Source organism: Lentzea sp. NPDC037011, from assembly GCF_055607425.1.
In genome coordinates this window covers 113706-171376 of record NZ_JBVJRT010000009.1, presented here as the reverse complement: position 1 = coordinate 171376, position 57671 = coordinate 113706, and the positions used below count along the sequence as shown (strand labels likewise).

Annotated in this window: 32 protein-coding genes (2 of these 32 cut by a window edge); 17 read left to right on the top strand and 15 right to left on the bottom strand. The window is 71.2% G+C overall.

The window, feature by feature from the left end; translation table 11 throughout:
• On the bottom strand, window positions 1-730 hold the 5' portion of the coding sequence (locus ACZ7CH_RS27470; RefSeq protein WP_470375269.1) for a LysR substrate-binding domain-containing protein. Its footprint begins 197 nt before the window's first position; only the first 730 of its 927 coding nucleotides appear in the window; the start codon lies at window positions 728-730; its stop codon lies off the left edge, out of view.
• A 555-nt stretch (window positions 731-1285) separates the two neighbouring features.
• Window positions 1286-2179, bottom strand: coding sequence for a LysR family transcriptional regulator (locus ACZ7CH_RS27465; RefSeq protein ID WP_360384835.1), 894 nt, complete (start codon window positions 2177-2179; stop codon window positions 1286-1288).
• Between the two features lie 431 nt (window positions 2180-2610).
• Here ACZ7CH_RS27465 and ACZ7CH_RS27460 point away from each other — a divergent pair, with 431 nt between their 5' ends.
• Window positions 2611-3222, top strand: coding sequence for a TetR/AcrR family transcriptional regulator (locus tag ACZ7CH_RS27460; protein WP_360384837.1), 612 nt, complete (start codon window positions 2611-2613; stop codon window positions 3220-3222).
• An 8-nt stretch (window positions 3223-3230) separates the two neighbouring features.
• On the opposite strand, the gene ACZ7CH_RS27455 is transcribed toward ACZ7CH_RS27460, so the two are convergent.
• The 4 genes from ACZ7CH_RS27455 to ACZ7CH_RS27440 form a co-directional block, all read right to left on the bottom strand.
• Complete coding sequence (locus tag ACZ7CH_RS27455) at window positions 3231-3959, bottom strand: helix-turn-helix domain-containing protein (protein ID WP_360384839.1); 729 nt, start codon at window positions 3957-3959, stop codon at window positions 3231-3233.
• A 201-nt stretch (window positions 3960-4160) separates the two neighbouring features.
• Window positions 4161-9353 (bottom strand): type I polyketide synthase, encoded by a 5193-nt coding sequence (locus tag ACZ7CH_RS27450; protein WP_470375268.1) that lies wholly within the window; start codon window positions 9351-9353, stop codon window positions 4161-4163.
• A gap of 224 nt (window positions 9354-9577) precedes the next feature.
• Window positions 9578-15226 carry an SDR family oxidoreductase gene (locus ACZ7CH_RS27445; protein ID WP_470375267.1) on the bottom strand — a complete coding sequence of 1883 codons (5649 nt, stop codon included), beginning with the start codon at window positions 15224-15226 and terminating at the stop codon, window positions 9578-9580.
• Window positions 15223-16800 carry an acyltransferase domain-containing protein gene (locus ACZ7CH_RS27440; protein ID WP_470375266.1) on the bottom strand — a complete coding sequence of 526 codons (1578 nt, stop codon included), beginning with the start codon at window positions 16798-16800 and terminating at the stop codon, window positions 15223-15225. The genes ACZ7CH_RS27445 and ACZ7CH_RS27440 overlap by 4 nt, the downstream gene beginning before the upstream one ends.
• Window positions 16801-18006: 1206 nt before the next feature.
• Here ACZ7CH_RS27440 and ACZ7CH_RS27435 point away from each other — a divergent pair.
• Window positions 18007-20898 carry a helix-turn-helix transcriptional regulator gene (locus tag ACZ7CH_RS27435; protein WP_470375265.1) on the top strand — a complete coding sequence of 964 codons (2892 nt, stop codon included), beginning with the start codon at window positions 18007-18009 and terminating at the stop codon, window positions 20896-20898.
• Between the two features lie 61 nt (window positions 20899-20959).
• On the opposite strand, the gene ACZ7CH_RS27430 is transcribed toward ACZ7CH_RS27435, so the two are convergent.
• From ACZ7CH_RS27430 to ACZ7CH_RS27415, 4 genes are all read right to left on the bottom strand, one after another.
• Window positions 20960-21745 carry a thioesterase II family protein gene (locus ACZ7CH_RS27430; protein ID WP_470375264.1) on the bottom strand — a complete coding sequence of 262 codons (786 nt, stop codon included), beginning with the start codon at window positions 21743-21745 and terminating at the stop codon, window positions 20960-20962.
• A 55-nt stretch (window positions 21746-21800) separates the two neighbouring features.
• On the bottom strand, window positions 21801-35564 hold the full coding sequence (locus ACZ7CH_RS27425; protein ID WP_470375263.1) for an SDR family NAD(P)-dependent oxidoreductase: 13764 nt from the start codon (window positions 35562-35564) through the stop codon (window positions 21801-21803).
• 97 nt (window positions 35565-35661) lie between these two features.
• On the bottom strand, window positions 35662-36306 hold the full coding sequence (locus ACZ7CH_RS27420) for a hypothetical protein (RefSeq protein ID WP_470375262.1): 645 nt from the start codon (window positions 36304-36306) through the stop codon (window positions 35662-35664).
• On the bottom strand, window positions 36303-37529 hold the full coding sequence (locus ACZ7CH_RS27415) for a 2-isopropylmalate synthase (RefSeq protein WP_470375261.1): 1227 nt from the start codon (window positions 37527-37529) through the stop codon (window positions 36303-36305). Before ACZ7CH_RS27415 ends, ACZ7CH_RS27420 begins: the two co-directional genes overlap by 4 nt.
• A 340-nt stretch (window positions 37530-37869) precedes the next feature.
• Between ACZ7CH_RS27415 and ACZ7CH_RS27410 the strand changes: the two genes are divergently transcribed.
• The gene (locus ACZ7CH_RS27410; RefSeq protein WP_470375260.1) at window positions 37870-38652 is read left to right on the top strand and encodes a DUF6518 family protein; all 783 of its coding nucleotides are present in this window, start codon (window positions 37870-37872) and stop codon (window positions 38650-38652) included.
• Window positions 38653-38732: 80 nt separating this feature from the next.
• Here the strand turns inward: ACZ7CH_RS27410 and ACZ7CH_RS27405 are convergent, their stop codons facing one another.
• The 3 genes from ACZ7CH_RS27405 to ACZ7CH_RS27395 are packed head-to-tail and all read right to left on the bottom strand — an operon-like array spanning window position 38733 to window position 41279.
• A complete protein-coding gene (locus tag ACZ7CH_RS27405) occupies window positions 38733-39935 on the bottom strand; it encodes a beta-ketoacyl-[acyl-carrier-protein] synthase family protein (RefSeq protein ID WP_470375259.1) in 1203 nt (400 codons plus the stop codon).
• A gap of 32 nt (window positions 39936-39967) precedes the next feature.
• On the bottom strand, window positions 39968-40213 hold the full coding sequence (locus ACZ7CH_RS27400; protein WP_360384861.1) for an acyl carrier protein: 246 nt from the start codon (window positions 40211-40213) through the stop codon (window positions 39968-39970).
• Window positions 40214-40265: 52 nt separating this feature from the next.
• Window positions 40266-41279 (bottom strand): beta-ketoacyl-ACP synthase III, encoded by a 1014-nt coding sequence (locus ACZ7CH_RS27395; protein WP_470375258.1) that lies wholly within the window; start codon window positions 41277-41279, stop codon window positions 40266-40268.
• A gap of 418 nt (window positions 41280-41697) precedes the next feature.
• Here ACZ7CH_RS27395 and ACZ7CH_RS27390 point away from each other — a divergent pair, with 418 nt between their 5' ends.
• From ACZ7CH_RS27390 to ACZ7CH_RS27340, 11 genes are all read left to right on the top strand, one after another.
• Window positions 41698-43152: an acyl-CoA carboxylase subunit beta gene (locus tag ACZ7CH_RS27390; protein WP_360384865.1), complete on the top strand. Its 1455-nt coding sequence runs from the start codon at window positions 41698-41700 to the stop codon at window positions 43150-43152.
• Between the two features lie 194 nt (window positions 43153-43346).
• Window positions 43347-44483: a cytochrome P450 gene (locus tag ACZ7CH_RS27385; protein ID WP_470372289.1), complete on the top strand. Its 1137-nt coding sequence runs from the start codon at window positions 43347-43349 to the stop codon at window positions 44481-44483.
• Between the two features lie 31 nt (window positions 44484-44514).
• Window positions 44515-44775 carry an acyl carrier protein gene (locus tag ACZ7CH_RS27380; RefSeq protein WP_360384869.1) on the top strand — a complete coding sequence of 87 codons (261 nt, stop codon included), beginning with the start codon at window positions 44515-44517 and terminating at the stop codon, window positions 44773-44775.
• A gap of 4 nt (window positions 44776-44779) precedes the next feature.
• Window positions 44780-45037, top strand: a complete 258-nt coding sequence (locus ACZ7CH_RS27375) for a phosphopantetheine-binding protein (RefSeq protein ID WP_458432818.1) — start codon at window positions 44780-44782, stop codon at window positions 45035-45037.
• The gene (locus ACZ7CH_RS27370) at window positions 45034-46275 is read left to right on the top strand and encodes a hydroxymethylglutaryl-CoA synthase family protein (RefSeq protein WP_470375257.1); all 1242 of its coding nucleotides are present in this window, start codon (window positions 45034-45036) and stop codon (window positions 46273-46275) included. The genes ACZ7CH_RS27375 and ACZ7CH_RS27370 overlap by 4 nt, the downstream gene beginning before the upstream one ends.
• A complete protein-coding gene (locus tag ACZ7CH_RS27365) occupies window positions 46272-47015 on the top strand; it encodes an enoyl-CoA hydratase/isomerase family protein (RefSeq protein ID WP_360384875.1) in 744 nt (247 codons plus the stop codon). Before ACZ7CH_RS27370 ends, ACZ7CH_RS27365 begins: the two co-directional genes overlap by 4 nt.
• On the top strand, window positions 47012-47803 hold the full coding sequence (locus tag ACZ7CH_RS27360; RefSeq protein WP_470375256.1) for a polyketide synthase: 792 nt from the start codon (window positions 47012-47014) through the stop codon (window positions 47801-47803). Before ACZ7CH_RS27365 ends, ACZ7CH_RS27360 begins: the two co-directional genes overlap by 4 nt.
• Before the next feature lie 10 nt (window positions 47804-47813).
• On the top strand, window positions 47814-49043 hold the full coding sequence (locus ACZ7CH_RS27355) for a beta-ketoacyl synthase N-terminal-like domain-containing protein (protein WP_470375255.1): 1230 nt from the start codon (window positions 47814-47816) through the stop codon (window positions 49041-49043).
• A complete protein-coding gene (locus tag ACZ7CH_RS27350; RefSeq protein WP_360384881.1) occupies window positions 49040-49918 on the top strand; it encodes an ACP S-malonyltransferase in 879 nt (292 codons plus the stop codon). Before ACZ7CH_RS27355 ends, ACZ7CH_RS27350 begins: the two co-directional genes overlap by 4 nt.
• Complete coding sequence (locus ACZ7CH_RS27345) at window positions 49915-51714, top strand: beta-ketoacyl [acyl carrier protein] synthase domain-containing protein (protein WP_470375254.1); 1800 nt, start codon at window positions 49915-49917, stop codon at window positions 51712-51714. The genes ACZ7CH_RS27350 and ACZ7CH_RS27345 overlap by 4 nt, the downstream gene beginning before the upstream one ends.
• Window positions 51715-51942: 228 nt before the next feature.
• Window positions 51943-53073 (top strand): glycosyltransferase, encoded by a 1131-nt coding sequence (locus tag ACZ7CH_RS27340; RefSeq protein WP_470375253.1) that lies wholly within the window; start codon window positions 51943-51945, stop codon window positions 53071-53073.
• Here the strand turns inward: ACZ7CH_RS27340 and ACZ7CH_RS27335 are convergent, their stop codons facing one another.
• Both ACZ7CH_RS27335 and ACZ7CH_RS27330 read right to left on the bottom strand, forming a co-directional pair.
• Window positions 53074-54174, bottom strand: a complete 1101-nt coding sequence (locus ACZ7CH_RS27335; RefSeq protein ID WP_470375252.1) for a calcium:cation antiporter — start codon at window positions 54172-54174, stop codon at window positions 53074-53076.
• A 118-nt stretch (window positions 54175-54292) separates the two neighbouring features.
• A complete protein-coding gene (locus ACZ7CH_RS27330) occupies window positions 54293-54682 on the bottom strand; it encodes an SSI family serine proteinase inhibitor (protein ID WP_470375251.1) in 390 nt (129 codons plus the stop codon).
• 270 nt (window positions 54683-54952) lie between these two features.
• Between ACZ7CH_RS27330 and ACZ7CH_RS27325 the strand changes: the two genes are divergently transcribed.
• The 3 genes from ACZ7CH_RS27325 to ACZ7CH_RS27315 all read left to right on the top strand — a co-directional run.
• A complete protein-coding gene (locus tag ACZ7CH_RS27325; protein WP_470375250.1) occupies window positions 54953-55504 on the top strand; it encodes a D-alanyl-D-alanine carboxypeptidase family protein in 552 nt (183 codons plus the stop codon).
• A 212-nt stretch (window positions 55505-55716) separates the two neighbouring features.
• The gene (locus ACZ7CH_RS27320; protein ID WP_470375249.1) at window positions 55717-57141 is read left to right on the top strand and encodes a hypothetical protein; all 1425 of its coding nucleotides are present in this window, start codon (window positions 55717-55719) and stop codon (window positions 57139-57141) included.
• A gap of 249 nt (window positions 57142-57390) precedes the next feature.
• Window positions 57391-57671: the 5' end (the start) of an exo-beta-d-1,3/1,6-glucosidase gene (locus ACZ7CH_RS27315; protein ID WP_360384895.1), read on the top strand. It continues 1951 nt past the right edge of the window; only the first 281 of its 2232 coding nucleotides appear in the window; the start codon lies at window positions 57391-57393; its stop codon lies off the right edge, out of view.

Below are 57671 nucleotides of genomic sequence, written 5' to 3'. Positions count from 1 at the left end.
CGATTCCGAGCCCGGCTGCGACCAGCGCGAGGAGCGTCGGCATGTTCGAGACCACGTGCTTGCGCTTCGGGCTGAAGCCGGCCTTCAGGCACATCTGCAGCACCGCCTTGGCAATCCCTGCCTCCGGCTTCACCTCGGTGATGAAGGCTTCGTCGCGGAGGGCCGCGACGCTCAGCGACTGCCTCTCCGCGAGCGGGTGGTCGACGGGGAGGACGACGACCAACCGCTCGTCGCGGACGGGGAACAGTTCCACGTCCTCGCAGTGCACCGGCGGGTGCACGACCCCGAGGTCGAGCGTCTCCTCCCGGAGCCTGACGCACTGCTCCTCTGTCGAGAGGTCCGAGTGCACCTCGAACTCGACGCCGGGCAACCGCTTCCGGATCGTCTGGACGAGGAACGGCATGTGCGCCAAGGCGGCCGATCCCGTGAGCGCGATCCGGAGCAGTCCCGTCTGACCTTCTCCCAGCAGCCGGACGCCGTCGACCCCGGCATCGATCCGGCTCAGCGTGTTCAGGGTCTCGTCGAGGAAGAACCGGCCCGCCTCGGTGAGCTCCACCCGTCGCGTCGTCCGCGCCAGAAGGCACACGCCGAGCTCGTCCTCCAACTGCCGAATGGCGTGTGACAGAGCAGGCTGGGCCATGTTCAGCTTTTCGGCCGCCTGACCGAAATGACAGGTTTCGGCAACTGCGGCGAAGTACCTGAGGTGCCGGAGTTCCACCCTGCTCGCCATCAACAACCTCAATCACCCGGCCACAACAACGGCTCGCCGACTTCGCACTCCACGACCGGCAACAAAACAGCCTGTTCGAAAGTCTCGAACCGCCCGCGCAACTGCGGTGCGAGCCCTTCCAAACGATGACGTTCAGTTGTCAGCCAGCAACAGTATGTCCACTTCGACCGGGTGCCGCAACCGCTGGAGAATGTTAGCGCTCTCAATTCGGTGCACCGCCCGGCAAGCGGCCGACCTCGACAGATGACACACCTGTGACGAGCGCATCAGCAGACCAGCCGTTCGGAGCATCGACAGCGCAGACCGGCGCAGATTATTCGCGGTCAAACATCCGCTCTGCAGCACCACAGCAGCACACTCATGAATTAAAATCCGATTGATGCAACATCGATAAACCGGTCGAAAACCGGACTTGGACACGAGGGAAACGTGAAATGAAATAGGGACCGAGCCGCACCGCACCTTCTCCGCGGCGGTCACCGCACAGCTCTCCCGCCCGCCGACGAGCGGGGAGGAAAGCCTTGCCGGAGAACGAAAGTGAGGTCGAGTCCGGGACTACACCTTCGACAGAAGGCCCTCGAACGTCCTCACCACGTCGGCGAGCACCGGGGACTGCTTCGACCTGAGCCACGCCAGGGCCACCGGCACCATCGGCGCTTCGCTGAGCGGGCGGAACGTCACGCCCGGGACGGGGACCGAGCGGGCGGCGTCCGGCACCACGCCGATCCCGAGACCGGAGGCGACCAGTGCGAGGAGAGTCGGCATGTTCGAGACCACGTGCTTCTTCCGCAGGCTGAAGTCGGCGTTCAGGCACATCTTCATCACCGCGTTGGCTATGCCCGTCTCCGGCTTCGCCCCGGTGATGAAGGACTCGTCCCGCAGGTCCGCGATGCCGACCGACTTCTTCTCCGCGAGCGGGTGGTCGAGCGGGAGGACGACGATCAAGGGCTCCTCGCAGATCGGGATCAGTTCCACGCCGTCGGGAACCGGCGGGTGCACGACCCCGAGGTCGAGCGTCTGGTCACGGAGCCGGACGCACTGCTCCTCGGTCGAGAGGTCCGAGTGCACCTCGAACTCGACGCCGGGCAGCTCCCTGCGGATCGACTGGATCAGGAACGGCATGTGCGCGAAGGTGACCGAGCAGGTGAGCCCGATGCGCACGAGTCCGGACTGCCCCTCGTTCAGCAGCCTGACACCGTGGATGCCGGCGTCGACGCGCCCCAGCGTGTGCAGCGCCTCGTCGAGGAAGAACTTGCCGGCCTCGGTGAGCTCCACCCGCCGCGTGGTGCGGACCAGGAGGCTGACGCCGAGTTCGTCCTCCAATTGTTTGATCGCGTTCGACAGCGCGGGCTGGGCCATGTTGAGCCGTTTCGCGGCCTGACCGAAATGACACGTCTCGGCCACCGCGGCGAAATATCGCAGATGCCTGAGCTCCACCCTGTTGCCCACGAAGACCACCATTCACGTCGCGGCACCGGGCTGGCCGAAATCGACACCTTCGCATTCGACGACATCACCGGTCGCCAAAAACGCGACCGTCGGTTTCACTCACCCTCCGGTTGCCGGTTCACGACAGTATGTCCGCCACCGGAGGGCTGCGCAAGTTCTGGAACGTGAACGTTCTTGATTGAACTGCCTGGTCCAGGCGTTACGCTGATTCCAATTGACACGGAGATTCACCCTTTAGGGCTATCAAGATTCCGATCCAGAACCCCGTTGCAGCAAGAAACCAGAACGCCGACGTTCCCGACTGATGACGCAGTGCGACGACCGCGCGCGGCTCCGCGGTCCGGAACGCGGGTGGCGCAGATTCGCCGCCGGTGATAGGTACTGAGCGTGAGGACCACTTCGAGCCGGGAAGGACACCGGGCACCGCGCCGATGAAGCCACGAGGAGACTCCTACGGCGGAAGGTCCCGCCTCGAACGGTCAGCTCAGCGACGGGAACGACTGGTCGAGGCCACGTTGGAGCTGTTCTCGGCGCGCGCGTACGACGACGTCACGGTCGCGGACGTGTGCGTTCGCGCGCAGGTGTCGAAGCGCTACTTCTACGAGCACTTCACCGATCGCGGTGACCTGGTGTTCCAGGTGCACACCGAGCAGAACAGGTGGCTGCTCGAAGGCATGGTCGAGGCCTCGCCGCGCAACCCGTCCGGTCCGCGCGAGCTCATCTTCCCGATGATGAAGGCGCTGGTCACCATGCTGTCGGAACACCCGCAGCGGGCGCGGATCATCTACATCGACGTGCCGCGCCTCGAGTCACTGCGCCGGGAGTCCATGCGCAGGCAGGCGGAGTTCTTCGGCCGCCTGGTCCGCGGGGTCGTCGGCCCCCAGCACGACCGGGTGCTGTTCCAGCGGGCCTCGCTGGCGCTCGTCTCCGGGATCTCCCAGGTGGTGACCGAGTGGGTGACCAGGGGGTTGACCGATCCCGTCGACCCCCTGGTCGAGCACCTCACCAGGATCGTCTGCGCCGTGCTGCGCGACCTCGGCTGAGGCCTGGCTCAGCTCGCCAGACCTGCGCACAACGGCTCGTACAAGCGCGCCACGTGCGCCAACGCGGTCTGGACCTCCCCCCGCGCGACGAACGCCTGCGGCCCGGTCACCGACACCGCGGCGAACAGTGGGCCGTCCGCGACGACCGGCACGGCCGAGGTGCGCAGACCCCGGTGAGTGACCCCGTCGTCGTGCGCGACCCGGGAGGCGGGCCGGCCGGAGGAGCTCCGATGCGCCTTCAGCGTCAGCACCGCCTTTCCGGCGGCGGTCTCCAGCGCGGACCACGACCGGCCGAAGTCGACCGGACCGGACAGCAAGCCGGCACCGGGAGGCTCGAACTGCTCCACGCAGCGGACCACGTTGTCCTCCACGACCATGAGCTGCACCAGCAGGTGCGTCAGCTCGTACAGGCGCAACATGCCCTTGAGCGCGTGCCGCCGCAAGAGGGCGTGGTCGTCGCTCGTCAACCCCGCTGTCAGTCGCAGGTCGCCCAGTTCGTACCCGTTGGCGATCCGCCGGACGGCCTGCTCCGCCTCCAGCGTGCGCAGCAGCCGGTGAGCGGTCGTCTTGGCGAGCTGCAGGTCCCGTGCGATGTCGGCCAGGGAGCAGACCCCGCCCTTCCTCCCCAGGTAGCGGATGATCAGCACCGCCTTTTCAACCGCCCCCTGGGACTTTTCCGCGGAACACGTCTCGTCCACCCACGCCGTGCTCACCGAGGAACCGCGCGCAGACGTCATCCGAACCTCCGATGACCGGGATTCTGAAAATATTCATGAACGCGCCGACCCTAACCGGATTATTCCAGTCGGATCAACACGCGGTGCCATATATCGACGAGCCGAATGGACTGATCGGCCTCGACTCAACAATTGGTCTGGGATCATGAACGCACGACACGCACGCCACGGCACGAGGCAGGGGTGATCGGCTTTCTGAGTTCACCGCGCCGCCGTCGTGACGAGGTAGCGGGTCAGCGCCGCCGGTGTGGGATGGGTCCAGAGGATGCCCGCAGGCAGCTCGACTCCGGTGCCCTGCTGCAGCTTGCCCCGGATCGCGATGCCCATGACCGAGTCCAGGCCGATGTCCGAGAACGGCCGTTCGGGTTCGATCCGGTGCTCCGGCACACCGGTCTCGGCCGCCACCACGCTGCGGATCACGGCCATCGCCGCGTCGGACACCTCGTCCGCGGGCAGGTCCCGCAGCAGGGTGACCGGCTCCGCCGCCGATCCTCCGCGCGACTCGCCGTTCCGCGGGTCGCGGACGTGTTCGAACAGCGCGCGGCGTCCCCCCGGCGGCGGTGCGGTCGGCCTGACCACCAGCGCGTAGCCGTCATCCGTGGTGTGCAGGCAGTTCCACACGCGCAGCGCCTCGGACGGAGTGATGTCACCGAAGCCCTGGGCCTCCATGCTCTGCAGTCCGTCGGCACTGAGCTTGCCCATGCCGGTGTCACGCCAGACCGTCCAGGCGATCGAGGTGGTGTTCCCGCCTCGGTGCCGGCGGTGTGCGGCCAGGCCGTCCAGGAACGAGTTGGCCGCGGCGTAAGCGGTGCAACCGGGCAGCACGACCAGCGGTGCGGTGGAGGAGAACAGCACCATCTCGTCGATGCTCCCCGGCGGGAACAGCTCGTGCAGCACCACCGCACCCAGCACCTTGGCGTGCAGCGTCTCCCGGATCGACTCCTCGTCCAGGTCGTCCACCAGGCGGCCGTGCACGGCTCCGGCCGTGTGGACCACGCCTCGGATGGGCGGCATGCGCAGGAAGTCGGGTGTCAGCACCGCTCGTGCGGCGTCGGCGTCGGTCACGTCCAAGGCGAGCGGGAGGACGTTCACCCCTTGGCCCTCAAGCTCCTCGACGACGCCGATGGCGCGCCGGGTCGCGTCGTCGTGCTGCTCCTCCCAGGTGGAACGCGGCGGCAGTCCACGCCGGCTGGTCAGGACCAGCCGGCGGGCGCCCCGTGAGGCGAGGTGCCGTGCCGCCTCCAGCCCGAGTGCCCCGAGACCGCCGGTGACCACGTAGGTGGCGTCGGGTCGCAGGGGCACCGGAGGGGTCTGGCCGCGGTCCGGGCGGGGAACGACGCGACCGGCGAGCAGTTCACCGTTCCTGATGACCAGCCAGTCCTCCGCGGGGGGTTCGTTGAGGACTCGCGCCACCAGCTCGAACGCGGCGTCGTCGTCACCTCCCTCCAGGTCGAGCACGCCACCGCGCAGCTCCGGGTGTTCGGAGGCGATCACCCGTGCGGCTCCCCACAGGGGCCGATGCGCGAGACCGGAGGACGTGGTGCAGGCCAGGGCTTCCCTGGTGAGGACCCACAACCTGGTTCCCGGCCGGTCGGCCTCGGCCGCGGACCGGGTCACGTCGGCGAGATCGGTCAGGTGGCGGACGGTGGCGTCGTACTCCTGTCCCGGTCCGGAGTACGGGGCCAGGTACACCACGTGGTGCGGCCCGTCGCCCGCGGGCGGGTAGATGTCCTGTGCGGCTTTGACGAGCGTGCACGGCAGACCGGCCCGCACGAGGTGCTCCGCGAGCTGTTCCGCGGTCGCCGAGGGTTCGGTCGAGACCAGCGTGACCGTGGCCGCGGGCGTCTCGACGGCCGGGACCTCCAGCGGCTGCCAGGAAAGCCCGTGCAGGAAGGTCCTCGGGTCGGCGATCAACGTCTGGTCCGCGTCGAGAACGCCGAACCGGAGCCCGGTGACCCTGGCGGACGACTGTCCGCCGGTCCCCTGGAGGTCCAGGTCGATGGTGTCGGTGGTACCGCTGCGCAGGCGTGCGACCAGGTGGACCGACGACGGAGCGGGACCGGTCCACTCGACCGACTCGATGGAGGCGGGCATGCGGTAGATGCCCTGCCGGGCCAGCGGAAGCGAGGACAGCGTGGTGGCGGCGTCGAGGACCACGGCCCAGTGGGACGCGCGGCCGGGCGTCGACACGGTCGCGTGCACCACGTCGTCGTCGTGCCGGAGGTGGTCCACCTGCCAGTCGAAGGCCAGACCTGACACCCCCAGCGGCCGGAGCAGGTCGAGCACCTCGTCGGTGCCGACGGGGAGCATCGGCAGCACCGGGTCTCCGACGACCTCGGCCGCGTCGGCGCGCACGGTGCCGGCACCGCCGTCGCGAGCGGAGGTGTGCGTGGTCCAGGACGTCTCTTCTGACGCCTCCTGCAGACGGGAGGAGAGCACCGCCCTGCCGTCCTGGCGGACGACCTGGACGGCGCGGTCCTGCTCGGCCGGCAGAGGGGTGCGCAGGACGACGTCGCGGAGGTGGCGCGGCTTGTCGGCAGCACCCGTGATCGCGTCGGCGAGCGTGCACAACAGCACGGCGGCGGGAACGATGTCCACGCCGTGCACGGTGTGCGGGGCGTCGTACGGCCTGTTCTCAGGCGACAGGGTCGTCTGCCACACGGCAGAAGGCGGCACGGTGGCCGCCGTCAGCCGGGAACCGAGCAGGGTGAAGGACTCCGGGTCGTGGCCTCCTGTCCCCCGGTCCAGGGGCGCCTCGGGAAGCCAGTACCGGCTGTGCTGCCACGCCGTGCGCGGCAACGCGACCGCTGCCGAGCGGGGCCAGCGGGCTCGCCAGTCGACGTCGACTCCGGCGCAGTGCAGCCTGCCCAGCTGTGCCGTGAGCTCCGGGAGCGCCGGCTGCGCGCGACGCAGCGAGTGCGCCGCGGTGACCGCCGGAACGGCCAGCGACTCCGCGATCTGAGCGATGTTGTGGACGACAACGGGATGCGGTGAGATCTCCAGGAAGTGGCGGTGTCCATCGTGGACCGCTGCTTCCACGGCCGCCGCGAACCGCACGGGGCGCCTGAGGTTCTGCTGCCAGTAACCGGCGTCCCGTGGTGCGCCGGAACGCGGGTCGTCCAAAATCGTGCCGTACAGCCGCAACGACGCCGGGCCGATCGACAACCCGTGCACAGCGGCGCCGAGGTCGTCGACGAGCCCGTCCATGTGCGAGCTGTGGAAAGCGACGTCGGAAGCCACTCGGCGAACCACGCGGCCCTCTTCGGCCAGCACGGTCGTGCACTCCTCCACCGCGGCCACGTCGCCCGCCAGCACGGACCACCCGCGGGCCGGTTCGATCGCCGCCGTCAGGCCGGACTTGCCCGCGAGCCGTTCCTCCAGCTCGTCGAACGGCACGTCGAGCAGGACCATGGCACCGCGTCCCGCCACGGTCCCGAGCAGTGCCGCGCGGCGGCAGGCGAACCGGGCGGCGTCTTCCGCGCTCCACACGCCCGCGGTCACCGCCGCGGCGATCTCGCCCATCGAGTGGCCGAGTGTCGCCACCGGTTCGACACCCCAGGACCGCCACACCTCGGCCAGGCCCAGGTGCATGGCGAACAACGTCGCCTGGATGCGGTCCGTCCGCGTGCAGTCCCCCTCGTCGATCTCGGTGATCAGCGAGTACCCGGCCTCCTCGCGGAACACCGGGTCGAGCCGCTCGCACAGGGCCGCGAACGGTGTGCTCGACCGGAGCAGCTCATGTCCCATGCCCGCCCACTGGGAACCGTGGCCGGAGAAGACGAACACCGGTCCGGCGGCCTGCTCGGTCGCCCTGCCGTGCACCACCCCCGGCACCTTCTCGGTCGCGGACCACGCCCGGAGGCGGTCGACCGCCTCGCCGCGATCGGTGGCGACCACGGCGGTCCGCCACGGCAGGTGCGACCTGTGCAGCGCCAGCGTGGCCGCCACCGCGTCGACGTCCTGCTCCCCCGTCTCCAGCACGTCCGCGAGCCTGGACACCGTCGGCGCGAGCGCCTCCTGGGTGGCGGCGGACAGGACGAGCAGGGACGGGGCGTCAGTGGCGTCCCGCTCCCCGTGTGGTTCCAGCGGGTCGCCTTCTGCCAGGCAGACGTGCGCGATGGTGCCCCCGTAGCCGAAGCTGGACACACCGGCCAGCTTCGGCTTTCCGGCGACCTCCGGCCAGGCGGTCGGCTCGGTCACCACCTTGACCGACCGCTCCGCCTCGACCGCGGGGTTGACACCGTCCCGCGCTCCCACCGTGGGCGGCAGGACACCGGCACGCATGGCCAGCACAGTCTTGATGATGCCGACCACCCCCGCACCCGCCTCCAGGTGCCCCACGTTGCCCTTCACCGATCCGATGAGCAGAGGCGAGTCCGGTGCCCGGCCGGCTCCGAGGACGGCAGCGGCCGCGGCCGCCTCCGTCGGATCACCGAGAGGCGTGCCGGTGCCGTGCGCTTCCAGGTAGTCCACAGCGGACGGATCGATGCCGGCGCCGGCGTAGACGGATCGGAGCATCTCCTGCTGTGCGACGCCGTTGGGCGCCATGATCCCGTTGGTGCGGCCGTCCTGCCGCACCGCGCTCGCACGGACGACGGCCAGGACGTTGTTGCCGTCACGCCGGGCGTGGTCCAGCCGCTTGAGCACCACGACACCGGCACCCTCGCCGCGCCCGTACCCGTTGGCGGAGGCGGCGAACGGCTTGCTCCTGCCGTCGGCCGCCAACGCTCCCGACGCGCCCAGCGACAGGGTCTGCGCGGGTGCGGCGATCAGGTTCACCCCGCCCGCGATCACGACGTCGCACTCCCCGGAGAGCAGCGCCTGCCGTCCGAAGTGGATCGCCGCGAGCGAGGACGAGCACGCGGAGTCCAGTGCCAGGCTCGGACCGCGCAGGTCGAGGAAGTACGAAACCCGGTTCGCGACGGCGCAGTAGGCGCCGCCGATGCTGCTCCACGGACCGATCCGCTCGGGATCGTTCAGCAGCATCTGCCCGTACTCACCGCCACCCACACCGATCAGCACGGCGGAGTTGCTGCCGGCGAGCGACAGAGGCGGGATTCCGGCGTGTTCGAGTGCTTCCCACACCACTTCCAGCACCAGGCGCTGTTGCGGGTCCATCAGGACCGCTTCTCTGGGTGTGACGCCGAAGAACTCGGCGTCGAAGCTCGCGGCGTCCTCCAGGTAGGCGGCACGGCTGACCGCCCGGTCCACCGCGGCGGCGGCCGCCGGACCGTGTGCCGGGTACGACGACCACCGGTCGCGGGGGAGGTCCCCGACCTCACTGCGTGCCGCGATCAAGCCGGCCCAGAAGTCCGCCGGTTCGCAGATGCCACCGGCCAACCTCATGCCCAGACCCACGACGGCGACGTCGTTGTCCGGGCTACCAGAACTCAAACGCGTCATTTTGCTACCTCACAGATTTCGGTCAAGCCGCCTCGATCTCACGGGGTCTCCCAGCCAGCTCCGGGAGCCGGCCGCAGGGCGGGTGCGGCCGGGCGATGATGACGAGCGCGGAGCCCACCGGCGCGACGACCTCAGCCGCCGGGCCGGTGGGGCCGGGCATCCGGGTCGGGCCGGATGCCGTGACGGCCCCGACCGAGGTGGTCGGGGCGCCACGCTCAGCTGGTGTCGCCGACGTCGAACGTCTCGCAACCGGAGATGCGGATGAGGACCCGGCCGTCCACGTTCACCGCCTCCTCGACGTTCGCGTCGTCGACGTGGATGAGCAGGATTCCGTCCGGGTTGGACTTGCTCACCGCCGCGTCGCTGCCCGTCGCGAAGAACTCGATGCGGTCGATGAAGCGGGGTACCGCCACCAGGTGGACGCCGTTGCCGTCGGTGCGCAGCAACCGGGTCCGGGCCAGTGCGTCCAGCATCACCGTGGGAACCGGCGGGTTCTCCAGGAGTGCGCGGTCGGCTTCGGTGGCGGGCGGGACCAGCACCCAGCGGGAGCTGGTGCCGTCCGGGCCCTCCCTGCCGTCGGTGCTCGCGCGGTAGACCCCGCGCAGGACCACGGCGCTGTCATCGCGGTAGTAGGGGTCCTCCGACGGCCGGTCGGTGACGACGTTCCTGGCGAGCGGCGGGACCGGAAGGGTGCCCAGCACCACGTCGCACGCGAAGTGCTGGCGGTCCGCGCGCAGCACCCGGCCACGCCGGTCCACCACGTCGCTGGTGATCCGGACGTGCACGCGGTCAGGGCCGTCCAGCCGCGCCGTCACCCGGTAGGGGTTGCCCGGCCCGGCCTTCGGCGCGACGAACGCCGAGAACCGCAGGTTCTCCAGGGTGCGGACGGGCAAGCCGGGTACCACCGCGGTCGCCGCTTCGGCCGCGATGGTGGCCAGACCGGTGCCGTGCATGGTCGGTTTGCCGTTCACCGTGTGGTCGACCAGGAACCCCGCGGTGCGCTCGCCGAGGTCCAGCAGCCACTGGGTGGTGCCGCGGGTGGTGCGGTGCGGGGTGCCGAGCATCCACCGGGTGCGCTCCGGTACCGGGTGCACGAAGCCGGGGAACTGCTCGCCGAAGGTCGCGCGTTCCTTCGCGTTGAGGAACGCCACCAGCGGTTGGGCGACCGACGGCGTGCACAGCTCGGCGGCCAGGTGCCGCACGCCCTCGGCCGGGGCGAGCGGAGCCATGATCCCCGCTCGTTCGTTGTTGCCCTGCATCAGTTCCGATCCGCCCATGCCGATCTCCGCCCAGATCGGCCAGATCAGCGTGCGCTCGTCCGCGCCGCGGACCAGTGCCGCCTGGCGGGCCGCGCCGTGGAGGAAGTCGTTGCCGGGCGCGTAGTCGGTCTCGCCGGGCAGCCCCACGAGGCCGGCCACCGAGCCGAAGTTGCACCACTGGGCGGGCTGGGCGGTGCCGAACGCGGCCTTGAGGTTGCGGTACCCGTCGACCTTGACCCCGCGGACGTGCCGCAGCCCGTCGACCGTCAGCCGGGAGATGTCGCCGCCGTTGTGCAGGCCGGCGCCGTGCACGAGCAGGTCGACGTCCGGGGTGACCTGCCGGATCGTCTCGACCACCGAGCGGACGGCCTCGGCGTCGGTGAGGTCGCAGGTCAGGTAGTCGACCGCGTCCTCACCGCAGAGCGCGCGCAGTTCCCGCAGGTTCCGCTGCGACTCGCGGGCGTTGAGCAGGCGGTCGAACCGGGCCATGACCTCCCGCACCGTGGCACCGGGGGTGCGGGCGCGTTCGGTCTTGAGGAAGTTCGCCCGCAGGCCGGGAAGTTGCTCGTCGCCCGCGTACAGCAGGTCCTCGGGCACGTCCTGCAGCCGCGACGAGCCCAGCAGCCACAACCGCAACGGCGTCCGGGAGGCGAGCTCCTTCGCGCAGGCCGCCGTGATGCCCCGCGCGCCGCCGGTGACCACGACCACCGACCCCGGCCGCAGCGGCGACACGTTCGAGCTCAGGTCGAGCGGTGCGGGCACCAGCTTGGTGCGCAGCCGCACACCGTCGTGGTGGAGCACCGCCGGATAGCCGCGGTAGCCGGCCAGTTCCCGGTTCAGGGTGTCCCAGGCGCCGGTCTCCGAGCTGATCACCACGGCCAGCCGCGCCCCGCGGAGGTCCCAGGCGAGGCTGCTGACGATGCCGGTGAACAGGCCGGCGGAGGAGTGCGGGACTCCGCTGCGCAGCTCGTCGACGAGGTGCACGCCGAGCGAGCCACCGGCGTCGATCCGGTCGCGGCAGGACTTCGCCGCGAGGAACAGCGCTTCGTGCGCGCGGAGAGTCCCTTCCGCAACGGTGTCGCCGGGCGCCGGACCACCGGTGGAGGCGAAGAGGCGGACGTGGCTGAACCGGCCAGCGCCCGTCGCGGCGTCGGGGAACTGGGCCTCGACCGGTGCGGTCTCGTCCAGCACGTGGATGTGAGCACCGGACGCGCGCACGTGTGCGGGCACCGACTCCTCGCACCCCGGCTGCACGACGACGAGCCAGTCCGGCCCGGGAGCGGTGGTCCACTCGGCGCCGGAAGCCGGCTCTTCGACGTAGGTGCAGACGTAGCGCTCGTTGCGCGGCGCCGGCCGGGTGGCCCGGTGTGGTGTCAGCACGATCCCGGGCGCCGAAGGGCCGGCGGCGATCACGTGGGGGGTCTTCCCCAGTCGGGTGAGCTCGCCCACGAGGTCGCACGCGCCGTTGGCGCCGAGGTAGTCCAGCGGCCGTGGGGCTCGGGTCCCGGCGCCGCCGGTGGCGACCGAGACCTGGCAGAGCACGGGCCATCCGGCGGCGGCCGCGGTGCTCTCCCGCGCCAAGGCGAACAGGAAGGCGCCTTCGCCGAGGGGGCCGCGACCGAGCAGGGTGCGCAGCTCGTCGGTGCTGTTGCCGTTGAGGCTGAGCACGAGCGCCAGGTCCAGCGCTCCGCCGAGGAGGTGCCGCACCGCCGTCTGGACCGCGTGCGCGGTGGCGTCCGGCCCGGCGTCGGCGAGCTGCACCGCACCGTTGAGGTTGTGGCGGTTGGCGATGCGCGACGCGATGACGTTGCCCATCAGACCGGGCTGGGTGTCCGGGGTGGACTCGGGGGTTCCTGCCCGCACCGCGCGGCCCACGGCTCGCGCGGCCTCCGCGAACTCGTCCGCGTCGAGCTCACCCGGCGTGACGGCGAGCAGGTCGTCGGCGTAGCAGCGCAGCGCCGACTGGTACCAGGACAGGGTCGGTCCGTAGTGAGCCGCGATGACACCGGTGGTCTCCTCGCGGCCTTCCCACAGCTGCCCGTGTTCGGCCAGGAAGCGTTCGGCCACGTCCAGCGCCATCAGCTGGGTGCGGTCGATGGCGTCCGACACCGCGGCGGGCAGCCTGCTCACCTTCCACTCCGGCGCCGGGTAGGGCATCGGGAAGGCCGCGTCGTCAGCGGGCGCACGCCCCTCGCCCAGGCGCGTCGCGACTTCGGCCGAGGTCGGCGCCCCCGGCAGGTGGGCGCTCCACGCGACCAGGACGACGCGGTCGTCCTTCGCCGGCGGCCGGGAGGTGGGCACGGGCTCGCCGGGGCCGGGCTCGTCACGCAGCAGCAGGTGCCCGTTGGTCCCGCCGAACCCGAACCCGGAGACGCCGACCAGGCGCGGTCCGGCGGGCAGCGGCGTGTCCTGCGCGGGGACGGTGACGTGTTCCGCGGTCGCCGCCGCGCCGGGTCGTGGCCGTTGAGCGGGGACCACACCGTGGCGCAGGGCGAGCAGAGCGTGGATCACCGACACCGCGCCCGCGGCCCACCCCGTGTGCCCGATCAGGGACTTGTTGCTGGTGCACAACACTTCCCGGCCGGCCGACTGGTTCAGCGCGGCCAGCTCGACCTCGTCGCCCGCCCTGGTGCCGGTACCGTGCCCGACCACCCAGACCGGGGCGTGCTCCTGCCCGTGCCCGGCGCGTGCGATCGCCAGTTCCTGCCCGCGGTGGTTGGGGGCGGCGATGGCCTTGCCCCGGCCGTCGGCCGCGGCACCGAACCCCGCCAGCACGCCGAGCACCTGCTGGCCGTCGCGGCGGGCGTCACCCAGCCGTCGCAGCGCCACCACCGCCGCGCCGTCGGAGAAGAGCGTGCCGTCCGCGGAGCCGTCGAACGCGTTGACCGCTCCCCGGTGGCTGAGACCACCGAGCTTGCTGAACAGCACGTTGAACCGCGGGGTGACCATGAAGTAGCCCCCGCACAGCGCCAGGTCGGTGCTGCCTTCCAGCAGGGCGGCCACACCCAGGTCGATGGCGTAGAGCGACGAGGAGCACGCGGTGTCCACGATCGTCACGGGCGTGGTGTCCGGCAGCAGGCCGCGCACGGCGTTGCGGACGACCCCGTCCGGCAGGTGGCTCTCCGGGTTGCCCGCGGCCAGCCGGTAGCGCTCGCGCAGCAGGGAGCGCAGCCGTTCCGCGTCCGGGCCCGCGGGCGTCGGCCAGGCCTCGGCGAGCATGCGGGCGTACCCCTCGACCACCATGGCCTGCTCGAAGTGCTGGTCGCCGTCGGAGCAGGCACCGATGAACAGCGAGGAATGGGACGACGGACCGTCCGGCAACGCCTGCCCCAGGGCGTGGCGCAGCCAGGACGACGACAGGCTGGCGTCGGGAGCGACGTCCTCGTGCCGCCCCATCCGCACGAAGCCCGCAGTGCGCGCGTACGTGCGGTCGCGGTCGCCGGGATCGGCGGCCCAGAAGGTGTCGAGCGGATAGCGGTCCCCCGGTTCGCTGAACGCGGGCTCGCCGGCGCGCAGCAGGTCCCAGAACTGCTCGGGTGACTCCGCACCGGGGACGACCAGCCCCATTCCGACGACGGCGATGGCATCGTCGTCACCCTCACGGCCGGGCGTGGGTTCTGCAGCTCGGCCGGAGGTGCGGGCAGGCGCATTGTCGGAGGCGCGGGTAGGCGCATTGTTGGTGGCGCGAGCGGGCGCACCGTCCGACGTGCGGGCAGGCGCACTGTCGGCGGCGCGAACCGGCACATCGCGAACCGGCACCCCCGACGCGCTGGGCTCGACGACGTCCGCCGTCGGCCGCGGGGCGTCGCCCCACGTGCCCCCGGCGCGGATCAGCGCACCGCCCAGCCGGATCCCGCCGTCGTTGACGACGTTCTCCCCCGTGATCCACGACGCTTCCGGGGAGGCGAGGAAGGCCACGAGCTTCGCGTGTTCCTCGACCGTGCCCAGGCGGCCGAGCGGGGTTCCCGCGACCGTCGCCTCCAGGACCTCTTCACTGCGGGGGAACAACTTCACCGTCTCGCTGACGAGCATTCCCGCGGACGCCATGTTCACCCGGATGCCGTGCGGCCCGAACTCCACGGCCAGGTATTTCGTCAGCTGTTCGAGGGCCCCCTTGCACACCGCCACGCAGCTGTAGTTGTCGATGACGACGCTGGTGCCGATCGAACCCAGGTTCACGATCGCGCCGCCGCGGTCCTTCATGAGCGGGAAGGCGGCACGGCAGCAACGGCGCGGGCCGTGCACGTTGGTGTCGATCGCCCTTTCCCAGTCGCGGTCGGTGAGCACGTGACCGGGCTCGAACACTCCGCGGGCGGCGTTGTTGACCAGCACGTCGAGCCGCCCGTGCCGGCGTGCGACGTCGGCGAACATCTCCTCGACCGCGTCCTGCTTGGCCACGCTGGCCCGCAGGTGCTCCGCGGAACCGCCGTCCGCGAGGATGTCCGCCACGGTCTGCCGCGCGGCGTCGATGTCGTGGAACCAGTTCACGATCACATGGCCGCCACCGCGGGCCAGCTCGCGCGCGATGGCCCGGCCCTGCCCCTTCGAGCCTCCCGTCACCAGGCAGATCCGGTCGGCGAAAGCACCGCTGCGTGGACTGTTCACGCCTTCACCCGCCCAGCACCGAGCTGGGTGAGCAGCTCGGCGATCGACTCCAGGGTGGTGTAGTCGGTGATCCGGATGTCGGCCTCGGGGAGGTCGTACTTCTGGCGGGCGCGCTGGAGCAGCTCGGTCTGCCGGATGGAGTCGATCCCCAGGTCCGCCTCGAGCTCGATGTCGGCTTCGAACACTTCCTCCGGATAGCCGACGGCGGAGGCGTAGAGGGTGCGCAGCTCGTCCACCAAGCCCGGAACGTCCGCGCCTCCGGACGGCGCGGGTTCTGCGGGCTCGGGTGCCGTCGTGGGGACGGCAGCGGCGGGAACCGCGGTGTGCTGCACCTGGTGCGTGCCCGTTCGGGCGGGCTCGACCGGTGCCGCGTCCGCTCGGGCGCTCGTGATCGACGACCCGTTCGAACCAGCGCCCGCAACCGGCGACCCGTTCGAACCAGCGCTCGCAATGGACGACCCGTTCGAACCAGCGCTCGCAACCGGCGACCCGTTCGAACCAGCGCTCGCAATGGACGACCCGTTCGAACCGGCCTGCATGACCGACGATCCGTTCGACCCGGCCTGCGCGACCGGCGCCCCGTTCGACGCGGCCTCAGAGCTGGAGGACGTGGCGAACGCGCCACGCAGCTCGTCGAGGGTCCGGCGCTGTCGCAGCGGTGCCGCGGTCTGCACGCCGGGCAGGCACGCACCCACGAGGTCGGTCAGTGCGGCGCGCGCTCCGCACTCGAGGAAGTGCGCGTACCCGTCACCCCGCACCGACACCAGGGCCTGCAGGAAGCCGACCTCCCGTTCGAGGTGGCTGGTCAGGATCTCGCGGCCGTCCTGCTCGGTCTCGACGTAACGGCCCAGCACCGGCGAGTACATCGGCACTCGCGGTGCGCGCACCCGGACCTCGGCCACCTCCGCCTCGAACAACCGGTTCGCCTCCGCCAGCAGCCGGTTGTGGAACGGGTACGGGACGCGCAGGCGCGTCGCTTCGATCCCGAGCAGGCCGGCCAGCGCCGTCAGCCGGTCCAGCGACTCGTGCGGGCCGGAGACCACGACCTGGTCGTACCCGTTGTGGGCAGCGACCGCCAAGCCGCGGTCAGCGAGAGAGCCGACGACAGCGCTCGCCCGCTGTCGTCCGACGCGCAGCGCGACCATTCCTCCCTCGGTGTCGCGCGAGGCGCGCAGCGCACGGTCACGCGCGATCACGAGCCGGACCCCGTCCGCCAGGTCGAGCGCTCCCGCGGCGGTCAGCGCGGCGAACTCGCCGAAGCTGTGACCGATCACGAGAGCCGGTGTGACGCCGGCGAGCTCACGGGCCAGGTCCAGGACCGCCAGCTCGGTGGCGAAGATGGCCAGGCTCAGAGCAGGGACGTCACTGGCCAGCAGCACGTCCAGGGTCGGCGCGTCCGCGCTCTCCAGCAGGGTGGAGATCGTGGGGCCGCCGTGCCGGAGGGAGATCGCGTCCACCTGACCGACAACGGCCGGCAGTGAGCGGTCGGCGCACACGCGTGAAAGACCACCGGGCAGGTACCCGCCCTGTCCCGGGAACAGGAAGACCGGCGAGGAAGACGACGAACAAGACACGATGAGATCCTTAGCGTGGAGCGGGAAAACGGGTTTCAAAGCACCCGGCGGGGGACGGGGCAGGCTCCGGACGAAGCCAGGAGGTCGCTTGCTCGACAGGATGTCAGTGGTGCGCGTACCGCCACGAGCGCTCGTTCCGGCAGGCGGGACCGGAGCCCTTCGCGACGTTGACGCCGGGTACTCTCACCGTCGGCTGCCGTCGTTCCAGCCGAGCACATCGGCGGGAGTCCCGGCGGCCGGTGCGCACCTGCCGGAAATCGGTGAGCACTGCCCATCGTCGCGCAGAAGGAACTCCTCGGACCGGCGCGATGAATCCTTCCACGGGCCAGGGAGGTGCTGGGGCGGGATCGGGCACCCGCACATCTCCGAATTCTTCACGACGGCGGTGTCGCCGCCGCGTCTGTGTTGCGGCATCCCTGCGGACCACATTCACCGTGCACCACAAAATGGTGAACATCGAGTGACTTGCAGTCTTCTGCCGCACCCTCCGGACGACACCCCACGGGTCGTTCGGCGGCGATTTCTCGGAAGGGGTATCACCCTTCGAACGGCACGCGAATGAGGCTAAACAGCTTCACGACGGCATACCTGCGGAAGTCCACAGGTATGCCGCAGGAGCAGCGATCACCGAAAGACCACAGGCGTTCACCAGCGGTAACGGGGTCGAGGCGCTCCACCCCGAAGGCGGATGAGCTGCGCGCTCACAAACAGAGAGTGACGCACATCGCCGACCGCCCTCAAGAAGACTACGGATGTCCACAGCACAGACCCGCTGGATTGGTGGTCGCACCCGCCGATCATCCGATGAAGGCCGTCCGACCGGACCACTGACGCGCCTTCCGGTGTCACACCACATCGACGAGCGGGCAGCGGACGAGGCGATCGTTTCACCACAAATACTCATCGGCAGCGCAATTCGTACGGACCCGTTCGAGACCCTACCCGCTTCCTGCCCGATCAGTCCGTCTCGCGGTGTGTGACAAATCTCGGCGCCACTCGCGCCCGGATGCGCAGCCGACGACTGCCCGAACGGGCGTCCGACCGTTCTCACCTGCGACTTCGGCGCCAAGAAGTCTTTTCGACTCAAGGGATCGAGAACTTGACCCGATGGGTACTCATAAAGTGGAATCGATAGCAGGGCGATATGAACTGATTTGAAGCGAAAGACCACCCGATTGGGCCAGTTGACAACTACGGAGCGCATAAATGGTCGCCGACGCACACCAGCATTCAGGCAGTGCCGACACGCTCGTCGGTCGCGGCGCGGAGTTGGCACGCATCGTCGATGGTCTCGAATCGGCGAAGCGTGCGACACCCTTCACACTCCTGGTCGAGGGCACGCCCGGCGTCGGCAAGACCGCGTTGCTGGACGTGGCGTGCGAGCTCGCCCGCGAGCGCGGATTCGTCGTCTGGCGTGCGAAGGGCTCGCTGATGGAGCGGGACGTGCCCTTCGCCGTGGCCCAGCAGCTCTTCGAGCACCTGCGCGAGGAACTGCCGCCTGGCCGGAACGGTGAAAGCACACCTCCCGGGTACGACCTCATCGCCGGGCACCTCACCGCCGAGCGGGATGACGTCGGTGAGCTCGAACTCCAGCGGGCCATCCGGGACCTCTACCGCTTCACGGCCGACTTCGCCCAGCGCGCACCGCTGTGCCTGGTGATCGACGACGTGCAGTGGGCGGACGTCTCGTCGTTGCGCTGGCTGAACTACCTCGTGCACCGCGTCGTCAAGCTCCCGGTCGTCCTGCTGATGACCCGCACACCGGGGATCCAGCCGACCGATCCCCTGCTGATAGCGGAACTGGACATCTACTCCGAGCGCATGAGGCTCGCGTACTTCACCGCGCGCAACATCGCGCAGCTCACCGAGCGGATGCTCGGGCAGACGCCGGACGAGAAGTTCGCGCAGGCCTTCGTCGAGGCCACCGGCGGCTGTCCCACGGTGACGCGGCACATCCTGGGTGTGATGCGGGAAAGATCGGTGCCGCCGGAGGAGAGCGCCGCGAACGACCTGCTGCGCCCCGAATGCGAGAAACTCGGTCAGGTGCTGCTCGCGCGGCTCAACCGCCAGTCACCCGAGCTCGTCGAGCTCGCGAAGGCGATCGCGGCCGTGGAGCCGGCGGACCTGGCCCTGCTGACCGCCGTCGTGGACCTCGACACCAGCGAGGCCGCCGATCGGGTGCGGCAGCTGGAAGGCATGGGCGTGCTCACCCCGGGCGGCGGGCTGAAGTTCACGCACGCGGTGCTCAAGAACACGATCACGAGCGCGGTCGGGTACCGGGAACGCGAGCAGCTGCACGCCAAGGCCGCGCGGTTCCTGCACTACACGCGGGCACCCGCGGTCGTCGTGGCACGCCACGTCCTGCACACGCCCGCCCAGTCCGGCGCCTGGGCGGTCGAGGTCCTGCGTGCCGCCGCCGACACCGCGATCGCCGACGGCGATGCCCGCTTCGGTGCCCAACTGCTCGCCAGGGCTCTCGACGAGGACCTCTCCACCGCGCAGAGGCAGGACCTGCTGCTGCGGCTCGGTCTGGCCGAGACGTACTTCGACCCGCGGATGGCCGTGGCGCACATCGAGGAGGGAATGGTCGGCCTGGACGATCCGCAGGAGATCCTCGCGGCCGCCTGCCGGCTAGCGGAGATCCTCTACTTCGACGGTGCCTACGACAGTGCCAGCGAGGTGCTGCGCCGGGCCATGGAAGAGATCGGGTCCAAGATCCCCGCGGCCGTCGAGTCGATGCGCCTGCTGGAACGGATCACCGTGCCCTCAGGTGACCCGGAGGCCCGGCAGGTGGACTTCCGCGAGTTCGACGAGCAGCAGTGGCGCCGCGGTGACGAGCACGGCCGCAGGCTGGCCGGGCTGATCGCCGAGGACACCAGCAACCGGGGCGTGGAGCTGGCCCTGTGCCGCAAGGCCGCGCTCGCGGCGCTGTCCGGCGGCGCGACCTCCGCGATGCAGCACCCGCAACGCCTGTTCGGAGTGATCAACGCCCTGCTGCGCGCCGACGAGGCGGAGCTCGCGATGCGCCACTGCGATGAGGTCCTGCTCGAAGCCCAGCGACAGGGGCTGTCGTTGATCACCATGCTCGGTCACTCGCTCCGGTCGCGGGCGCACCACCACCACGGGTCCTTCGCCGAGGCCGCCGCGGACGCGGAGCTCGCGTTGTCCGCGGCGCGAACCGCGAAGCTCGCCCCGGACCACCTGGGACACGTCTACGCCACCGACGCCTGGGTTCGCGCTCAGCTGGCCCTGGGCGACCTCGACGCGGCGAAGAACGCGCTGGCGCCCTATGGGCGCTCCAGACAACTGCCGCAGACCTGGCACCACACCGCCCTGCTGCACGTCAGAGGCGCTGTGCGCATGGAGCTCGGCGACCACGAGGCAGCGCTCGCCGACCAGCTCGAATGCGGTGAGCGGTTCCTGGCCTGGGACCGGCGCAACCCGGCGGTGCGCCCCTGGCGGTCCTTCGCGGCGCTGGCACACCTGCGGCTCGGACAGCCGCAGCCGGCCCTCGACCTCGCGTTGCAGGAGCTGACCCTGGCACGGGAGTGGGGCGCACCGACCGTGATCGGTCGCGCGCTGCTGACGGTGGGCATCGTGACCGGCGGTTCCGCCGCCGCCCCGTGGCTGGCCGAGGCCGACTCGGTGCTGCGCCGGTCGACCGCGCGGATGCTGCACGCACAGGTGCTGCTCGAACTCGCCGCAACGCGGTGGGAGAAGGGACAGCACGACGCCGCCCGGCAGCACCTCGCGGAAGCGCAGGCACTCGGCCGGCAGTGCGGCGTCGCCGTGCAACCGGGACAACGGCTCGCCGGACTGAGCTCCGCCGCCACCTCGCACACACCGGTGCCGCACCACCCCGAACCGACCAACGCCGCGCCACCCGCTCCCCGGCTCAGCGCGCTCACGCTGACGCCGCACGAGTACCGCATCGCCACACTGGCCCTCGAAGGCAACTCCAACGAAGAGATCGCCCGCGAGCTCAACGTCTCGCGGCGCACCGTCGAGTTCCACCTGACCAACATCTACCGCAAGCTCGGCGTGCGCCGGCGCATCCAGCTGTCCTCCGCACTGGCGGGCCTCGTCCCACGCGCATGACCTGAAAGCAGGGTCACCGGGCACCGCTGTGCGGTGCCCGGTCTGCACGTGGGCGCACCGTTCAGGCGCCTGCGGCTTCGGCTCGGCCGCCGCGGCCGAGCCCGCTGCCGACGTGGAGCTCGCGCCGCACGAGGTCCGCGACGGTCCCCCAGTGGTCCACCGGGAAGAAGTGGCCCCCTGGGAACTTCTCCAGCACGAAGGACCCGGTGGTGTGACGCATCCACGCGCTCGCGTCCGGCAGTGGCACGATCGGGTCCTCGGTGCCGGCCAGAGCGGTGATCGGCGCGGTGATCACCGCGGAAGGCCCGCACCGGTAGGACTCGATCGCCCGGTAGTCGTTGCGCACCACGGGCAGCACCATCGCGCGGAGATCGGCGTTGCTCAGCACGCCCGGTTGGACGCCACCCAGCGCCTCGATCACGGTGACCACGTCGTCGTCGGACATGAGGTGCACACCCGCGTTGCGGTGCAGGTGCGGCGCCGCTCGACCGGACGCGAAGAGGTGCGAGACGGGCACCGAGGCGGCCTCCAGCCGTCGCGCCACCTCGAACGCCACCACGGCGCCCATGCTGTGCCCGAACAGGGCCAGCGGCCGGCTCTTGTCCAGCACCGCGAACACCTCGTCCGCCAGCACGTGCAGGTCGTCGATCGGCTCGTCGCGGAGCCGGTCGAGGCGGCCGGGGTACTGGACCGCCGACAGCTGGACCTCGCCGTCGAGCTCCATGCGGAGCCGGGTGAACCACCCGGCCGATCCGCCCGCGTACGGAAAGCACACGAGCTGCGGGGCTTCCTCGGACGTGGCGCGGAACTTCCGCACCCAGCGGCCGCCCTGAGCAACGTTCGCCATGATCTCCCTCTTCGGGTCTTGCTGTGGGGTCGACATCGTCGTCGGCGCTGCTCGTTCAGCCGCCCAGCAGGCGGCTCAGGTCGTCCTCCGGGGTCAGGTAGCCGCCGGACAACGCGTCCGCCTCACCGGACACCAGTCGCACCAGCATCTCCGATGACTCCTCGGGCGTGGTGAACCGGCCGCTGTCGCGCTGGTCGGCCATCCACGCACCGACGCCGTCGAGGTGGCGGTCACCGGTCTCCCCGGCTTCCAGCTGCCTGCGGGTCAGACCGAGGTCGACCAGTCCGGGGTGGTAGCTGAGCACCGACACCCCGGTTCCCGCCAGCTCCGGCGCGAGGTTCTCACCGAGCTTGATGGCGGCGGCCTTGGACACCGAGTAGCCGGAGACGTTGGGCCAGCGGTGCTTGCCCGCCGAGCTCACGATGTTGATGACCCGCCCGTGCCCGCGCTCCACCATGCCCGGCAACGCCGCCCGGCAGGCCCGCACGGTCCCGCGCAGGTTGACCTCCACCGTCTGCCACCAGTGGTCCTCGTCGACCTCCCACAGGGGGCCGGCCGGACCGCCGACACCGGCGTTGTTGATCAGCACGTCGACCGCGCCGAACTCCTGCTCCGCCCGCTCGACGGCCCGGGTCAGCGCCGTGCCGTCGGTGACGTCGGCGACCAGCGCCAGGGGCGTTCCGCCGATGGAGTCCGCCAGCTCGTCGAGCGCGGCCTGGTCGCGTCCGGTCAGGACCAGGTTCGCCCCGGCTTCGGCGAGCTCCCTGGCGAAGAGCCGCCCGAGGCCGCCGGTCGCACCGGTCAGCAGCACCGTCGTCCCGGCCAGCGACGGACGCTCCACGTCGAGCGGCCGTTCCGCTTCCTGCTCGCCGAGCTGGATGCGCAGGTACTTCGCGAGGGCGCTCGGCGTGGAGTGGTCGAAGATCGCCGTGGGCGGCACCGACCGCCCGGTCGCCTTCTCGACGCGGTTGCGCAGCTCCAGCACCGTGAGCGAGTCGAACCCGATCTCGAAGAACCCGCGGTCGGCCTCCACCTCGTCGGCGCTCGCGAACCCGAGCACACCGGCCACCAGGCTCCGGACGAGGTCACCCAGGAGGGCCTCCTGAGCGCCTTCGTCCTTGCCGGCCAGTTCGCCCGCGATGGACGGCACCGGCGCCGGCGCCGCTTCCGCCACCGGCCGCTGCTTCACGTGCCCGCGCAGCAGCGGGGTCAGCGGCGCCGACTCGCTGTCGACGAGCTGACGGGTGTCCAGCGCGATCGGGGCGAGCATGGGTTCCCCGGTGCGCAAAGCGGTGTCGAACGCGGCCAGTGCGTCCTCGGTCGACAGCGGAGTGACCCCGAGGCGGACCAGCCGGCGCAGGTCCGCCTCGTCGAGGTGACCGGACAGCTCGCTGCGTTCGGCCCACAGCCCCCACGCCAGCGACAGCGCGTGCTGCCCGGCGTCGTGCCTGCGCCGTGCGATGGCGTCGATGCAGGCGTTGGCGGCGGCGTAGTTGGCCTGACCGGCCGTGCCCCACCAGGCGGCAGCGGAGGAGCACACGACGAACCAGGTGAGGTCCGCGTCCCTCGTGAGCTCGTCGAGGTGCGTCACGGCGTCCACCTTGGCCGGCAGAACGGCCTCCAGGGCCTCGGCGGTCAGCGACCGGATCGTCGCGTCCCGCGAGGTTCCGGCAGCGTGGATCACACCGGCCAGCGGCCGGTCCGACGGAATCCGCGCGAGGACCCCGGCCAGCTGCTCGCGATCTGCCGCGTCACAGGCCTCCACGGTGACGGAGGCACCCAGCTCGCGCAGTTCGGCGGACAGCCGGGCCATGCCGGGTGCGTCGGCACCGCGCCGGCTCAGCAGGACCACGTCCCGAACCCCGTGCTCGCGCACGGCGTGCCGGGTCAGCGCGGAACCGACGACCCCGCCCGCACCGGTGACCAGCAGCGAACCGCCACGCCACTCGGTGGGGGCGGACGGCCCGGCGGCCGCGGCACCGGCCAGCCTCGGCACGCGGACCTGCCCGGCGCGCACGGCGAGCTGCGGCTCGTCGGTGCCGACCAGCTGCCGCCACGCCTTGTCCGACGCGGCCGTGCCGTCGAGGTCGATCAGCTGCAGCACGCCGGGGTGTTCGGTCTGCGCGGAGCGCACCAGACCCCACACCGCCGCGGCGACCGGGTCGCCGTCCACCGCACCTCGGGTGAGCACGACCAGCCGGGCACCGGGCTCGTGGTCGCGCGCCACCCAGCCGCGGACCGAGGCCAGTGCCGCGTCCAGCGCGGTCCGGACCCGCTGCGGCAGCGGCGACGCGGGGTCACCGTTGTCGACGGTCAGCGTCAGGTGCCCGGTTCCCCCTGCCGGGGACAGCCCCTCCGGTGCCTTCCAGTCGATCCGGAACAGCGTCTCCGCCGCCTGGGCGGCGCCGATGACCTGCAGCTGCTCACGCACCACCGGCCGCGCGACGAGCTCTTCGGCGGAGAAGACCGGCATGCCCACGTTGTCCCACGCGGTGACGCTGAACGAGTCCTGTCCCTTGTCGAGCAGGCGAACCCGCAGCGACGCGGCGCCGGGCCCGTGCACCTCGACGCCCGCCCACGAGAACGGCAGGCGCAACGCGTCCACCAGCAGCGGGTGCAACGCCGAGTCCAGCAGCGCGGGGTGCACCAGGTAGTCACCGGCTTCGCCGTGCACGGTCGCGGGCAGGGCAACCTCGGCGAAGACGTCGCCGCCACGACGCCAGGCCCTGCGGACGCCCTGGAAGTCGGGTCCGTAGCCCAGGCCGGCGTCGGCGAGGCGGGGGTAGAGCCCGTCGAGGTCGACCGGCTGCGCGTTCGCGGGCGGCCATTCGGTCAGGTTCTCCCCCGAACCGGGCACGCCGGGAACGAGGCGGCCGGTGGCGTGCGCGGTCCACGGCGCGTCGGCCGAGGCCCGCGAGTGCAGGGCGAGGGCGCGGCTGCCGTCGTCCTCGGGCGCGGACACCTCCACCTGCACGTCCAGGGTGCCCTCGGCGGGAAGCACCACCGCGGTGCGGAAGACGAGCTCCGCCACCCTCGGGCAGCCGACCTGCTCACCGGCCCTGGCGGCCATCTCCAGCAGGGCCGTGCCCGGCACCACGGCGGCACCGCCGACGCGGTGGCCACCGGTCCAGGCCGGGCGCGCGGTGGACAACCGTCCGGTGAGGACGGTGGCTCCGCTGCCGGCCAGGGACATCGACGCGGTCAGCAACGGGTGCCCGACCGCACCGAGGCCGGTGCCCGCGACGCTCCCGGTGGCACGCGGGGTGTCGAGCCAGAAGCGCTGCCGCTGGAAGGCGTAGGTCGGCAGCTCCACGTGCGGTCGTGCGCCGCCGCCCAGCACAGCGGACCAGTCGACGGAGGTGCCGCGGACGAACAGCTTCGCGACGGTGTCCAGCAGTGCTCGTGGTTCCGGGCGGTCCTTGCGCAGCAGCGGCAGCGGCACGGCCGGTGCGGACACGCTCGCCGACGCCATCGCCGAGAGCACGCTGTCGGGGCCCAGCTCCACGAAGGTGCTGACGCCACCGGCTTCCAGGGCGCGCACGGCGTCCTGGAACAGGACCGGCTCGCGCACGTGGCGGACCCAGTACTCCGCGGTGGTGAAGTCGCCCGCAGCGGCGGCCTGACCGGTCAGCGTCGACACCATCGGGATGCTCGGCGCCGAGAACTCGATGCGGGACACGACGTCGCGGAACTCCGCCAGCACCGGCCCCATCAACGGCGAGTGGAACGCGTGGCTGACCCGCAGGGCCTTCGTGCGGTGGCCGCGCGAGCGCAGCTGCTCGGTGATCGCCTGCACCGCGGCGGCGGCACCGGACAGGACGGTGGCCCTGGGCCCGTTGACCGCGGCGATCCCCACCTCGTGCTCACGGCCGACGAGCAACGCGGTCACCTCGGCGGCGGCCGCCTCCACGGCCACCATGACGCCGCCTTCCGGCAGTGCGCCCATCAGCCTGCCCCGAGCGGCGACCAGTGTCGCGGCGTCGCGCAACGACATGACGCCGGCCACGTGGGCCGCGGCGATCTCGCCGATGGAGTGCCCTGCCACGCGGCCCGGCCGCACTCCCCACGCCTCCAGCAGCCGGAACAGCGCCACCTCGAGCGCGAACAGCGCGGGCTGCGCGTGCTCGGTCCGGTCCAGGCCGTCACCGGTGAAGACCAGGTCGCGCAGGCTAACGCCGAGCAGCGGGTCGAGCACCTCGGCCGCGTCGTCGAACGCGACCGCGAACGGCGGGTACGCCTCGTACAGCTCCCGTCCCATGCCGGCGCGCTGGCTGCCCTGACCTGCGAACAGGAAGGCGGTCTCGCCCGCGTGCCTCTCGGCCGTGACGACCAGGTTCGGCGCGTCGTCGCCGTGTGCGGCGGCGGTGAGGCCCGCCAGCAACGAGTCCCGGTCACCGCCCAGTACGACGGCGCGCTGGTCGAACCGCGACCGGTTCGTGAGTGCCGCCGCGACGGCGGCGTCGTCGTGGCCGGGCTCCCGGTCGAGGAAGTCCGCCAGCTTGGCCGCCTGTGCCCGCAGCGCCGCCGGTGTCCTGGCGCTGAGGACCCACGGCGTGACCGCCGCTGCTCGCGGCTCCGGCACCGGGGCGGTGGCCTCGGCGGGGTTCTCCTCGGCGGGGCTTTCGAGGATCACGTGGGCGTTCGTGCCGCCGATGCCGAACGACGACACCGCGGCGCGGCGGGTTCCCCCCGGCCACGGGCGTGCCTCCCTCAGCAGCTCGACCGACCCCGAGGTCCAGTCCACGTGCGGGGACGGCTCGCTGACGTGCAGGGTCTTCGGCAGGACGCCGTGCCGCATCGCCATGATCATCTTGATGATCCCGCCTGCGCCCGCCGCGGCCTGGGTGTGGCCGGTGTTGGACTTCAGCGAACCGAGCCACAGCGGGCGGTCGCGGTCCTGTCCGTAGGTGTCCAGCAAGGCCTGCGCCTCGATCGGGTCGCCCAGCGGCGTGCCGGTGCCGTGCGCTTCCACCACGTCCACGTCGGCGGCCGTCAGTCGTGCCTGGGCCAGCGTCTGCTCGATGAGCCGGCGCTGAGCCGGGCCGCTCGGTGCGGTGAGGCCGTTGGAGGCGCCGTCGGAGTTGATCCCGCTGCCGCGGACCACCGCGAGCACCCGGTGCCCGTTGCGCTTCGCGTCGGAGAGCCGTTCCAGCAGGAGCATGCCCGCGCCCTCGGCCCAGCTGGTGCCGCTCGCGTCCGAGGAGAACGCCCGGCACCGCCCGTCGGCGGCGAGTGCGCGCTGGCGGCTGAACTCGACGAACGTGACGGGGGTGGACATCACCGACACACCGCCGGCCAGCGCCATCGAACATTCGCCGTTGCGCAGCGCCTGCGCGGCCAGGTGCAGTGCCACCAGGGAGGACGAGCACGCGGTGTCGACCGACATCGTGGGCCCCTGCAGGCCGAAGACGTAGGAGATGCGGCCGGACGCGACGCTGCCGTGGCTGCCGAGGGTCATCATCCCCTCCATGCCGTCCGGGAGGTCCTGCACGTCGTGGACGCGGGTGGAGTAGTCGTGGAACATCACGCCGGCGTAGACACCGGTGCGGGAACCCTTGACCGACAACGGGTCGATGCCCGCGTTCTCCAGCGCCTCCCACGAGGTCTCCAGCAGCAGCCGCTGCTGCGGGTCCATCGCGAGCGCCTCGCGCGGCGCGATGCCGAAGAACGAGGCGTCGAAGTCGGCGGCGTCGTGCAGGAAACCGCCTTCACGGGTGTAGCTCGTGCCGCGGTGGGTGGGGTCGTCGTGGAAGAGGGTGTCGAGGTCCCAGCCGCGGTTGTCGGGGAACGCCGTGATCCCGTCCGTGCCGGTGGCGACCAGGTCCCACAGCTCCTGCGGCGAGCTGACCCCGCCGGGGTAGCGGGCGGCCATGCCGACGATCACGATCGGGTCGTCCTCACCCACTTCGGGTTCGGGTTCTGCTCGCTGGACCGCCTGGGTCACAGTGGTGTCCTTCTCGGTCGAGAGTTCTTCCACCAGGTGTTCGACCACGTCCAGCGCGCTGGGCCGGTCGAACAGCAGGGTGGTCGGCAGGCTCAGGCCCGTGGCGTCGCTGAGCTCGTAGCGCAGTTCCAGTGCGGCCAGCGAGTCCATCCCCAGCGCGGAGAACGGCTGCTCCACCTGGTCGTCCCGCAGCTGGGCGTACCCCAGCACGGCGGCGGCGCTGGTGCGGACCAGCCGGGTCAGCTCCGCCCGCAGCTCGTCCGCGGTCAGCTGGTCGAACGCGCCGCCGGAGGTCTCCTGCGCGGTCACGGCCGGTTCGGCCACGACCGGTGTGCGGACGAGGTCGGCCAGCAGGGGCACGGGCTGCCCGGTGACGGAGCGGACGTCCAGGCGGACGGGCGCCAGCACCGGCTCCGTCGAGCGCAGTGCGCCGTCGAACGCGGCGACGGCATCCTTTGTGGACAGTGGTGCGATGCCGGCCCTGGCCATGCGCTGGAGGTCGGCGTCACCGAGGTGCCCGGAGAGCTCACTGCGCTCCTCCCACAGCCCCCAGGCCAGTGCCAGTGCCGGGAACCCGGCGGCGGCGCGGTCGCGGACGATCGCGTCGAGGCAGGCGTTCGCGGCGGCGTAGTTGGCCTGGCCGGCGGTGCCCCACCAGCCGGCGACCGAGGAGCAGACGACGAACCAGTCGAGGTCCAGTCCCCTGGTCAGCTCGTCCAGGTGGCTGACGGCGTCCACCTTGGACGCGAGGACGGCGTCGACGCCGTCGGTGGTGAGCGCCTCGATGACGGTGTCGGCCACCGTTCCGGCCGCGTGGACGATGCCGCGCAGGTCCGGGACGCGCGCCAGCAGGCCTTCCACCTGCGAGCGCTTCGCCACGTCACAGGCCTCGACCGTGACCGAGACGCCCATGGACCGCAGCTCCCCGGCCAGCCGCGCGACACCGGCGGCCCGTTCGCCGCGACGGCTGACCAGGACGACGTCGCTGATCCCGCGGGTGGTCACGGCGTGCAGCGTCAGTGCCGAACCGACGACTCCGCCCGCACCGGTGACGAGCAGCGTTCCCCTGTCCCACCTGATGTCCAGGGCGGCGGGCGCGGCGGTGTGGCGCACGAGGCGCGGCACCAGCGCGGTGCCTTCCCTCACGGAGACCTGCGGGTCGGGTGAACCGGCCAGTGACGGCACCAGCGCGTCGGAGGCGGCACTGCCGTCGACCTCGATCAGCTGGAAGCGGCCGGGGTGCTCGGTCTGCGCCGAACGCACGAGCCCTTGCACGGCAGCGCCGACCGGGTCGGAACCGGTGACGATGCTGAGGCATCCGCCCTGCTCGCCGGACAACCAGTCCTGCACGGTGGTCAGCGCCCAGGCCAGTCCCGCACGCACCCGGTGCGGCAGCGGGCCTCCGGACCCGACCGGCAGCCGCCGCGTGGTGCCCGGGGTGGGAGCCACGACGGTGGTGGGCCGCCATTCCACGCGGTACAGCGAATCGGCTGCCACGGCGTCACGCAGCTGGGCGTCGGACACCGGCCGCAGCACGACCGAGTCGGCGTCGAGGACGGGGTTGCCCTCACCGTCCCAGGCGGCCAGCCGGACGGTGTCGGGACCGAGCCCGGTCAGCCGGGTCCTCAGCAGCGACGCCCCGGCCGCGTGGAGGCGGGTGCCCGTCCAGGAGAACGGCAGTCGCGCCGTTCCCCCGTCGGGCAACAGCTCACCGGCCGCCAGTGGTTGCAGGACGGCGTCCAGCAGTGCCGGGTGCAGCAGGTGGTCGTTCCTCGTCTCGGGCAGCCGGACCTCGGCGAAGAGCTCGCCGTCGCCGCGCCACAGGCGCCGCACGCCCTGGAAGACGGGACCGTAGTGCAGGTTCCGCTCGGCCAGTGCGGCGTAGAACCCGGCCAGGTCGACCGGCTCGCAGCCGACCGGCGGCCACTGCACCGGGGCGGGCCCGGTGCCGGTGGCGGCGTCGACCTGGCCGGTGACGTGGAGGGTCCACTCCCCCTGCCCCGCGAGGCGTGACACCGTCCGCAGGGCACCGTCCGCCGACACGCGGACCTGGACGTCCAGCGCGTCACCGGCGGGAACGACCATCGGCGCGATCAGCAGCAGTTCGGTGACGGCGGGCCGGCCGACGTGCGCACCGGCGCGGGCGGCGAGTTCGAGCAGCGCCGTTCCGGGAACGACCACCGCTCCGCCGACCCGGTGCTCGGCGAGCCACGGCAGCTCGGCCGGGTCGAGCCTGCCGGTCAGCACCGTGGTGCCGTCGACGGACAGCGCCGCCCTGAGCACCGGGTGTGCGACGGCGTCGAGCCCGGCGGAGGCGAGGTCCGCGGCCTTGGCGACCGGGTCGAGCCAGAAGCGCTCGTGCTGGAACGCGTAGGTCGGCAGCTCCGTGCGGCGGGCGCCGGTGCCGGCGAAGAACGCCGTCCAGTCGACGGTGACACCGGCGGTGTGCAGCCGTGCCAGTGCGGACACCAGCGTGCCGGCTTCCGGCCTGCCCTTGCGCAGGGCGGGCAGGACGAGCTGGTCGGTGTCGGACAGGCAGTTCTGCGCCATCGCCGCGAGCACGCCGTCCGGGCCGATCTCGACCAGCCGCGTCACGCCCTGCTCGCGCAGGTGGCGGACGCCGTCGTGGAAGAGCACCGCGTCGCGGACGTGCCGCACCCAGTGCTCGGGCGAGCGGAGCTGCTCGGCCGTCGCGAGGGTGCCGGTCAGGTTCGACACCAGCGGGATCACCGGCGCCGCGTAGGTGATCCGCGCGGCGACGCGGCGGAACTCCTCCAGCACCGGTTCCACCAGCGGCGAGTGGAACGCGTGGCTCACGGTGAGCCGCTTGGTCTTGCGTCCGCGTTCCGCCCACCGCGCGGCCAGCGCGAGGACGTCGTCCTCCGCACCGGACACCACGACCGCGTCGGGTCCGTTGACCGCGGCCAGGCCCACGCGGGAGGTCAGCTGCGGGCGCACCTCGTCCGCGGTGGCCTGCACGGAGACCATCGCGCCGCCAGGGGGCAGCGCCTGCATCAACCGGCCGCGCGCGGCGACCAGTTCCGCCGCTCCCGCCAGGGTCAGCACGCCGGAGACGTGCGCCGCCGCGATCTCACCGATCGAGTGGCCGGTCACGAAGTCCGGCTCGACACCCCACGAGCGCACGAGGCGGTACAGCGCGACCTCGACGGCGAACAGCGCGGGCTGGGTGTACTCGGTCCGGTCCAGCACGGCGGCGTCGTCGCCCCACATGACCTCGCGCACCGGCTTGGTCAGGTGCCGGTCGAGCTCGTCGGCAACCTCGTCCAGTGCCGCGGCGAAGACCGGGTAGGTGGTGTACAGCTCCCGGCCCATGCCCAGGCGTTGGGCACCCTGGCCGGTGAACAGGAAGGCGACGGGCTCGTCGAGCCGGGCGTGGTCGCGGGCTCCGCGGCCCTCGCACAGCTCGCGCAGCCCCGCCGTGTCCGTGGCGAGCACCGCGGCACGGTGGTCGAAGTCGCTGCGACCGGTGGCCAGGGTGAACGCGATGTCGGCCGGGTCGAGCCCGGGGTGCTCGGCGAGGTGGTCGCGCAGCCTTCGCGCCTGTGCGCTCAACGCCTGCGGCGTCTTGGCGCTCAGCAGGAACGGGACCTGCCGCTCCTCCCGCGCCCGCTGCTGCGGCTGCGGCCGGTGTTCGAGGACGACGTGCGCGTTGGTGCCGCTGATGCCGAACGACGACACCGCCGCCCGCCGGGTGCCTTCCGGCCACGGCCGTGCTTCGGTCAGCAGCTCGACCGCCCCGGACGCCCAGTCGACGTGCGGCGAGGGCTCGTCGACGTGCAGGGTCTTCGGCAGGACGCCGTGCCGCATGGCCATGACCATCTTGATCACGCCCGCGACGCCGGCCGCGGCCTGGGTGTGGCCGAGGTTGGACTTGAGCGAGCCGAGCCACAGCGGGCGGTCGCGGTCCTGGCCGTAGGTGGCGATGATCGCCTGGGCCTCGATCGGGTCGCCCAGCGACGTGCCCGTGCCGTGCGCCTCCACGACGTCCACATCGGACGCCGAGAGCCCGGCGTCGGCCAGCGCCTTGCGGATCACCCGCTGCTGCGAGGGCCCGTTCGGCGCGGTCAGGCCGTTGGACGCACCGTCCTGGTTCACCGCGGTGCCCCGGACGACGGCGTGGACGGTGTGGCCGTGGCGCAGCGCGTCGGACAGCCGCTCCACCACCAGCACGCCGACGCCCTCCGACCAGCCGGTGCCGTCGGCGGCCGCGGAGAACGCCTTGCACCGGCCGTCCCGTGCGAGACCGCGCTGGCGGCTGAACTCGGCGAACATGCCGGGCGTGCTCATCACCGTCACGCCACCGGCGAGGGCGAGCGAGCACTCCCCGCGCCGCAGCGCCTCGACGGCGAGGTCCAGCGCGACCAGGGACGAGGAGCAGGCCGTGTCGACCGACAGCGCGGGGCCTTCGAGGCCGAGCACGTAGGCGATCCGGCCGGAGACGACGCTTCCGGCGAGACCGGTGAGGAGGTGCCCGGCCACGGCGTCCGGGCTTTCGTGCAGCCTGGTGCCGTAGTCACCGGCCATGGCCCCGACGAAGACGCCGGTGTCGGTGCCGCGCAGCAGTTCGGGGTCGATCGCGGCCTGTTCGAGCGCCTCCCAGGAGACTTCGAGCAGGAGCCGTTGCTGCGGGTCCATGGCGAGCGCTTCACGGGGCGACACACCGAAGAACTCGGCGTCGAAGTCCGGGGCGTCGTGCAGGAACCCACCCGTGCGGGCGACTTCGGCGCTTCCCGCGAACAGGTCGCGGACGTCCCAGCCGCGGTCGGACGGGTACGGCCCGATGGCGTCGGCCTCCGCGGTGACGAACCGCCAGAGGTCCTCCGGTGAGCGGATGTCACCGGGGAACCGGCAGCCCATGCCCACGATGACGATCGGGTCGTCCTCCGGCTTCTCCTCGGCCGCGGTGACCCGTTCCAGCGCGGCGGGAGCCTGCCGGGTGCCGCCGGGGAGGAGCCGGTCGACCTCGGCCGCGAGCGCCGCGGGTGTCGGGAAGTCGAACGCGACGCCGGCGGGCAGCCGCAGCGACGCGGCCGCGTTGATCCGGTTGCGCAGCTCGACGGCCATGATGGAGTCGAAACCCAGCCGCTTGAACGGTTCCCGCACGCTGACCGCGTTCGGGGTCGTGCGCAGCACGGCGGCGGCGTGGGCTCGGACGAGGTCGATCCCGTGCAGCACCGGTCCCGTCTCGACGGTTACCTCGTTCTTGTCACCGATCCAGAACCGCTGCCGCTGGAAGGGGTAGGTCGGCAGGTCGGCGGCACGGACGCGCGTGCGCACCGGCGGCACCACGGCGGACCAGTCGACGTCGATCCCGCCGGTGAAGGCTTCAGCGGCCGAGGTGAGGAAGCGGCGCAGGTCGCCCTCGTCGCGGCGGAGCGAGCCGACGACGACCGCGTCGTCGATGTCCGCGGCGGTCACCGTGTCCTCGACGGCGGCGACGAGAACGGGGTGCGAGCTGACTTCGACGAAGTGGCGGAAGCCCTGTGCCAGCAGCGCTTCGGTGGCCTCACCGAAGCGGACGGGCGCTCGCAGGTTGTGCGCCCAGTACGCGGCGTCCAGCCGGTCAGCCCAGGCGCAGTCCGCGGTGGAGAAGAACGGCGTGCTGCCCTGCTGCGGCCGGATCTCGGCGAGGGCCTCGACGATCTGCCGGCGCACGGAGTCGACGTGCGGGCTGTGCGAGGCGTAGTCCACGGCGATCCGCCGCGCCCGCAGGCCCTCCTCCTTCCACTGCGCCACCAGGGCGTCGACCGTGTCTTGGTCTCCGGAGACGACGGTCGAGCGCACGCTGTTGACCACCGCGACCTCGACGCCGGGATGGCCGGCCAGGCGCGAGCGGACCTCGTCTGCGGGCAGGTCGACCGACGCCATCGCGCCGTGCCCGGCCAGCTCGGCGGCGATGATCTTGCTGCGCAGGGCGACGACGGTCGCGGCGTCGTCGAGATCGAGCTTCCCGGAGACCACCGCGGCGGCGATCTCGCCCTGGGAGTGCCCCAGCACGGCGGCTGGCCGGACGCCGGCCGATGCCCACAACCGGGCCAGCGACACCATCACGGCCCAGGACGCGGGCTGCACCACGTCGACGCGGTCGAGGCCGTCGCCGGTGCGCAGGACCTCGGTCAGGGACCAGCTCACGTGCGGTGCCAGCGCCTCCTCGCAGGCGGCGACGGAGTCCGCGAACACCGCGGAGACGTCGAGGAGGTCACGTCCCATCCCCACCCACTGCGCGCCCTGTCCCGGGAAGACGAGGACGGGACCGGCGTCCGCCTTCTCGCTGTGGCCCAGGACGACGCCCGCGCCGGGGACGCCCTGCTCGATCCCGGCGAGACCGGAGTCGAGCTCATCGGCGGTGGCGGCGAGCACGACGGCACGGTGGTCGAAGAGCGTGCGCTGAGTGAGCAGCGCACGGGCGAGACCGGCGCGGTCGAGGTCGCGGCCCCGCAGGTTCCGGGCCTGAGCGCGCAGCGCCTCGGGCGTCTTCGCGCTGAGCACGAACGGCAGGGTCGCCTCGACGTGCTCCGGGGTGCCCTCGTCCTCTTCGGACTCAGGCGGTCCGGAAAGGACGACGTGGCAGTTCGCCCCGCCCATGCCGAAGGAGCTGACGCCGGCCAGCCGGGGCTCGGCGCTCCAGTCCGCGGTCTCGGTCTGCACCCTGATGCCCAGCTCGCCGAACGCGATGTCCGGGTTCGGCTCGGTGAAGTTGAGGCTGGGCGGAACCTGTCCCCTGCTGATCGAGAGCACCGTCTTGAGCAGCCCCGCGATGCCGGCCGCTCCTTCGAGGTGGCCGATGTTGGTCTTGACCGAGCCCACGCGCAGCGCATCGGCCGGAGCGCGTCCGGCACCGAGCACCCGGCCCAGCGCCGACGCCTCGACCGGGTCGCCCACCCTGGTGCCGGTGCCGTGCAGCTCCACGTACTGCACCCGGTGCGGGTCGACGTCCGCCGCGCGGTAGGCCGCGCGGAGGACCTCCGCCTGCGCGGTGGCGTCCGGGGTGGTGAGGCCGTCGCTCGCGCCGTCGTTGTTGACCGCGCTGCCGCGGATCACGCAGAGGACGTCGTCCTGGTCGGCCAGCGCCTTCGCGAGCGGCTTGAGGACGACCACGCCGCCGCCCTCGCCGCGCACGTACCCGTTCGCCCTGGCGTCGAAGGTGTGGCAGCGCCCGTCCGGGGAAAGACCACCGAACTTGGCCGCACCGACGGTGCTCTCCGGTGCGAGGTTGAGGTGCACGCCACCGGCCAGCGCGACCTCGCACTCACCGGTGCGGATGCTCTGCGCGGCGAGGTGCACCGCGACGAGCGCGGACGACTGGGCGGAGTCGACGGTGAAGCTGGGGCCCCGCACCCCGAGGGTGTAGGAGATGCGGTTGGCGATGAGACCACGGCTGAGACCGGTGACCGTGTGGTGCCCGACCCCTTCGATCCCCTCGCGCTGCGCGAGCGTGGCGTAGTCGGATCCGAACGCACCCATGAACACGCCGACGGCGTGCTCGCGCAGGGCAGCCGGGACCACGCCGGAGTTCTCCAGCGCTTCCCAGGCCAGCTCCAGCGCGAGCCGTTGCTGCGGGTCCATGTCCGTGGCTTCACGCGGGGAGATGCCGAAGAACGCCGCGTCGAAGCGGTCGACCTCGTCGAGGTAGCCGCCCCAGCGCGAGTTCGCCCTGCCGGGCTTCGACAGGTCGGCGTCGTACAGGGCGTTCGCGTCCCACCGCGTGGCCGGCGTCTCGGTGACGGCGCTCGAACCCGTGACGAGCAGTTCCCAGAAGGCGTCCGGGTTCGCCGCCCCGGGAAGGCGGCAGGACAGGCCGATGACGGCGATTCCATCCCGCGCGGTGGCAGCAGCGTGGTCGGGCGTGGTCATGTGCGACTGAGTTCCTTCGATTGGTGACGACGGCGCGCGGAGGTGGTGCTTTCTCGCGGTACCAAGGGGTTCACCGTTGAACGCCACATGGATCGGATCAGGACTCGGGGTAACGGGAACGCAGGTGCTCCAGGTAGGCGGTGGTGTCGCGGTGCGGGTGGTCCTGGGCACCGCGGCGGTGCAGGTCGAGGCCTCCGTCGGGGTGCAGGCGCAGCGTCGTGGTGGCTCGCCGGACCGGCTCCGCCGGGCTGCTGTCCGCGAGGTCCAGCACGGGTGTGCCGGGCGGGAACATCGCGAGGGCGTCGGCGGTCGAGGCCACCGGCGGGTGGCCGGTGCGGTTCGCGCTGCTCACGTACAGCAGGGGGAACGAGTCCAGCACCGGGCGCACCGGCGCCCAGCGAGCGCCGAACAGCAACGTCCAGGCGTCCCTGGTGGCGGGCGCCAGCCAGGCGGGAACACCGGGCGACGTCGGTACGAGCAGGGTGACGTGCTCGTCGCCGAGCAGCCGGTGCGCCAGGGCGGCCGCGGCGGGCGCGAGCGTCGTCGCCGAGATGATCTCGGTGAGGACGTCGGGGCTGTGCGCCCACACCGCGACGGCCTGGTCGGCCGGTCGGCCCTTGGCGGCGTTGACCGCGGCCGGGGTCGTGGCGGTGACGACGTGCGTCAGCGGGACCGGGTTCGGCAGGACCACCGCCGCGTTCCTGGCCAGTGCGGCTCGCACACCTTCGATGTCGGCGATCACCGCTGCAACGCTCCCGCGCGCACGCCGTCGAGGTAGTGGGCGAAGGCCTGGTCGTCCACGACCGCGTGGCCCTGCTGGTAGGCGCGCGACTTGACCCAGGCCATCGCCGCGCGAGCGCCGGTGACGTCGAGCTCGTGTCCGAGGCGGCCGGCGACGGCGGTGACGACACGGGCGCTGGCCAGGTGGGTGAGCACGACGCTCGGGGTGATGCCCAGCTGCTCCGGGGCGAAGGGCTGGAACAGCTCGGGGTGCACGAACGGAGTGCCGGTGGAGATCGTGCCGACACCGGTGCCCACCACCGGGGTCGTCACCCCCAGCGGAACACCGATCTCCTCGGCGACGGCCTGGGCCAGGCCGGGCAGCCGGGTCAGGTCCGGAGGCGTGCACCACGGGTCCGCGTCCTCGCCGAGCAGCACCTTCGCCCGGTCGGCGCGGTAGGCCAGCAGGAACAGCACCTGCTCGGTCGCCACCAGACCGGAGCGCTCGGCAACGCCCAACCAGGAGGAGGACACCACCCGCGCACCGCTGCCCAGGGCTTCCAGCGTGTTGGCCAGGCCCAGGCCGAGGTCGTTGTGCGCGTGCGAAGCGAGCACCACACCTTCGGAGCGCGCGGCCGCGAACATGGCCCCCGCCTCGGCGGGCAACTGGTCTCCCACGGTGTCCGCGAGGAACACCACACCCGCTCCCGCGGCCGTCAGCTCACGCGCGGCGTCCGCGAGCAGACCGTGATCGGCACGGGACGCGTCGGCCAGGCACACGTCCACCGCGACCCCGGCACCCAGCGAGTCGCTCACGAGGGCGGCACCCGCGCGCACGGCCTCAGCGGCCCGCCGGTGCGTCATCACTTCCGACATGGCCTCCGATGCCGGGACCACGAGCATCACCCGTCCGTGCGCGACGCCGTGCACGGAAGAGATCGCTTGTCGCACGTCCGCGGCCGTGCCCCGGCACACCGCCGCGGGACTCACCGTTCCCTCGGCCTCCACCGCGACCCGGCGCACGGCCTCGAACTCCTCCTTGCACACCGCGGGGAAACCGGCGGCGAACACGACGTGCCGAGGACCGTCCTCACCGAACACCGCCCCCTGCTCGCGCGCCAGCCACACCCGGAAGTCAGGGCTCATCAGCGTCTTGCCCTGCGCCCCGTCCCGCGCCGACTCCTCCCAGAGCACGACCTTGCCCGCCAACGCCGATTCCCGCACCACATCCGGCTCAGCTGTCATTGCGCACCGTTGCCAATCTCTTCTCGTCAACTCGGACGCCCGCACGCCGCCGTTGCGCGGTGTTCTCCCGGTGAAGCCGACTCTGCTCGGGAGGTATTTCGCGCAGAAAGAACTCCTCACCCGAATGCGGTGAATCGTCGCGGCGCCGACGCCTCGATCCTGAAGCGGTCCGACCGCCCGCACATCACGGAAAGCCGCAACGGCGAGAAGATCCGCCGACCCTCATCTGCGCGGGTGCCGCCCTTCGGCTGATGCGCACCCAGGCTAACCAGCGGCGCATCCGCCCTACTGCGGAACTCCGCAGTACTGGCGGCGAACCTGGACGCCGCGGACCACGACCGTGACGACATGTTCACCCACAAGCGGTGGTGACGTCGGGAAATCGTCACCGGAAGCCGAACGGAAGACCTCGCTTCAGCCGCCGGAGCGTGACACAGATCGCAGATCGGCGAACAAAGCGGTGCGGTCGTCCACGACATCGACAACGGCTTCCCCTGGCGCGGCGAACTCCGGGCATCGGCCGAAATGCCGATGTCGCCAGTGGACGGCCACCGGCACTCTGAGCCGCATGATCTACAGCTTTCCCGCCGGGCTGCTGCTCGGCGTGCTGACCAACCTCGGACAAGGCGTTCTTCCCGGCAGTGTCAACTCGCTGGCCAATTCCGGCGCCATCTGGGTCGTCGCGGCGTTCATCGCCGGCGCTCAGTCCCGGCGCCCGATCCTCGCCGGCACGCTGACGCAGGTCGGCGCGGTCGTCGGCTACTACGGGTACGCCGAACTCTTCCGCGACGGCATGGGCGACCTCTACGCGCCGTCGGTGTGGCTGGCACTGGCTCTCGTCGCGGGCCCGCTCTTCGGGACAGCCGGCGGTTGGTGGCGGCACGGCCGGGGTTGGCGGCACTGGACAGGCGCGGGAGCCTTGGGCGCGGTGTCCGGGATGGAGGGCCTGTGGCACCTGTTCGTGCTGGGTTATCGCGACACCGGGATCACCGCCTGCGCGCTCGCGGTGGTGTTGCCGTTGCTGATCTCGCGCAACCGCCGGCTCGGCCTCGCGGTCTCAGCGGGGCTCTCGTTCGTCGCACTGGGCTGCCTGCTGTTGATCTCGCTCGTGACCGGCCTGTAGGCCGCGCTTCCGCCAGATGGGCACCTGACTGACAGCACGGCCTCGGTGCAGCGCCGCGGGCCCGGTGAAGATCCGCCTCGTCATGGTGCGGTCACGACGAGAACGGCGTTCTGGCCGCCGAACCCGAACGAGTTGCTGACCGCCACCCCGTGCGGCACAAGCCGAGGTGCCTTCGCCACGACGTCGAGCTCGATCTTCGGGTCGAGCGTGTCGAGGTTCGCCGTCGGCGGGACGACGCCGTCGCGAAGCGCCAGAATCGTGCACACGGCCTCGATCGCCCCCGCAGCGCCCAAAGCGTGTCCCATGACGCCCTTGGTGGAGGTCACCGCCACGCGGTCGCCGAACACGCGCTGGATCAGCCCGGCCTCCGTGGCATCGTTGATCTTCGTCGAGGTGCCGTGCGCGTTGACGTGGCCGACATCCGCCGCCACCAGACCCGCGTCGTCCAGTGCTGAGCGAACCGCCCGCTCCACCGCGGCACCGGACGGGTCGGGAGTCGTCGCGTGATGGGCATCCGCCGACGCGCCGTATCCCCTGATCACCCCGTGCACGCGAGCACCTCTGGCCCTTGCGTCGGCGATGCGCTCCAGCACGAGGACCGCAGCCCCCTCCGCCGCCACGAAACCGTCGCGATCGGCGTCGAAGGGCCGCGACGCGGCGTTCGGGTCCGAGGTGCGGCGGGACAACGCGCCCATCCTGGTGAACCCGGTGATCATCGTTCGACCGAGCGCGGCCTCTGCGCCTCCGGTGATCACCACGTCGCAGCGTCCGCCGCGCAACAGGTCGCGTGCTGTCCCGATCGCCGTGGCACCTGACGCGCAGGCCGTTGCCGTGACGAGGTTCGGACCGCCGGCACCGCACTCCATGGCGAGGTGGCCCGCCACCATGTTGGGTGCGCACATCGGCACGAGCAGCGGGGAAACCGCACTCGGGCCGGCGGAGTCGAGCTGGCGCTGCTGCAGTTCGTAGGTGTGCACACCGCCCAGTGCGTTGCCGAGCACCACGGCGACCCGTGCTCCGTCCCAGGTGGACTGGTCGAGACCTGAGTCGTGCAACGCCTCCCGCAAGGCCACGACCGCGAGCTGTGCCGACCGGTCCAGCCTCCAGGCCGCGCTCCTGCCCAGCACGGCATCCGGGTCGAATCCCGGCACCCGGCACGAGAAGTCGACGGGCAGGCCTGCGAGAAGCGGGTCGTGGCTTCCTGCCGCCTCCGCCGCGAGAACGCGTCGCCAAGAGGGCGCGACACCGATGCCCGCCGGCGTCACCAGACCGAGCCCTGTCACAGCCGCTGGGAAACCCGCACCCGGCCACGACATCAGGCGGTGACCGCCCTCGCGTCGATCAGCTCCGCGACGCTCTGGACGGACTGGTCGGGGGTGATCTCCTGCTCGTCCACCTCGACGCCGAACTCCTTCTGGGCGACCATCGCCAGCTCCACCAGTGCGAGCGAGTCGAAGTCCAGCTCCTCGAAGGTGATCTCGCCGTTGACCCGCTGTTCGGACGCGCCGAAGTGCAGGACGAGCAGCTTGGTCAGCCGGTCCAGCGTGTCGTTGTTGCTCATGATGCGGTTCTCCAGGATGTGAGTGGAACTCGGTGGTGGGGTGGCGTCCGGGTCAGCCGAGGTCGACGTCGGGCCAGGTGATCACGGTGGAGCCCCAGCTGAGGCCCGCGCCGAAGGAGGTGATGAGGACGCGGTGGCCGGGGACGACGTCACCTGCCGCGGCCGCGTCGGCGAGGACGAGCGGGATGGAGGCGGCGACGGTGTTGCCGACCCGGTCGACGTTCCTGACGACACGGTCTTCCGGCACCTCGAGGTTGCGCGCCACCGCCGAGAGGATCCGCGCGTTCGCCTGGTGGCAGGCGAACCGGTCCACGTCCTCGATCCGCCAGTCGGCGTGGGCGAGCACCTTGGTGGCGGACTCGCTCATCCTCGTGACGGCGTTGCGGAACACCGGCGGACCGTCCATCCGGAAGTAGACGTCCTCGGGGTCGGGAGGCCGCCCGGAACCGCGCTGCCTGGATCCACCGGCAGGCACGATGAGCAGGTCCGCGTTCGTCCCGTCCGAGCCGAGGTCGAACGGGCCGAGCGCGCCCGGCTCGTCAGCCGTCCCCGCACGGAGGACCACCGCGCCCGCGCCGTCTCCGAAGATGGCGGCGGTCGTGCGGTCGTGCGGGTCCAGCACGGTGGTGAAGGTGTCCGCGCCGATCACCAGCACGCGCTCGGCGGTCCCCGCGGCGATGTGCCCGGCGGCCGTTGCGAGTGAGTACACGAACCCCGCGCACACCGCGTTCAGGTCGAAGGCGGGCACCCCGGCCATCCCGAGACGGCTTGCGACTTCTGGGGCGGTCGACGGGCACGGGTGGTCCGGTGTCGTGGTGGCCACGACCACCAGATCCGCGTTCGCACCACCCGCGGACTTCAGCGCGCGAGCCCCCGCCTCGACCGCGAGGTCCGAGGTCGACGTGCCCGGCTCGATCACACGGCGCTCGCGGATTCCCGTCCGGGACCGGATCCACGCGTCCGACGTGTCGAGTTGCCGAGCGAGGTCGTCGTTCGTCACCACCCTCGGCGGCAACCACGTCCCGATCCCGCACAGAACTGCGGCACGGCGGTGATCCGCTGTCATGCGTTCTCCCGTTGGTCCACGGGGTGAGGCTAGGTCGGAGCCGAGCCGACCTGGCCTGCGGAAATCCGCAACCTCGTTCGCGAATCCAATCCTCGACGCCCTCACCTGCTGAATCGGAGCTCATTGGAAATCAAATGACGTGGGCAAGTCCCGAATGGACCTCAGCGCGAGCCGCTCACCTTGGACCGAAAGGATGAAAACAATGCCGCAACCTTGCATTTGGACGAAAACCCTGCCGCTCGGACCTGCGGGGCAGAGCACTGCGGTACTCCGCAGTGCGAGATCTCCCGCCCCGCCGCACTGTCGTCCTTGCTCCGGCCGCTCAGCGCACCCGTGGCGGTGCTGCACAAGGCTCGCCTGCCTTGTCACAAGATCGAGGAACGTCGCTCTCCCCGAAGTCGACAGGAACAGGAATTCCGTGACAACGACGCACACGACCGCCGCGCTGACGCCGGTCAAGCTCGGTGCCCGCAACGCACTGGGCGCACTCGTGGATCCTGGCAGTCTGCTGGAGTTCGGTGCCGAGGCGACGCACCAGTGCACCGCTTTCGGCATGCAGGAGAAGCGACCCGCCGGTGACGCCGTGGTCACCGGCACCGCCGAGATCGACGCGCGGCCGGCGGCGGTGTTCGCGCAGGACGTCTCCGTGCTCGGCGGCACCCTGGGCGCCACTCACGCGCAGAAGATCGTCCAAGTGCTCGACCAGGCGCACCGGGCCCGGTGCCCCGTGGTGGGCGTGCTGGACTCCGGCGGCGCGCGCATCCAGGAGGGCGTCTCCGCCCTGGACGGGTACGCGTCGATCTTCCGCCGCAACGTGGCCCTGTCCGGCCGCGTCCCGCAGATCAGCGTGATCCTCGGCGCATGTGCCGGTGGTGCGGCCTACTCCCCCGCGCTGACCGACCTGATCGTGATGGACCGCCGGGCCCACATGTTCCTCACCGGCCCGAAGGTGGTGCGCAGCGTGACGAGCGAAGAGGTCACCGCCGAGGACCTCGGCGGCGCCCACGTCCACTCGGCGATGTCAGGTCTCGCGCACCTCGTGACCGAACGTCCAGAGGACGCGTTCCCGTTGGTCCGCAGGGTGCTGTCCTACCTGCCCAGCTCCTGCTGGGACGAACTGCCGCTGCACCTGGCACGAGACCCGGAACTGGTTCCCGAGGTCCCCGCGGAGCAGCGCAAGACCTACGACGTGCGGCAGGTCGTCCGCGGGCTGGTCGACGCGGACAGCTTCCTCGAGCTCCAACCGCACTACGCCCCGAACATCGTCATCGGCTTCGCGCGCCTCGACGGGATGCCGGTGGGCGTGGTGGCCAACCAGCCGAACACGTTGGCCGGCACGCTCAACACCCGTGCGGCCGAGAAGGGCGCGCGGTTCGTGCGGATGTGCGACGCGTTCGGCCTCCCCCTGGTCACCCTGGTCGACACACCGGGGTTCATGCCGGGGAAGGCGCAAGAAACCGACGGCGTCATCCGCCGCGGAGCCAAGTTGTTGTACGCCTTCGCGGAAGCCACGGTGCCGCGGGTCACCGTGATCCTGCGCAAGGCGTACGGCGGGGCGTACATCGTGATGAACTCCAAACAGCTCGGTGCCGACCGCGTTTTCGCTTGGCCGACGGCGGAAATCGGGGTGATGGGCGCGGAAGGTGCGGTGGAGATCGTGTTCCGCCGCGAGCTCGCGGCGAATCCGGACAGGCGCCAGGAGCTGCTCGACAACTACCGCGCGGAGGCACTCTCACCGGCTCTGGCGACTTCCCGCCAGGCGGTCGACGCCATGATCACTCCTGCGGAGACCCGCGACGCGATCATCAAGGTCATCCGTCCGCTGATGCGCGCCCGGAAACCTGGTCACAGTCACGACAACATGCCGCAGTGACGACACCCGAAGCCTCGGCGACCACGAGCCCATCTGGAGGCAACGTGCTTTCGCAGCAGGATGCTGCCCTTTCCGCGAAAGCGATTTCATGCTGCACCGAATGTGCTGCCGGAGCACCTGACTTCGGTTCCGCCGAGCTCTTCTCCCACGGACAGCCGCACGCCGTGCTGAGCCGGTTCCGCGAAGCCGCGGCTGTGCACAGGCTCGCGTCCGCCGCTGTCGGCGACGAGTTCTGGGGCGTCTTCCGCGCCGAGGAGGCGAAGGTCGTCCTGGGAGACGACGACGTCTTCCTCTCCGGTCAGGGTGTCTTCCCGTGGAACGGGCCCGCCAACCCGGACCCGTTGCGCGGCAGCATCCTGATCGCCACGGATGGCGAACATCGAGCCGTCGTGCGCTCCGCCATGAAGGACCTGTTCACCAAACGGCGCGTCGAGACGCGTACCGCAGCTTTGACCGATGCGCTCGAACGCCTGGTGCGGCCCCGCATCGACACCGCGGCGTTCGACTTCAACGCCGACATCGCATGGCCGCTCGCGCTGGCGTCCATGGCCGATCTCCTGGGGCTGGACGAGATGCGGATGTCCGAGGTCGGCGACCAGGTCGCGGGCATCCTCGGTGACACGGGCCCGGAGGCCTTCACCGGTACCGACCGGGAGACGGCGCGCCAGGCCCTCGCCAAGGCGGCGGGCATCTTCAGCGATCTGCTGGTGGGACACCGCAACGCCGGGCAGAACAACCTGATCGGCCACCTGCACGAGGCAGAACGCGCCGGCCGGATCTCGCGCAAGGACGTGCTCTCCAACCTGATCGGTGTCGTCGTCGGAGGCACCGTCGCACCTCGTCTGGCCTTCACGGGGCTGGCCGTGCTGCTCGCCAGGGAGCCGCACTGGCACCCCCGCCTCGCCGCCGCGCCGGAGCTGGTGCCCGGTTTCGTCGACGAGGCGCTGCGCTGGACCGCACCGACCACCACGATCGGCAGGACGGCGGGTCGTGACGTGGAGCTGGGCGGACGGCACATCCGCCGCGGCGACACCGTGCGGGTGGTGCTCGGCGCGGTTCTGCGGGATCCGCGCTGCTACCGGAGTCCGGACGTGTTCGACCCGCTGCGCGGGCAAGGCACGGGCATGGCCTTCGGTTTCGGGCCGCACCACTGCCTGGGCGCCGTCGTCGCCCGGTCGCAGCTGACCGCGCTGCTGGAGTTCTTCGTGGAGAACCGGCTTCGCGTCGTCCTGACCGGACCACCGACCACGACCAGGTCCAACACCTTCACCGGCTACCGGACCGCACCTGTGCGGCTGCTGCAGGACGGACCGAACCCGGTCTCCCGCTGACCGCCAACACCACCGAACAACGGAGATCGACATGAGCGACCGCCTCGCCGGAACGAACACCGAAGCGGAGAACGTGATCATCGACGTGCTCGCCGAGCTGCTGATGCTCGCGCCCGAGGACGTCCCGCTGGACCGGTCGTTCGCCGATGTCGGCGTGGACTCGATCCTCGCCGTCGAGTTCGTCAGCATGCTGCGCACCAGGTTCGACGGTGTCATCACGGTCGACACCGTCTACGACAACGACAGCGTGCGCCTGCTGGCGGCTGCTCTCAAGCCCGTCGTCACGGGGTGACGGGGTGGGAAACCGAACCGGTCGCGAGGAGGTCTTCGCCGTGCTGAAGGAGCAGCTGCTCGAGGTGCTGCCGGACCTCGACCCCGCCGCGGTCGTGCCCAGCGCCAGCATGAGCTCGCTCGGTGCCGATTCGATGGACCGGATGGACGTCGTGGTCGGTACCGTCGAGGCACTGGGCATCGACGCGGCGTTGCACCGGTTCGGTGACGCCGCGAACCTCGGCGAGCTGACCGAGCTGCTCCTCGAAGAGGTGCCGTCATGACCGCGGTCGGCGTCGAGGACATCGGCGCCTACTTCGGCACGGCCCGGGTCGAGGTCGACGAGCTGTTCCAGGCCCGCGGCCTGGAACCGGCGAGGCTCGCGAACCTGTTGATGCGGCGCAAGAGCGTTGCGCTGCCGTGCGAGGACATCGTCACGATGGCGGTCAACGCCGCTCGACCGGTGCTCGACCGCCTCGGCGCGGAGGGCAGGGCGACCATCGAGACGGTGGTCGTGGCGACCGAGAGCGGTGTCGACCTCGCGAAGTCCGCCGCGGCGTTCGCCCACGCCTTTCTCGACCTGCCGAAGACGTGCCGGGTGTTCGAGGTCAAGCAGGCCTGTCACGGCGGAGCCGCCGCTCTCCAGATGGCGGCCGCTTCGCTCGTCGCCTCGTCGAGGCGCGGCAGGGCGCTGGTCATCGCCGGTGACGCGCCGATTCCCGTCCAGGGCAGTTACGCGGAACCCAGCCAGGGCGCCGGAGCGATCGCGGTCCTGCTCGGCGAGCCACGCCTCGCGCGGTGGCACGCGGACCGCTATGGCCTGTGGAGCTTCGACAACACCGACTTCCGCCGGCCGGCGGTCGACGTCGACGTGATCAACGTCGACCTGTCCATCATGTCGTACATCGACTGCCTCATCGGCTCGTACAAGAACTACTCCGAGCACACCGAGTCCGATTTCGGCACGTCGTTCGACGCGCTGGCGATGCACACCCCGTTCCCGGGAATGGTGCGCGGAGCGCATCGCACCGCGGCACGGCGACTGTCCGGGATGGACGCCGCCGAGATCGACCTGGACTTCAAGAAGCGGGTCAGCGCCTCGCTGGAGGTCCCGGCCGAGGTCGGCAACATCTACTCCGGCTGCGCCCTGATGGCACTGGCGAGCTCGTTGCGCCACCATTCGACGACGACCGGTCACGAGCTCGGCGTCTACTCCTACGGGGGCGGGTGTTCGTCCGAGTTCATCGGTCTCACCGCTTCCGCGGACACCGAGGGCACTCCGGCGGCAGCACAGCTCGACACCGCGCTGTCCGCGCGAACGAAGATCAGCGTCGAACGCTATGACGCCGTGCTCGACGTTGCTCGCCGCACCCTGCCGGGCACACCGGACGCCGATGACTGCCTCCGCGGCGTCAGCGACCTCGTCACCGCGGCCGCACGCACCACCGGGCCGTTGCTGATGCTCAGTTCGATCAAGGATCACCACCGGGAGTACCTGTGGTGCGACAAGGACATGACATGACATCCGACGGTCTCCGAGTGGTCCCCAAACCGGGTCACCTCGTGCTGGAGCTCAACGACGCCGAGTCCCGCAACGCGCTCACGCCGGCGTTGATCGCCCGGCTGCACGCCGCGTTCGACCAGGCAGAGGCCGACCCGGGCTGCCGCGCCGTCGTACTCCTCTCCGACGGCCCGGTCTTCTGCGCCGGCGCGCACATCACCGAGCTCGGCGAGGCCGAGTTCACGGGGTTGACCACCGGCCTGTGGCACCTGCTCACCCGGATGAGCTCGGGACCGGTGCCCACCATCGCCGTCGTGCAGGGCTGGGCCAGTGGCGGTGGGGTCGGTCTGGCCGCGGCCTGCGACGTCGTGATCGCCTCGCCCGAGGTGACCTTTCAGCTCACGGAGGTGTTCTTCGGCATGCTGCCCACCATCATCATGCCGTGGATCGCCCGCCGCGTGGGACAGCACAGGTCGCTCCGGCTGGCGATGCTCGCGGATCAGCTCACCGCCGCCGAGTCCGAGCGGATCGGGCTCGTCGACGTCGTGAGCGACGACCCGCGGGCGGCGATGCGCAAGGTGCTGCTCTCGTTGCGCCGCTCGGACCGCGACACCCTCGCGGACCTCAAGCAGGCGCACCAGGTCCTGTTCCCGGCCGACAACCGGTACGGGTTGATGGCCGAACGGATGTTCGGCGCGCGTCTGAACGATCCGAAGGTCTCCCAGCGGATCACGGCGCTGGTGGCAGAGGGGTTGTTGTGAGCGACGACAGCGCGGTTCCCGAGCAGGTGTTCGGACCGATCTCCGTGGAGTTCGAAGCGCCGATCGCCACGGTGCGCTTCGCCGATGCCGAGAACGGCAACACGTTCCGCAGGGAGTGGCTGGACCACCTCTTCCAGGCGGTGGAAGCGGCGACCGGCCACCCGGACACCCGTGTGGTCATCGCGGCCGGCATGTCTTCCGTGTTCTGCGCGGGAGCGACCAGGGAAACGCTGGTCGGGATCGCCGACGGTCTGCCGCTGCCGGAGTACCGGCGTTTCGCCAGGGTCTTCGCGACGTGTCCGCTGCCGGTGGTCGCCGAGATGCAGGGCCACGCGCTGGGCGGCGGACTCGTGCTCGGGCTCTACGCCGATGTCGCCGTGCTGAGCGAACGGTCCTACTACGCGGCCAACTTCATGCAATACGGCGTCGCACCGTACGTCGGAGCGACCTACGTCGTCCCCGCCAAGATCGGGGAGGCGCTGGGCACCGAGATGTTGCTGACCGCACGCGGTTACCGCGGCATCGAGCTCAGGCAACGCGGCTGCGGTGTGCAGGTGGTCGCGCACGACGAGGTGCCGGCCACGGCCCGGAAACTGGCCCTGATGATCGCCCGTTCGCCGCGTGCCAGTCTCGAACTGCTCAAACGCGAGCTGATGGGCAAGTGCCTCGCGGGATCGGACGCGGCGATGGACAGGGAGCTGGAGCCGCACATGACCTCCCGCGAACTGCCCGATGTCGTCTCGCTGACCAAAGAGGGTTACGGCTTGCTGCGGACCACGACGTCATGACCACGACGTCATGACCGCGCCGGCGGCCCGGGCCGCGGTCGCGGTGCGGGCCGCCACCGTGCTCACCCCTTCGCTCAGCGGCCTCGACCAGCTCGCGGACGTGCTGCTGTCCGACGGCGAACCACCTCCGGTGCACCGGGGTTGGGTGGGTCTTCTCGACGATCCGGAGGTCCACCACCTGGATGCAGGGGACGCCGCGCGGGTGCGCCGCGCCACGAGGTGCAGCGCCGATCCGGCCAGGACGGCGGCGGTGGCCGCTGTGCGGTGTGCCCGCGAGGCCGGGCTGACGGCGTCCGAGCTCGCCGGGTGCGCGCTGATCGTGGCAGGCAACAACCTGGCCATGGACTACCAGGCGCGCACGGTGCTGGACGAGGTGCGCGGTGTCCGTCGGGTGCGTCCCACCCATGCCGTGGCCTACCAGGACACCGACACCGTGGGTGTGGTGAGCGAACTGCTCGGCCTGCGTGTCGAGGGGTGGACCGTGGGCGCCGCGTCGGCCAGCGGAGCGGTCGCGGTCATCCAGGCGATGCGCCTGCTGCGCGCCGGCGACGCGCAGCGGTGCCTGGTGGTCGCCCCCGCAGGCGAGCTGTCGCCGACCGAAACACGCGCGCTGAGCACCAGCGGCGCACTCCACCCCGGCCCGGAACCGGTGTGCCGGCCGTTCGACGAGCACCGGGAGGGTTTCGTGCCGGGAACGGCCGCGGCGGCGGTCGTCCTGGAACCAGCCGGCCGGACGGCACGGGAACCGCTGGCGGTTCTGCTGGGTGCCGGGCAACGGCTCGACGCCCGGCGTGGTGCTGCTCCCGACCCGGCCGGGCAGGTCGAGGCCATGCGCGCCGCGATGCTCGCCGCCGGGATCGAACCCGCCGATGTCGGTTATCTCAGCGCGCACGCCACCGGTTCACGGGTCGGAGACGAGTGCGAGGCCAGCGCCATCGCCCAGGTCTTCGGCGTCGGTGCGGGGCCACTCGTCAACTCCACCAAGGCTTTCCTCGGCCACGCGCTCACCGCGGCGGGCTTGGTCGAGCTCATCGCCACCGTGGTGCAGCTGCGGAGCGGCCGGGTGCACGGCAACCCGAACACCAGCAGTCCCATGCCCGGTGTGGGCGGACGTCTGGCGGGGCTCACCTCCAGCCAGCTCGACCGGCGGGTGGCGCTCACCAACAGCTTCGGTTTCAGCGGCATCAACACCTCCATCGCACTCACCACCGAGACCATCCAGACGGGGGAAACCCGATGACCGTCGTTTTCCTGTTCCCAGGACAGGGCGTGCAGCGTCAGAACATGGGGGTCGAGCTCTTCGCGCGGTTCCCCGCCCTGACCGGAGCCGCCTCGGCGACGCTCGGCTACGACCTGCGTGAGCTCTGCGCCGATGAGGAGCGGCTCGCCCAGACCCGCTACACCCAGCCCGCAACCTACGTGGTCAGCGCCCTGGCACTGCGCGCCGCCCGCGAGGACGGGCTGAGCCCCGATGTCGTGCTGGGGCACAGCCTCGGTGAGTACAACGCCCTGGAGGCAGCGGGGGTGTTCGGCTTCCTCGAAGGGCTCGAGCTGGTCCGGCTGCGCGCCGAGATCACTTCCAAGGCGGCTGCCGGCGCGATGACGGCCGTGCAGGGGCTGGCGGAGGAGACCGTCTGCGGAGCACTGGGCGAGCCGCGGTTGCGGGGCGTCGAGGCCGTCAACTTCAACTCGCCGACGCAGACGGTCCTGGCAGGTCCCGAGAGCGCTCTCGCCTCGGCGGAACAGGTGATGCGCGACCTCGGTGCCGCGGACGTGCGGCGACTGGCGATCACCGGGGCGTTCCACAGCGGTCACATGCGGGACGCCGCGGCTGACTTCGGGGCGCAGCTGGAGCGGTTCTCCTTCGAGGAGCCCGCCATTCCGGTCGTGTCCAACGTGACCGCGCGTCCGCACAGCGCGGCGGACGTCGCCGATTCCCTGGTCCGGCACGTGCACAGCCCGGTGCGCTGGCACCAGTCCGTGACGTGGGTGGCCGAGAACTTCCAGGACGTGTCCTTCCACCAACCGGGCGTCAGCCAGGTGCTGGTGAGGATGTTGCGGCAGATCCCCGCCGCGGCGAACCTGCTCTCCATCACCACGGGAGGTGCGCGGTGAGCGCCGGCGGAGCAGCGCCGGTCGCCATCATCGGCATGGCCGCGCGGGTGCCCGGTGCGGAGGACGCCGACGCGTTCTGGCGCCTGCTCGCCGAGGGCAGGTGCACCTCGGCCCCCGCGACTCCCGGCCGGTTGCACGACTACCGCGCCGACCTGGGCGGCACACCGGACCCGGTGGTGTCCCTGCTGCCGGACGTGGGTGACTTCGAGCCGGGACTGTTCCAGATCACGCCGCGGATGGCCGTCTGGATGGACCCCCAGCAGCGCCTGATGCTCGAAGCCACCTGGCACGCCTTGGAGAGCGCCGGCCTGGCACCCGACTCGCTCGCCGGCCGCGACGCCGGGGTGTTCGTCTCCACCACGAGCTCCGACATGCGCGACCGCGCCGCAGACCTGCACCTCGTCGACCGGTACAGCGCGATCGGGCTTCTGCTGACCTTCGCCTCGGCACGGATTTCGCACCAGTTCGACCTGCGGGGCCCCAGCATCACGCTGGACACCGCCTGCGCGGGCGGTCTGACGGCGGTGGCCCAAGCGGTGTCGGGGCTTCGTGCGGGTGAGTTCGACCTGGCGGTCGCCGGGAGCCCGAACATCTACCTGCACGGCCACATGCAGGCCGTGATGCACCGGTTCGGCGCTCTGTCGCCGACAGGGCAAGCCCGGTGCTTCAGCGCGGACGCCGACGGCTACGTCCGCGGTGAAGGGGTGTTCTGCTTCGTCCTCAAACGCCTGGAGGACGCGGTGGCCGACGGTGACCCGGTGCTCGCGGTCATCAGGGGGAGTGCGCTGAACCACGACGGCCGGCGTGGCACGCTGACGCGTTCCGACGCCGAGTCCCAGGTGGAGCTGATGAGCCGCGCGCTGGCGCAGGCAGGTCTGCCTCCTTCCGCACTGGGGTACATGGAGTCGCACGCGGCAGGCACCGGCAAGGGCGACCCCGTCGAAGTGCAGGCCGTGGTCGATCTGCTGCGGTCGGAAGAGGGACGGACGACCGCAGCCGGACCCGGCGGCAAGCTGTGGATGGGGTCGGTGAAGGGCAACATCGGTCACCTCGAAGGCGCGGCGGGGGCGGCGAGCCTGGCCAAGGCGGTGCAGGTCCTGCGTTATCGCACGATCCCGCTCACCGCCGGTTTCACCACGCCGCACCCCGACATCCCAGCGGACCGCGATCCGGTGGACATCGCGGCACGAGCGGTTCCCTGGCCTGACGGCCCACCCCGCAGGGTCGGCATCACCGCACTGGGAGTCGGTGGAGCCAACGCCCACATCGTGCTGGAAGAAGCGCCGGAGCTCGACAGCCGCGGCCGGCACCGGTCCGGCCGCCTGCCCGTGCCGGTGAGCGCACGCACCGAGCGCAGCCTGCACCGGTTGCTCACCGAGCTGGCCGACCTGCTCCCCCACGGCAGGCAGGACCCGTCGGGCGGACCGGGGCTCGCGCCACCGGACTTCACCGCCGCCGTGTGGACCCTCCAAACGGGACGTGCCCAGTTGGCCCAGCGGGTCGTCATCCTCGCCGAGGACGCGGGTGAGTTCGCGGTCGCGGCCCACGCGTTCCTGCGCGGCGAGCCGCATCCGTTGGTGCTGCACGACACAGTCGACCCCGCGGAGTTGGCCACCGCTGACCACGACGTGCCGGAGCCGGAGCTGCGGGTCGCCGCTCGCTGGCTCACCGGCGAGCGCGTCGAGTGGGCCGTCCTGTGGCCGGAAGAGCAGCGCCCGCGCCGAGTTCCGCTGTCCGCCTACCCGTTCGACCGGATCTCGTGCTGGCACGAGTCCTTCGGCTCACTCGGCTCTTGAGGAGAGTGCTCTGGAACGTAGTATGAGCACGCTTCCACCGAGCGACGGCGCTGCCTCCACCGGCAGTCCACCCACAGCCTTGTGTTGACGTGACCACTGCAACCAGTGACCCCTCATCAGCCACCGGGTTCCGCCACTGCGGGCGGTCACCACGATCGGAGCACGACCTTGCGGATCCTCTTCACCGTCGCGAACTCACCGTCCCACATCCGGGCGCTGGTACCGGTCATGAGAGCCGCTCAGGCTTCAGGGCACACGGTCGGGATCGCCACCGCCGCGACCTCCGCCGAGGACATCACCGCCTACGGGTTCGACCACCTGCCGGCGGGGGTCGACATCCTGGACCTCGTCGAGCGGACGCTGGCGGAGTCCGGTGGAACGTTCGCGGAGCTCTCGGCGATGGAGAGGACGGTCGACTTCTTCATCGGCCCTCCGGCCGAGGCGATGGCGAAGGACGTCATCGCCTCGGGGTGGAACCCCGACGTCATCGTCCGCAGCACGCTCGAGTTCGGCGGTGTGCTCGCCGCGGAGGTGCTGGGCGTGCCGCACGCCTCCGTCGCGATCGGTGGCGCGATCAACGTGATCTCGCCGCCTTCCACGCTCGCGCCGCTGATGGCCCCGCTCCGGGCCTCGTTCGGCCTGCCGCCCGATCCCACCGGGGAGGCCGGCTTCCGGCACCTGCACGCCTGCCTGATGCCCGAGACCTACGACCCGGCAGAGGCCGCCGTGCCCCGCTCCAAGTCCTACCGGCACGAGCACCCCGGAAGGCGGGGCGAGGCGTTGCCGCCTGTTCTGACGGGTCTGCCCACCGACAAGCCGTGGGTGTTCGCGAGCCTGGGCACGCTGTCCGCGTTCGCGTCCGACGGCCTCTCGCTGCTCAAATCCGTCGTCACGGCCCTGGCGCAGCTGGACTGCGTCGCGGTGGTCAGCACAGGACGCGGCGTCGCGCCCGAGGCGTTCGGCCCCCTGCCGTCCACTGTGGTCCTCGTGGAGTCAGTTCCCCAGCCGCTCCTGCTGGAGTGCTGCGATCTCTTCGTCACGCACGCCGGTCACAACAGCGTCCGTGAAGCGATGCGATGTGGCGTCCCGCTCGTCTGCATGCCCATGTTCTCGGAGCAGCCGTACAACGCAGGCAGGTGCGCGGAGGCCGGCGTCGGCGAGCAACTGCGCACGGACGCCATGAGTGCCGACGACATCTTGGCCGCCTGCCGGGCAGTTCTGGAGGACCCGCGGTACCGGGGCAACGCCAGGCGGATCCAGCGCGACATGCTGGCCCTGCCGCCACTCGAGACGTTCGTCGCCGACCTGCAGTCGTTGGTGGAGAACGAAAGCGGGCGTTCGAACCGCTCCGGGTCCTGACTACGGGTTCACGGCGAGGAACAGGAACGCCGCCAGCAGCACCAGGTGCACGCCGCCCTGCAGCCGGGTCGCGCGTCCTGGCACCACGGTCAGGACGCTGACCAGGACGGTGAGCAGCAGCAGGATCATCTGCGTCGACCCGAGACCGAGCAGCAGCGGGCCGTCGAGCCACACGGTCGCGAGCGCGATGGTCGGGATGGTGAGGCCGATGCTCGCGATGGCCGAGCCGTAGCCGAGGTTGAGGCTGGTCTGGATGCGGTCGCGCAGTGCGGCGCGTGCGGCGGCGATGGTCTCGGGCAGCAGCACCAGCAGTGCGATGACGACACCGACGAACGACTGCGGGAAGCCGACCGCGCGCACGCCGGCCTCGATCGCGGGTGACTCGATCTTCGCGAGGCCGACGACGGCGACCAGCGCGACGAGCAGCAGGAACAGCGACATCAGGGCGGCTTTGCCGGACGGCGCCTCGGCGTGCTCGTCGGCCTCGATCACGCCGTCGGCGTCGACGGGCAGGAAGAAGTCGCGGTGCCGGACGGTCTGGGTGAAGACGAACATCCCCCACAGCGCGAGCGAGGCGAGTGCGGCGAACGCGAGCTGCGGGCTGGAGAACTCGGGGCCGGGCGTGGTGGTGGTGAACGTCGGCAGCACGAGCGTGAGCGCGGCGAGGGTGATCACGGTGGCGAGCGCGCCGCCGCTGCCCTCGGCGTTGAAGAGGGTGGTGCCGTGCTTGAGCGCACCGAGCAGCAACGCGATGCCGACGATGCCGTTCGTGGTGATCATGACCGCCGCGAACACCGTGTCGCGGGCGAGTGATGCCGCCTCCGGGCCGCCGGACACCATCAGCGTGACGATCAGGGCCACCTCGATGACCGTCACCGCGACCGCGAGGACCAGAGATCCGAACGGCTCCCCCACTCTCAGCGCCACGACCTCGGCGTGGTGCACGGCCGCGAGGACGGTCACGGCGAGCACGACGGCGATCAGGACCACGAACACGGGCCCGAGGTCGCGCCCCCACGTCACAGCGAGGAGCAGCACGCCGAGAGCGGGGGCGATGGTCGTCCAGGAGAGCAGGGGGAAGCGCGAGGTGGTGGCGGCCATGATCACACCCTCGCACACGGGCGCGACCCCACGCCATCCGAAGCGACCCCCATTCCGATGGCCGAAAATGTGAGGTGGGACGCCCCTGCCGCGTCCCACCCCACATTCTCAGTGGTGCCTAGAAATCGAACAAGGCACCGGTGTGCGCCAGCATGACGCACGAGTTCGGGAACGTGCGGACCTGGTGAACGGGCGCACCGCGCCAGAATCCGAACATCGACACCTCGACGGGTGCGTGCTCGAACGTGCACGCCCGGTCGTCCGCCGCCATCGCACCGAGGTCGGCACGAGCGGCGGCCAGTGCTGCGCAGGCCTGCGCACCGCGCGGGTGCTCATCGGTCCTCCCGCAGGTCAGGACGGTTGCCCGGTAGGCGTTGTCCGCCACGTCGGAGTGCTGGACCTCAAGCACGAGAGCGGTGCCACCGGCCTGCGGTGCCGCCTGTGCGGTACCGGCGGTGATGAAGAGCGAGACGAGCAGTGCGGCGAACGCGAAAATGCGCGCGGACATCGAAACGGGTCCTCCTGAGACCTTCTGCAAAAACCGGGCCGGTTCTCGGCCGCCGCAGATGTTGCCACCCGGAATCAGCGTGGTGAAAGGGGCCAGGATGCGTTCACCGATCACATTTCGACGTTGCGCCGAAAGCGTGGTTGGGCCGAACGGCTGTGTTCTGCGCCACGCTGTCCGGGACGCGCCTGTCGACCGGTTGTCACCGGACGATGACGGGCACACCGTATTATCGAAATCATGTCCAAGACCTCCAGACGCGTCGTGTTCGGCGTGTTGCTGATCGTCACACTCGTGGTTTCCGCCGGCGGCGCGCTGGGTCACCTGGGCAGATTGACGCTCGTCTTCGACCGGCACGCCGGAAAGCCGCTGGCGATTTACGAGGAGGTGCCGGGCCCGCCTTCCGGGCCGCCGTGCCCGATCGACGCCCGCTACCTCGACGAAGCACCCGACGGCCTGCGCGGCGACGTGCTGCAGGCGTGGAAGTCGTTGCGCGCCAAGGCAACCGAACAGGGCGTGACGCTGTGCCTGAACGACGGCAAGCGCAGCCGAAGCCAGCAGCAGAAGGAGTTCGACGACGCGGTCGGGAAGTTCGGCAACGCGGAGCTCGCCGGCCGGTACGTGCTGCCGCCGGACAAGTCGATGCACGTGCTCGGATACGCGATCGACATCCAGCCGATCGAATCCGCAAAATGGATCGAGAAGAACGGCAGCACCTTCGGCTGGTGCCGCCGTTACGAAAACGAGCAGTGGCATTTCGAGTACAACGCCGCCTACCCCACCGGCGGCTGCCCCGCTCTGGTTCCGAGCGCGACGGGCAGCTGACTCCCCGGTAAAGGTCTAGACGCCTGGTGCGCGCGTGAGGTTGCGTCACCGCAATCCGACAACGCCCGTTACCGGATCAGAGCACCGCACGGCTCGCACCTACGCCGTCGTCGGCGTCGCTCCTGAACAGCGCCCGCCCCAGCGCTGGGCGGTTCGGGCGATCCGCGTTCATTCCCGAACGACCAGGCCCGCCCACATGATCGGATCGGGCCGTGCGCACCTGGAACAAGATCGTCACCGCCGTGGCCGTCGTCCTCGGCTACGTCGCCCTGATGCTCGCGATCAGCGCGGGCATCGACCTGCGCAAGAGCGTCGCGTTCGAGGACGCGCCCGCCAAGGCGGCGGCGTTCCGGGCCGCGATCGACCGCGGGGACGTCATCGAGGCGCGGTCGATCGCGAGCTGGTTCGACGTCCACCACCCCAGCGGCGGCCACTCCTACATCTCAGCCGAACTCGGGGCCGACGTCGCCGCGGAGGGCCGGTTCGAGCGGGCCAGGAGCCACGCCAACGACCTGCCCGAGGAGATCCCGGAGGACCAGGCCAAGCTCGACGCGGAGTTCGACCGGACGAGTGCGCGCGCCGTGCCGTGGCTGGTCGTGGCGGCGATAGCGGCCGTGGGGGCGTTGGCGTTCCGGTATCAGCGGCACAAGGCCAACGCCGATGTCGTCGAGGTGGTCACCCGGTTCATGCCGAAGCGGTCGGTGTGGCGGCGGCCGGTGTTCCTCGTCGTCACCGGTGCCGGGTACGTCCTGCTGACGGCCGGGTTCATCGCCGTGGTGGCCGCGACCAGGGCCAACGAGCTGCCGTGGGGGGTGCGGGGGATCTTCCTCGCCGGCGGTGTCATCGGGTTGCCGATCGCCTACTTCGTGCTGCGGTACTCACGGCCGCGGGCGGTGCGGGGTGCGGCGCAGGCGTTGCGGGCCGACTGGCGGCGGCCGGTGCTGTACCTGCGCGACTTCGGGGACGACCAGGCCGCGTCCGTGGTCGACGGGCAGGAGGAGATGGCGTGGACGGGGATGGTCAGCATCCTCTCGCGCGAGGAGCAGCTCATCGGGGCGTTGGGGGCGTACGGGCCGGTGGTGGCCGTCGGGATTCCCGGCGAGGACGTGCCACGGCTGGGCGCGGCACGGTTCTACCTGCCCGGTGACGACTGGCAGAGCGGCGTGCTGCGGCTGATGGACCAGGCGCAGCTCATCGTGCTGCGACTGGGTGACGGCGACGGGGTGTGGTGGGAGGTCGACCAGGCGTGCCGCACGCAGCCGCCGGGCAAGCTCGTGCTGCTCGTCCCCGGTGGGCGGCCCGACCTGGCGCAGCGGCTGGAGACGCACCTGCCGACACCGCTGGGTGTGCCGGTGGACGAGAACCGGTGGACCTCGGCCGTCGTCGCGTTCGGGCCGGACTGGGAGCCGCACGTGCAGCGGGTGGGGCCGTTCGCCGGGGAGAAGCGGCGCACCAACCAGCCGGCGTTCTTCGTCGCCCGCGCGTTGCAGGAGGCGCTGAAGGCGATCGGGTCGTACCGGCACGGACTGCACATGCGGACCAACGCGCACCTGCTCAAGATCTACGGCAAGGTCCTGCTGCTGGTGCCGGGACTGGTGCTGATAGTGAGCTTCCTGCGCATGGTCTTCCTCTGGTGAGCTGCCCCCGTGGTCGCCGACCGGCGGCACGAGGGCCGCTCGCCGGCCCGCGGGAGCGCGACACGCCGAAGGCGCCACTTTGGTCAGGACCAAACGGGCGCCTGAGCGGTCGGTTTGTCCAGTTCGGCTGCTCCTGGACCGATCCGTTTGTACCGGAATCCCGAAAACCGCTTCCACGCGGAACCGGTTCCATATACTTGTATGAGAGCGCTCCCACGCCGCTGCAGCACGAGCCCTTCCGGAGACCACATGGATCAGGACGAGTCCTACCTCGACGCCACCCTGCCGATCGCCGCGCGCGTCGCCGATCTGCTCCAGCGCATGACACTGCCCGAGAAGGTCGGGCAGATGATGCAGCTGGACTCGAGGGAGGACCTGGACGACCACGTGCTGCGCAAGCACGTGGGCTCGATCCTGCACACCTCTCCCGAACGGGTGCTGCGCGCGCACGACCTCACCTCGCAGACCAGGCTGCGCATCCCGCTGCTCATCGCCGAGGACTGCATCCACGGCCACTCGTTCCACGAGGG

Coding starts and splice junctions, on each gene's coding strand:
- ACZ7CH_RS27350 (WP_360384881.1), top strand. CDS start 49,040: ATGACCGTCGTTTTCCTGTTCCCAGGACAGGGCGTGCAGCGTCAGAAC.
- ACZ7CH_RS27380 (WP_360384869.1), top strand. CDS start 44,515: ATGAGCGACCGCCTCGCCGGAACGAACACCGAAGCGGAGAACGTGATC.
- ACZ7CH_RS27415 (WP_470375261.1), bottom strand. CDS start 37,529: ATGACAGCTGAGCCGGATGTGGTGCGGGAATCGGCGTTGGCGGGCAAG.
- ACZ7CH_RS27435 (WP_470375265.1), top strand. CDS start 18,007: ATGGTCGCCGACGCACACCAGCATTCAGGCAGTGCCGACACGCTCGTC.
- ACZ7CH_RS27355 (WP_470375255.1), top strand. CDS start 47,814: ATGACCGCGCCGGCGGCCCGGGCCGCGGTCGCGGTGCGGGCCGCCACC.
- ACZ7CH_RS27460 (WP_360384837.1), top strand. CDS start 2,611: ATGAAGCCACGAGGAGACTCCTACGGCGGAAGGTCCCGCCTCGAACGG.
- ACZ7CH_RS27335 (WP_470375252.1), bottom strand. CDS start 54,174: ATGGCCGCCACCACCTCGCGCTTCCCCCTGCTCTCCTGGACGACCATC.
- ACZ7CH_RS27400 (WP_360384861.1), bottom strand. CDS start 40,213: ATGAGCAACAACGACACGCTGGACCGGCTGACCAAGCTGCTCGTCCTG.
- ACZ7CH_RS27330 (WP_470375251.1), bottom strand. CDS start 54,682: ATGTCCGCGCGCATTTTCGCGTTCGCCGCACTGCTCGTCTCGCTCTTC.
- ACZ7CH_RS27365 (WP_360384875.1), top strand. CDS start 46,272: ATGACATCCGACGGTCTCCGAGTGGTCCCCAAACCGGGTCACCTCGTG.
- ACZ7CH_RS27455 (WP_360384839.1), bottom strand. CDS start 3,959: ATGACGTCTGCGCGCGGTTCCTCGGTGAGCACGGCGTGGGTGGACGAG.
- ACZ7CH_RS27370 (WP_470375257.1), top strand. CDS start 45,034: ATGACCGCGGTCGGCGTCGAGGACATCGGCGCCTACTTCGGCACGGCC.
- ACZ7CH_RS27395 (WP_470375258.1), bottom strand. CDS start 41,279: ATGACAGCGGATCACCGCCGTGCCGCAGTTCTGTGCGGGATCGGGACG.
- ACZ7CH_RS27425 (WP_470375263.1), bottom strand. CDS start 35,564: ATGACCACGCCCGACCACGCTGCTGCCACCGCGCGGGATGGAATCGCC.
- ACZ7CH_RS27430 (WP_470375264.1), bottom strand. CDS start 21,745: ATGGCGAACGTTGCTCAGGGCGGCCGCTGGGTGCGGAAGTTCCGCGCC.
- ACZ7CH_RS27340 (WP_470375253.1), top strand. CDS start 51,943: ATGAGAGCCGCTCAGGCTTCAGGGCACACGGTCGGGATCGCCACCGCC.